Source organism: Halomonas ramblicola, assembly GCF_030409215.1.
Taxonomy (GTDB): domain Bacteria; phylum Pseudomonadota; class Gammaproteobacteria; order Pseudomonadales; family Halomonadaceae; genus Halomonas; species Halomonas ramblicola.
On record NZ_JAUFPL010000025.1, the window covers coordinates 202,320 to 257,460 of the forward strand.

At 69.9% G+C, this 55,141-nt stretch carries 51 protein-coding genes (1 of these 51 running past the window's edge); 11 read left to right on the forward strand and 40 right to left on the reverse strand.

Translation table 11 applies throughout. The features are described from left to right. The 9 genes from QWY80_RS09735 to QWY80_RS09775 form a co-directional block, all read right to left on the reverse strand. A partial coding sequence (locus QWY80_RS09735) for a LacI family DNA-binding transcriptional regulator (RefSeq protein ID WP_290230828.1) occupies window positions 1–1,015 on the reverse strand: 1,015 nt, incomplete at its 3' end. Window positions 1,016–1,114: 99 nt separating this feature from the next. Continuing rightward, a complete protein-coding gene (locus tag QWY80_RS09740; RefSeq protein WP_290230829.1) occupies window positions 1,115–2,716 on the reverse strand; it encodes an alpha-amylase family glycosyl hydrolase in 1,602 nt (533 codons plus the stop codon). Between the two features lie 70 nt (window positions 2,717–2,786). Continuing rightward, window positions 2,787–4,073 carry an ABC transporter substrate-binding protein gene (locus tag QWY80_RS09745; RefSeq protein ID WP_290230831.1) on the reverse strand — a complete coding sequence of 429 codons (1,287 nt, stop codon included), beginning with the start codon at window positions 4,071–4,073 and terminating at the stop codon, window positions 2,787–2,789. A 41-nt stretch (window positions 4,074–4,114) separates the two neighbouring features. Then, on the reverse strand, window positions 4,115–5,773 hold the full coding sequence (locus QWY80_RS09750) for an alpha-amylase family glycosyl hydrolase (protein ID WP_290230833.1): 1,659 nt from the start codon (window positions 5,771–5,773) through the stop codon (window positions 4,115–4,117). 33 nt (window positions 5,774–5,806) lie between these two features. Continuing rightward, window positions 5,807–6,913, reverse strand: coding sequence for an ABC transporter ATP-binding protein (locus QWY80_RS09755; protein ID WP_290230836.1), 1,107 nt, complete (start codon window positions 6,911–6,913; stop codon window positions 5,807–5,809). Window positions 6,914–7,001: 88 nt separating this feature from the next. Continuing rightward, window positions 7,002–8,624, reverse strand: coding sequence for an alpha-glucosidase family protein (locus tag QWY80_RS09760; protein ID WP_290231011.1), 1,623 nt, complete (start codon window positions 8,622–8,624; stop codon window positions 7,002–7,004). 29 nt (window positions 8,625–8,653) lie between these two features. Then, window positions 8,654–9,496, reverse strand: a complete 843-nt coding sequence (locus QWY80_RS09765; protein ID WP_290230838.1) for a carbohydrate ABC transporter permease — start codon at window positions 9,494–9,496, stop codon at window positions 8,654–8,656. A 1-nt stretch (window position 9,497) separates the two neighbouring features. Next, on the reverse strand, window positions 9,498–10,466 hold the full coding sequence (locus QWY80_RS09770) for a carbohydrate ABC transporter permease (protein WP_290230841.1): 969 nt from the start codon (window positions 10,464–10,466) through the stop codon (window positions 9,498–9,500). A 14-nt stretch (window positions 10,467–10,480) separates the two neighbouring features. Further along, complete coding sequence (locus QWY80_RS09775) at window positions 10,481–11,752, reverse strand: ABC transporter substrate-binding protein (RefSeq protein WP_290230844.1); 1,272 nt, start codon at window positions 11,750–11,752, stop codon at window positions 10,481–10,483. 323 nt (window positions 11,753–12,075) lie between these two features. Here QWY80_RS09775 and QWY80_RS09780 point away from each other — a divergent pair, with 323 nt between their 5' ends. From QWY80_RS09780 to ugpC, 4 genes are all read left to right on the forward strand, one after another. Continuing rightward, window positions 12,076–13,566: a carbohydrate porin gene (locus QWY80_RS09780; protein ID WP_290230846.1), complete on the forward strand. Its 1,491-nt coding sequence runs from the start codon at window positions 12,076–12,078 to the stop codon at window positions 13,564–13,566. 150 nt (window positions 13,567–13,716) lie between these two features. Continuing rightward, window positions 13,717–16,416 (forward strand): HTH-type transcriptional regulator MalT, encoded by a 2,700-nt coding sequence (gene malT / locus QWY80_RS09785; RefSeq protein WP_290230849.1) that lies wholly within the window; start codon window positions 13,717–13,719, stop codon window positions 16,414–16,416. Window positions 16,417–16,567: 151 nt separating this feature from the next. Further along, a complete protein-coding gene (locus tag QWY80_RS09790; protein WP_290230851.1) occupies window positions 16,568–18,226 on the forward strand; it encodes an alpha-amylase family glycosyl hydrolase in 1,659 nt (552 codons plus the stop codon). Beyond that, window positions 18,214–19,329 (forward strand): sn-glycerol-3-phosphate ABC transporter ATP-binding protein UgpC, encoded by a 1,116-nt coding sequence (gene ugpC / locus QWY80_RS09795; protein ID WP_290230853.1) that lies wholly within the window; start codon window positions 18,214–18,216, stop codon window positions 19,327–19,329. The genes QWY80_RS09790 and ugpC overlap by 13 nt, the downstream gene beginning before the upstream one ends. Window positions 19,330–19,366: 37 nt before the next feature. On the opposite strand, the gene QWY80_RS09800 is transcribed toward ugpC, so the two are convergent. Beyond that, window positions 19,367–20,557: an MFS transporter gene (locus tag QWY80_RS09800; protein ID WP_290230855.1), complete on the reverse strand. Its 1,191-nt coding sequence runs from the start codon at window positions 20,555–20,557 to the stop codon at window positions 19,367–19,369. 118 nt (window positions 20,558–20,675) lie between these two features. Here QWY80_RS09800 and QWY80_RS09805 point away from each other — a divergent pair, with 118 nt between their 5' ends. Continuing rightward, a complete protein-coding gene (locus tag QWY80_RS09805) occupies window positions 20,676–21,017 on the forward strand; it encodes a TraR/DksA family transcriptional regulator (protein WP_290230857.1) in 342 nt (113 codons plus the stop codon). 77 nt (window positions 21,018–21,094) lie between these two features. Continuing rightward, entirely contained in the window at window positions 21,095–21,466 is a 372-nt protein-coding gene (locus tag QWY80_RS09810; protein ID WP_290230859.1) for a RidA family protein, read from the forward strand. 170 nt (window positions 21,467–21,636) lie between these two features. Here the strand turns inward: QWY80_RS09810 and QWY80_RS09815 are convergent, their stop codons facing one another. The 20 genes from QWY80_RS09815 to QWY80_RS09910 form a co-directional block, all read right to left on the reverse strand. Further along, window positions 21,637–22,260 carry a 4'-phosphopantetheinyl transferase family protein gene (locus QWY80_RS09815; protein ID WP_290230861.1) on the reverse strand — a complete coding sequence of 208 codons (624 nt, stop codon included), beginning with the start codon at window positions 22,258–22,260 and terminating at the stop codon, window positions 21,637–21,639. Next, a complete protein-coding gene (locus QWY80_RS09820) occupies window positions 22,241–22,684 on the reverse strand; it encodes an excinuclease ATPase subunit (RefSeq protein WP_290230864.1) in 444 nt (147 codons plus the stop codon). Before QWY80_RS09820 ends, QWY80_RS09815 begins: the two co-directional genes overlap by 20 nt. A gap of 71 nt (window positions 22,685–22,755) precedes the next feature. Beyond that, window positions 22,756–24,015: a beta-ketoacyl-ACP synthase gene (locus QWY80_RS09825; RefSeq protein WP_353960447.1), complete on the reverse strand. Its 1,260-nt coding sequence runs from the start codon at window positions 24,013–24,015 to the stop codon at window positions 22,756–22,758. Further along, window positions 24,015–24,740: a 3-oxoacyl-ACP reductase FabG gene (gene fabG, locus QWY80_RS09830; protein ID WP_290230866.1), complete on the reverse strand. Its 726-nt coding sequence runs from the start codon at window positions 24,738–24,740 to the stop codon at window positions 24,015–24,017. The genes QWY80_RS09825 and fabG overlap by 1 nt, the downstream gene beginning before the upstream one ends. Then, the gene (locus QWY80_RS09835) at window positions 24,737–25,195 is read right to left on the reverse strand and encodes a hotdog family protein (RefSeq protein WP_290230868.1); all 459 of its coding nucleotides are present in this window, start codon (window positions 25,193–25,195) and stop codon (window positions 24,737–24,739) included. The genes fabG and QWY80_RS09835 overlap by 4 nt, the downstream gene beginning before the upstream one ends. Continuing rightward, window positions 25,192–26,376 carry a beta-ketoacyl-ACP synthase gene (locus tag QWY80_RS09840; RefSeq protein ID WP_290230871.1) on the reverse strand — a complete coding sequence of 395 codons (1,185 nt, stop codon included), beginning with the start codon at window positions 26,374–26,376 and terminating at the stop codon, window positions 25,192–25,194. The genes QWY80_RS09835 and QWY80_RS09840 overlap by 4 nt, the downstream gene beginning before the upstream one ends. Then, window positions 26,361–26,954 carry a DUF3261 domain-containing protein gene (locus QWY80_RS09845; RefSeq protein WP_290230873.1) on the reverse strand — a complete coding sequence of 198 codons (594 nt, stop codon included), beginning with the start codon at window positions 26,952–26,954 and terminating at the stop codon, window positions 26,361–26,363. Before QWY80_RS09845 ends, QWY80_RS09840 begins: the two co-directional genes overlap by 16 nt. Next, window positions 26,951–28,204, reverse strand: a complete 1,254-nt coding sequence (locus tag QWY80_RS09850) for an NAD(P)/FAD-dependent oxidoreductase (RefSeq protein ID WP_290230875.1) — start codon at window positions 28,202–28,204, stop codon at window positions 26,951–26,953. Before QWY80_RS09850 ends, QWY80_RS09845 begins: the two co-directional genes overlap by 4 nt. Next, window positions 28,191–30,482: an MMPL family transporter gene (locus QWY80_RS09855; protein WP_290230877.1), complete on the reverse strand. Its 2,292-nt coding sequence runs from the start codon at window positions 30,480–30,482 to the stop codon at window positions 28,191–28,193. The genes QWY80_RS09850 and QWY80_RS09855 overlap by 14 nt, the downstream gene beginning before the upstream one ends. Next, the gene (locus QWY80_RS09860) at window positions 30,479–31,033 is read right to left on the reverse strand and encodes a LolA-related protein (RefSeq protein ID WP_290230878.1); all 555 of its coding nucleotides are present in this window, start codon (window positions 31,031–31,033) and stop codon (window positions 30,479–30,481) included. The genes QWY80_RS09855 and QWY80_RS09860 overlap by 4 nt, the downstream gene beginning before the upstream one ends. Continuing rightward, complete coding sequence (locus QWY80_RS09865; protein ID WP_290230880.1) at window positions 31,030–31,470, reverse strand: acyl-CoA thioesterase; 441 nt, start codon at window positions 31,468–31,470, stop codon at window positions 31,030–31,032. Before QWY80_RS09865 ends, QWY80_RS09860 begins: the two co-directional genes overlap by 4 nt. Further along, complete coding sequence (locus tag QWY80_RS09870; RefSeq protein ID WP_290230883.1) at window positions 31,457–33,013, reverse strand: HAL/PAL/TAL family ammonia-lyase; 1,557 nt, start codon at window positions 33,011–33,013, stop codon at window positions 31,457–31,459. Before QWY80_RS09870 ends, QWY80_RS09865 begins: the two co-directional genes overlap by 14 nt. After that, on the reverse strand, window positions 32,997–33,941 hold the full coding sequence (locus QWY80_RS09875) for a lysophospholipid acyltransferase family protein (protein ID WP_290230885.1): 945 nt from the start codon (window positions 33,939–33,941) through the stop codon (window positions 32,997–32,999). The genes QWY80_RS09870 and QWY80_RS09875 overlap by 17 nt, the downstream gene beginning before the upstream one ends. Beyond that, window positions 33,938–34,678 carry a glycosyltransferase family 2 protein gene (locus QWY80_RS09880; protein ID WP_290230888.1) on the reverse strand — a complete coding sequence of 247 codons (741 nt, stop codon included), beginning with the start codon at window positions 34,676–34,678 and terminating at the stop codon, window positions 33,938–33,940. The genes QWY80_RS09875 and QWY80_RS09880 overlap by 4 nt, the downstream gene beginning before the upstream one ends. Continuing rightward, window positions 34,671–36,341 carry an ApeI family dehydratase gene (locus QWY80_RS09885; protein ID WP_290230891.1) on the reverse strand — a complete coding sequence of 557 codons (1,671 nt, stop codon included), beginning with the start codon at window positions 36,339–36,341 and terminating at the stop codon, window positions 34,671–34,673. The genes QWY80_RS09880 and QWY80_RS09885 overlap by 8 nt, the downstream gene beginning before the upstream one ends. After that, window positions 36,326–36,871, reverse strand: coding sequence for a COG4648 family protein (locus QWY80_RS09890; RefSeq protein ID WP_290230895.1), 546 nt, complete (start codon window positions 36,869–36,871; stop codon window positions 36,326–36,328). Before QWY80_RS09890 ends, QWY80_RS09885 begins: the two co-directional genes overlap by 16 nt. A gap of 8 nt (window positions 36,872–36,879) precedes the next feature. Beyond that, a complete protein-coding gene (locus QWY80_RS09895) occupies window positions 36,880–37,149 on the reverse strand; it encodes an acyl carrier protein (RefSeq protein WP_435389334.1) in 270 nt (89 codons plus the stop codon). Continuing rightward, a complete protein-coding gene (locus QWY80_RS09900; RefSeq protein WP_290230898.1) occupies window positions 37,139–37,408 on the reverse strand; it encodes a phosphopantetheine-binding protein in 270 nt (89 codons plus the stop codon). Before QWY80_RS09900 ends, QWY80_RS09895 begins: the two co-directional genes overlap by 11 nt. Further along, a complete protein-coding gene (locus QWY80_RS09905; RefSeq protein WP_290230901.1) occupies window positions 37,380–38,168 on the reverse strand; it encodes a lysophospholipid acyltransferase family protein in 789 nt (262 codons plus the stop codon). Before QWY80_RS09905 ends, QWY80_RS09900 begins: the two co-directional genes overlap by 29 nt. Continuing rightward, window positions 38,165–38,824, reverse strand: coding sequence for a beta-ketoacyl synthase chain length factor (locus QWY80_RS09910; RefSeq protein ID WP_290230904.1), 660 nt, complete (start codon window positions 38,822–38,824; stop codon window positions 38,165–38,167). Before QWY80_RS09910 ends, QWY80_RS09905 begins: the two co-directional genes overlap by 4 nt. A 469-nt stretch (window positions 38,825–39,293) precedes the next feature. On the opposite strand from QWY80_RS09910, the gene QWY80_RS09915 reads away from it, so the two are divergent. Next, on the forward strand, window positions 39,294–40,889 hold the full coding sequence (locus QWY80_RS09915) for a solute:sodium symporter family transporter (protein ID WP_290230906.1): 1,596 nt from the start codon (window positions 39,294–39,296) through the stop codon (window positions 40,887–40,889). An 80-nt stretch (window positions 40,890–40,969) separates the two neighbouring features. Here the strand turns inward: QWY80_RS09915 and QWY80_RS09920 are convergent, their stop codons facing one another. Continuing rightward, a complete protein-coding gene (locus QWY80_RS09920) occupies window positions 40,970–41,830 on the reverse strand; it encodes a MurR/RpiR family transcriptional regulator (protein ID WP_290230910.1) in 861 nt (286 codons plus the stop codon). A gap of 230 nt (window positions 41,831–42,060) precedes the next feature. Here QWY80_RS09920 and zwf point away from each other — a divergent pair, with 230 nt between their 5' ends. The 3 genes from zwf to QWY80_RS09935 are packed head-to-tail and all read left to right on the forward strand — an operon-like array spanning window position 42,061 to window position 44,914. Continuing rightward, window positions 42,061–43,554: a glucose-6-phosphate dehydrogenase gene (zwf, locus tag QWY80_RS09925; RefSeq protein ID WP_290230911.1), complete on the forward strand. Its 1,494-nt coding sequence runs from the start codon at window positions 42,061–42,063 to the stop codon at window positions 43,552–43,554. A gap of 12 nt (window positions 43,555–43,566) precedes the next feature. Further along, entirely contained in the window at window positions 43,567–44,235 is a 669-nt protein-coding gene (pgl, locus tag QWY80_RS09930; RefSeq protein WP_290230913.1) for a 6-phosphogluconolactonase, read from the forward strand. A gap of 16 nt (window positions 44,236–44,251) precedes the next feature. Further along, the gene (locus tag QWY80_RS09935) at window positions 44,252–44,914 is read left to right on the forward strand and encodes a bifunctional 4-hydroxy-2-oxoglutarate aldolase/2-dehydro-3-deoxy-phosphogluconate aldolase (protein ID WP_290230915.1); all 663 of its coding nucleotides are present in this window, start codon (window positions 44,252–44,254) and stop codon (window positions 44,912–44,914) included. A gap of 81 nt (window positions 44,915–44,995) precedes the next feature. Here QWY80_RS09935 and QWY80_RS09940 read toward each other — a convergent pair whose 3' ends face one another. Genes QWY80_RS09940 through QWY80_RS09965 form a run of 6 tightly spaced genes read right to left on the reverse strand, consistent with a single transcriptional unit; the run spans window position 44,996 to window position 50,221 of the window. Beyond that, window positions 44,996–45,880, reverse strand: a complete 885-nt coding sequence (locus QWY80_RS09940; RefSeq protein ID WP_290230917.1) for an SMP-30/gluconolactonase/LRE family protein — start codon at window positions 45,878–45,880, stop codon at window positions 44,996–44,998. Beyond that, window positions 45,877–46,488, reverse strand: a complete 612-nt coding sequence (locus QWY80_RS09945; protein WP_290230919.1) for a 2-dehydro-3-deoxy-6-phosphogalactonate aldolase — start codon at window positions 46,486–46,488, stop codon at window positions 45,877–45,879. Before QWY80_RS09945 ends, QWY80_RS09940 begins: the two co-directional genes overlap by 4 nt. A gap of 30 nt (window positions 46,489–46,518) precedes the next feature. Continuing rightward, window positions 46,519–47,502, reverse strand: a complete 984-nt coding sequence (locus QWY80_RS09950; RefSeq protein ID WP_290230922.1) for a 2-dehydro-3-deoxygalactonokinase — start codon at window positions 47,500–47,502, stop codon at window positions 46,519–46,521. Then, on the reverse strand, window positions 47,499–48,269 hold the full coding sequence (locus QWY80_RS09955) for an SDR family NAD(P)-dependent oxidoreductase (RefSeq protein ID WP_290230924.1): 771 nt from the start codon (window positions 48,267–48,269) through the stop codon (window positions 47,499–47,501). Before QWY80_RS09955 ends, QWY80_RS09950 begins: the two co-directional genes overlap by 4 nt. 38 nt (window positions 48,270–48,307) lie before the next feature. Beyond that, window positions 48,308–49,456 (reverse strand): galactonate dehydratase, encoded by a 1,149-nt coding sequence (gene dgoD, locus QWY80_RS09960; protein WP_290230926.1) that lies wholly within the window; start codon window positions 49,454–49,456, stop codon window positions 48,308–48,310. A 15-nt stretch (window positions 49,457–49,471) separates the two neighbouring features. Further along, on the reverse strand, window positions 49,472–50,221 hold the full coding sequence (locus QWY80_RS09965; RefSeq protein WP_290230927.1) for a FadR/GntR family transcriptional regulator: 750 nt from the start codon (window positions 50,219–50,221) through the stop codon (window positions 49,472–49,474). Between the two features lie 188 nt (window positions 50,222–50,409). Between QWY80_RS09965 and QWY80_RS09970 the strand changes: the two genes are divergently transcribed. Then, window positions 50,410–51,930, forward strand: a complete 1,521-nt coding sequence (locus tag QWY80_RS09970) for a glycoside hydrolase family 32 protein (RefSeq protein ID WP_290230929.1) — start codon at window positions 50,410–50,412, stop codon at window positions 51,928–51,930. 98 nt (window positions 51,931–52,028) lie between these two features. Here the strand turns inward: QWY80_RS09970 and QWY80_RS09975 are convergent, their stop codons facing one another. The 3 genes in view from QWY80_RS09975 to ptsP are tightly spaced (each overlapping or abutting the next) and all read right to left on the reverse strand, a layout consistent with a single transcriptional unit that may run on beyond the window. Further along, entirely contained in the window at window positions 52,029–53,795 is a 1,767-nt protein-coding gene (locus QWY80_RS09975) for a PTS fructose-like transporter subunit IIB (protein ID WP_290230931.1), read from the reverse strand. Further along, complete coding sequence (gene pfkB, locus QWY80_RS09980; RefSeq protein WP_290230933.1) at window positions 53,792–54,766, reverse strand: 1-phosphofructokinase; 975 nt, start codon at window positions 54,764–54,766, stop codon at window positions 53,792–53,794. Before pfkB ends, QWY80_RS09975 begins: the two co-directional genes overlap by 4 nt. Beyond that, window positions 54,766–55,141, reverse strand: the 3' end of a protein-coding gene (ptsP, locus tag QWY80_RS09985; protein ID WP_290230935.1) for a phosphoenolpyruvate--protein phosphotransferase. The gene runs 2,501 nt beyond the window's last position; the window shows 376 of its 2,877 coding nt (coding positions 2,502–2,877); the start codon falls outside the window, past its right edge — the gene reads right to left on this strand; the stop codon is at window positions 54,766–54,768. The genes pfkB and ptsP overlap by 1 nt, the downstream gene beginning before the upstream one ends.

Consider the following 55,141-nt stretch of genomic DNA (forward strand, 5'->3'; position numbering starts at 1 on the left):
GGCTGTCGCCGGGGGGGCTGAGGCCGAGGATCATGCGGGCGGCGATGCGTCCCTTCTCGGTGCTGTCCTGGCGCACCGTGGTCAGCCTGGGGGCGCGGTACTGCCCCTCGGCGATGCCGTCGAAGCCGGTGATGCGCAGGTCCTCGGGGATGCGCAACCCACGCTCCTCGGCCAGGGTCACGGCGGTCAGGGCGATGCGGTCCGACATGCAGAGCAGCAGGTCGGGCCGCTCGTCCTCGGGCAGGTCGAGGATCTCCTCGATCACCGGGGCGCATACCTCGAAGGTGTTCTCCTCGATGTTCCACATCGGCACCGTGGCCGGGTCGATGCCGCGTTCCTCGAAGGCGCGGTAGAAGCCGGCGAGCCGCGAGCGCGTGATGGTTCGGTCGGCCGGCAGCAATTCCTGGCCCTCGCGGATGCGTGCGTTGCAGGGATGCTTGGTGAGCCGCAGGTTGATCACCGCCGGTCGCCTGGCCGGGGTCTGCAAGGCATGTCGGGCGATGGCGTAGCTGGCCGGTTCGTTATCCACATGCACCGTAGGATGGCCCTCGAGGTCGAAGTCCACTGCGACCAGGGGACGCTGGCCGGGCAATGGCAGGTCATCGAGCAGCATCAGGCTGGGCATCAGGCCATAGACGATGAAGCCGTCGGCGATGCTCGACGAGCCGGGCACCTGGGAGGCGTTCTGGCGTCCCGAGAGCAGCAGCAGGGTATGGCCGTGGGCGTCGAGTACCTCGGCGATGCCCGAGAGCAGCTCGCTGGCCACGGCATCGTTGATGCTGTAGGTCAGGCTCTCGGCAAGTACCACGGCGATGATCCGCGAGCGCCCGGTGCGCAGGCTGCGGGCCTTGGCGTCCGGGCCGCGGTAGCCCAGTCGCCGGGCCTCGCCGAGCACGCGCTCGCGCAGCTTGGGCGAGAGCTGGTCCGGGCGATTGAAGGCGTTGGACACGGTGGCCGTCGAGACGCCGAGTTCGCGGGCCAGGTCCTTCAGGGTGATGCGACGAGAGGGAGGCACGGGGCGACTCCGGTGGACTATAACGATTTAGTTAGCAGCCTAGCATAGCTCACTGGCCTCCCGGGTACCAGACCGCCGACCGGCGTTCCGGTGACCGTTTCAGAAGATGTTCAGCCAGGCCGCCTGGCCGGGCTCCATGAGCAGCTGTCGGCCTTCCAGCAGCGGCGTCGCCATGCCCGGCAGGGGCAGACTGGACCAGCCATCGGCACCGGGTACCAGGGTATCGAGGCCGATCTCCGCCCGTTCACTCGTCGCATGGCCGAGATGCGCCAGGCACAGCAGGCGCTTATCGCCGTCTTGGCGTAGCACGGCGAAGACGTCCTCGGGCAGCGCCTCGGGGGCGATCAGTAGCTGCTCGCCCTGGCGCAGGGTATCGCTGTCGGCGCGCAGCTTGAGCAACTGGCGTACCCGGTTGAGCAGGCTGTCGGGGTCGGTCTCCTGGCTGGCCACGGCCAGGGGACGATGCCGGGAATAAACCGGCAGCCAGGGGGCGACGCCCTCGGGGCAGAAGCCGCCGTTCGGTGCAGTCTCCCAGACCATCGGCGTGCGACAGCCGTCGCGACCCTTGACCTCCGGCCAGAGGTTGATGCCGAAGGGATCCTGGAGGTCCTCGTAGGCGAGCTCGGCCTCGGGCAGGCCCAGCTCCTCGCCCTGGTAGAGGCACAGGCTGCCGCGCAGCGAACAGAGCACGGTCAGCGCCAGCAGGGCGCGTGCCTCGCCCCAGCTGGTGGCGCTGCGCACGACGTCGTGGTTGGACAGCGCCCAACACGGCCAGGTGTCGTCGCCGATGGAGTCCAGCAGGTCGAAGGTGTAGGCCATATGCAGGCGCGACTCGCCGGCAGTATAGGCGGCCATGGTGGGTAGCTGGTCGTTGCCGGCGATCTCGCCCACCGTGGTGGCGCCCGGGTACTCGTCGAGCAGCGCGCGGATGCGCTCGAGGTAGGCGAGGTTCTCGGGCTGCTCGATGTTGTGGCGCTGGAGCTGATAGCTCTGGGGGTTGCCGGGCTGGACCCGCTCGCGGGGCATCGGCGGGTTGTCGGTCAAGGCCGGATCGTGGAAGTAGTAGTTGACCACGTCGAAGCGGAAGCCGTCGACGCCGAGCTCCAGCCAGAAGCGCAGGTTATCGAGCTGGGCCTGCTGCACCTCGGGATTATGGAAGTTGAGGTCCGGCTGGCTGGGCAGGAAGTTGTGCAGGTAGTACTGGCGGCGCCGGGCGTCGAAGGTCCAGGCACGGCCGCTGAAGGCGGCCATCCAGTTGTTGGGGGGCGTGCCGTCGGGTCGGGGATCGGCCCAGACGTACCAGTCGGCCTTCGGGTTGGTGCGGTCCCGTCGGCTCTCCTGGAACCAGGCATGCTGGTCGGAGCTGTGCGACAGCACCTGGTCGATGATCACGCGCAGCCCGAGCTCATGGGCGCGGTCGACCAGCGCGCGGAAGTCGTCGAGGGTGCCGAACATGGGGTCGACGTCGCAGTAGTCCGCCACGTCGTAGCCGAAGTCGTCCATGGGCGAGGTAAAGAAGGGCGACAGCCAGATGGCGTCGACGCCCAGGCTCGCCACATGGTCGAGCCTCTCGGTGATGCCCGCGAGGTCGCCGATGCCGTCGCCATTGGCGTCCATAAAGCTGCGCGGGTAGATCTGGTAGAGGGTGGCGCCGCGCCACCAGTCGTGCCGGTCGTGCGGGCGTTGTTGGGACAGGGTCATGGAAGCCTCGAGGTATCGTGGAGGGCCTGGCGGCCCTCCGTGAGTCAGGGTCTAGCGGAGTGGGGCTGGATCACCAGCGGCGGCTGAGGCGACGCAGCTCGCCCTCGAGCTGCTGCACGGCGGCGGCACCGTCCTGATTGCCGGAGAGCACCTCGTGCACGCGGTTGAAGAAGGCGTTGGTGACCCGCGGGTAGTCGGTCGCGGTGACCGTGGCGGGTCGCGGTACGCCATTGGTCAGGGTCGCGTAGAGATCGCTCATGGAGGGGTTGCTGGCCAGCACCTCCTCGTCCTCGTAGAGCGCCTCGATGGTGGGGTTCATGCCCATCTCGATGGCATGGGCCTTCTGCTGCTCGGGGGCGGTCAGGTAAGCGACCAGGTCCGCGGCGATCTCCGGGTGCTCGGAGTAGCGCGACACGGCCCAGTTCCAGCCGCCCAGGGTGGCCACCGATTCGCCCTCGGGACCGTGGGGCAGCGGGGCCATGCCGACCTTGCCGGCCACGTCGCTGTCCTCGCCGTTGGCCAGCGCCCAGACGTAGGGCCAGTTGCGCAGGAACAGCGCATTGCCGGACTGGAAGATGCCGCGGGTCTCCTCCTCGGTGTGGTTGAGGGTGCCCTCGGGGGAGATGTCGTCGATCCAGGAGGCAGCCAGGTCGAGCGCGGCGGCGGCGCGCGCGTTGTCGATGGTGACGTTGCCTGCGTCGTCGACGATGGTGCCACCGCCGTGGCTGGCCACCCACTCCAGCGCATTGGTGGTCAGCCCCTCGTAGGCGCGGCCCTGGAAGCTGAAGCCCCAGAAGTCGTCGTTGCCGGCCTCGCGCTCGGCGGCCTGGATGTCCGTGGCGATGTCGGTCAACTGCTGCCAGGTCTCGGGGACCTCATGGCCGTATTTTTCCAGCAGGTCCTTGCGGTAGTAGAGCAGACCGGCGTCGGTGAACCAGGGCATGGCCACCAGCTTGCCGTCGACGGTGTTGTTGTCGACCAGTGCCGGGAAGAATCCCTCGGTGGCGTCCTCGGGCAGGTACTCGGAGAGATCCACCAGGTGGTTGGCGAGCAGGCCCGGCCAGACGATGTCGATCATGATCACGTCGACGTCGCTGGACTGGCTGCCCAGCAGCTGCTGGTAGAGCGACAGCTTCTCGGTGGCGTCGTTGGGGGTGGAGACGATATCCACCTCGTGGCCGGTCTCCTCGGCCCAGCGCTCGGCGAGCACCGGGCAGTAGTCGGCCGCATCGCCGGGGCCGCAGGCGATGGTGATCTCCTCCGCCAGGGCATGCTGGGCAGCCAGGGTCGAGCCGCCGAGCAGCAGGCCGCCGAGCAGCAGGCGGCGTGCCGGAGTGATGCGAGAAATGGCAGTCATGGGCAGGGAACCTCGTGTTGTGGTTGTGGGATGGGGCCGGGTCAGGGCGACCAGGGACCGGCGTCGTCGACAAGGCCGGCGATGGCGATGCCGTGGGATGGAAGCGTGAGCCGGCCCGCGGCCCAGCGGCCGTTGACCAGCGCCGGGGCGTCGGGCAGTGCCTCGGCCTCGACAGGCGCCGGGAGTTCGCGAGGCGCATCGGCGAAGTTCAGGGCCACCAGCAGGCGCTGCCCGTGGTGGGTGCGTTCCAGGCAAAGCACCCGGTCGCGCACCGGATGGTAGTGGATCTCGCCCTTGATCAATGCCGGGTGGCGCCGACGGAAGGCCAGGAAGGCGCGATAGGCGTTGAGCAGCGACTCGGGGTCGGCCTCCTGCCGGTCGACGGCGAGGCCCCGATGCTCATCGGGCACCGGCAGCCAGGGCGTGGCGCTGGAGAAGCCGGCGTGCGCCTGGTTGCCGTGCCAGGGCATGGGCGTTCGGCAGCCGTCGCGGCCCTTGTAGCTGGGCCAGAAGGTGATGCCGGCCGGGTCGACCAGTTGCTCGAAGGAAAGCGATGCCTCGGTCAGCCCCAGCTCCTCGCCCTGGTAGAGGCAGACGCTGCCGCGTTGGGTGAGCAGGAAGGCCATATAGAGGCGCAGCTTGGCCATGTCGCCTGCGGCCTTCCAGCGCGTGGCGACACGGGTGATATCGTGATTGCCCACCGCCCAGCAGGGCCAGCCGTCGCCGATGCGCGCCTCCATTTCCGCCAGGGGCGCGAGCAGGTCCTTTGGCGCGGCGCGTTCGGTAAGCAGGTTGAAGGAGTAGCACATGTGCAGGCGCTTGCCGCCCCGGGTGTACGCGGCCATCACGCCCAGCGAGTCGTCGTCGCCCACCTCACCGATGCTGGTGGTGCCCGGGTACTCGTCGAGCAGGGCGCGCAGCCGCTCCAGGAAGGCCAGGTTCTCGGGCTGGGTCTTGTCGTGGATATGCCGTTGGAAGGCATAGGGGTTGTCGGGACGTACCCCGATGAAACCCTCTTGGATGTCTTCTCGCGGCGGATTGTCTTTCAACTCGCCGTGGGTGCAGAAGTTGACCGCATCCAGGCGGAAGCCGTCGACGCCGCGCTCCAGCCAGAAGCGCACCTCGCCGAGGATCGCCTCGACCACCTCGGGATTGCGGAAATTGAGATCCGGCTGGCTGGCCAGGAAGTTGTGCAGGTAGTACTGGCAGCGCCGGGTGTCCCACTGCCAGGCGGAGCCGCCGAAGATCGCCTGCCAGTTGGTGGGCGGCGCGCCGTCGGGTCGGGGGTCGGCCCAGACGTACCAGTCGGCGCGGGCGTTGTCGCGGCTGGCGCGGCTCTCCTGGAACCAGGGGTGCTGGTCCGATGAGTGCGAGAGCACCTGGTCGATGGTGACCCTGAGGCCCCGGGCGTGGGCCGCCTCCACCAGGCGGTCGAAGTCCTCCAGGGTGCCGAAGATCGGGTCGACGCCGCGGTAGTCGCTGACGTCGTAGCCGAAGTCCTTCATCGGTGAGGTGAAGAAGGGCGATAGCCAGATGGCGTCGACGTTCAGCGAGGCGATGTAGTCGAGGCGCTGGATCACGCCCTGGAGGTCGCCGATGCCGTCGCCGCCCGCGTCCTGGAAGCTGCGGGGGTAGATCTGGTAGATCACCGCCCCGCGCCACCAGTCCGGATCGCCATTCGAGAGCTGGGTATTGAGCATGTCGTTCTCCTGCTGGCGGGGCTCGCCACCGTCTCAGGCCACCGAGCGGGCCCGCTTGGCCACCAGGGCGCGGTTCTCGGCGTCGAACAGGTGCACGTGCTCGGGGTCGGGCACCAGGGCGACGCGTTCGCCGGTCTGCCAGCGGCTGGGGGCCTCGCTGCGGTGGATCAGCAGGGTGTCGCCCTCCTTGGGCTCGAGGTAGACGTAGACCTCGTTGCCCAGGTACTCGACGTTGACGATCTCGAAGGCGTTGTCGCCCGAGGCTGGCGCCAGGCCCAGGTGCTCGGGGCGCACGCCCAGGGTCAGGGCATCGCCGGCGTCGTGGCGGCCGGGCTCCTGGGGCAGGGGCAGTTCGCCGACTCCGTTCGCGCGCACCCGGCAGCCCTCGGCGGTGCCGGCCACCAGCTCCGCCGGCAGGAAGTTCATGGTGGGCGAGCCGATGAAGCCGGCGACGAACTTGGTGAGCGGGCGCTGGTAGAGCTCCTGGGGCGTGCCCACCTGCTCGACCCGGCCGGCGTTGAGCACCACGATCTTGTCGGCCAGCGTCATGGCCTCGACCTGGTCGTGGGTGACATAGACCATGGTGGAGCCCAGGCGGTGGTGCAGGCGGGCGATCTCGTTGCGCATCTGCACGCGCAGCGAGGCATCGAGGTTGGAGAGCGGCTCGTCGAACAGCAGGATGCGCGGCTCGCGGGCCATGGCGCGGCCCATGGCCACGCGCTGGCGCTGGCCGCCGGAGAGCGCCTTGGGCTTGCGGTGCAGCAGCTCCTCGAGCTGCAGGATGCGCGCCGTGGCCATCACCCGCTCCTCGATGGTCTCGTTGCTTTCCTTGGCGAGCTTGAGGCCGAAGGCCATGTTCTCGTAGACCGTCATGTGCGGGTAGAGGGCGTAGGACTGGAAGACCATGCCCACGCCGCGCTCGCGGGGCGGCAGCTCGTTGACCACCTGCTCGCCGATGGAGAGCTCGCCGTCGGTGATCGACTCCAGGCCGGCGATCAGCCGCAGCAGGGTCGACTTGCCGCAGCCGGAGGGGCCGACGAAGACCACGAACTCGCCGTTGCCGATGTCCAGGTCCACGTCCTTGATGATGTGGTCGTGGCCGAACACCTTGTTGATCTTGTCGAGGGTTACGCTTGCCATTGTCTTGACTCCTTGCCGGCTCCCGGTGCTGGGTTTCCTCGTCGGGGACCGGCGTGTTGTTGTGCCGTAGGCGAATGTCGGTGAAGTGTCAGCCCAGCCGATAGAAGGCCGCCTGGTAGGCCGGCAGGCGCAGGGTGTCGCCATCGCGCTCGTGGGTGAAGCAGTGACCGTCCAGGGTCCTGTCGACCGTCAGCGGCAGGCGGGTCTCCCGGGCCTCGCCGGTAAGGTTGAAGACGCAGAGGATCCTCTCGTCGGCCGTCTCGCGGACGAAGCCGAGAAGCTCCTCGCCGACGTCGACCAGGGTGAGGTCGCCATCGAACAGCGCCGGGTGGGCGTTGCGGAAGGCCAGCAGGCGGCGGGTGGCGTTGAGCACCGAGTCCGGGTCGTCCTGCTGTCGCGACACGGCCAGCGGTAGCTGGCGTGCCTCCAGCGGTAGCCAGGGCTCGACGTCCTCGGCGTTAAAGCCGCCATTCCCGGTATCCTCCCAGGGCATGGGGGTACGACAGCCGTCGCGGCCCTTGAACTCCGGCCACAGTACCTTGCCGTAGGGGTCCTGGAGGCGCTCGAAGGGTACGTCCGCCTCCGGCAGGCCCAACTCCTCGCCCTGGTAGAGGCAGACGCTGCCGCGCAGCGAGAAGAGCATGGCCAGGGCCACCTTGGGGTAGGCGAGGGGGTCCTCGTCTGCGCCCCAGCGGGTGGCGCTGCGCACCACATCATGGTTGGAGAGCGCCCAGCATGGCCAGGCGTCGCCGGCCAGGCGCTGGAAGCGCTCGATCACCTCGCGAATGTAGGCCGCCGAGTGGGGCGCGTTGAGCAGGTCGAAGGTGTAGGCCATGTGCAGCTTGTCGCCGCCGGCGGTGTACTCGGCCATGCGCTCGAGCGGCTCGTCGTCACCGATCTCGCCCACCGTGGTGGTGCCGGGGAACTCGTCCATCAGCGCGCGCAGGTCCTTGAGGAAGTCGAGGTTCTCCGGGCGGCTGATGTCGTGGACATGGCGCTGCCAGGTGTAGGGGTTGGCATCCGGCGCGCCCAGCGTCTTGGGACTGCCCGCCGGCACCGGCGGGTTGTCGGTGAGCTCGGCGTCGTGGAAGTAGAAGTTGACGGTGTCCAGGCGGAAGCCGTCGACGCCCAGCTCCAGCCAGAAGCGCATATTGTCCAGCTGGGCGGCGCGCACCTCCGGGTTATGGAAGTTGAGATCCGGCTGGCTGGTCAGGAAGTTGTGCAGGTAGTACTGGCGACGCCGCGAGTCGAAGGTCCAGGCCGGCCCGCCGAAGATCGACAGCCAGTTGTTGGGCGGCGTGCCGTCGGGCCTGGGGTCGGCCCAGACATACCAGTCGGCGCGGGCGTTGGTGCGATCGGCGCGGCTCTCCTGGAACCAGGGGTGCCGATCCGAGGAGTGGCTGATCACCTGGTCGATCATCACCTTGAGGCCCAGCGCGTGGGCGCGGGCCAGCAGCGCCTTGAAGTCGTCCAGGGTGCCGAACATCGGGTCGACGTCGCGGTAGTCGCTGACGTCGTAGCCGAAGTCGAGCATCGGCGAGGTGAAGAAGGGCGACAGCCAGATGCCGTCGACGCCCAGGCTCGCCACGTAGTCGAGCTTCTCGGTGATGCCGGCCAGGTCGCCGATCCCGTCGCCGTTGGCGTCCAGGAAGCTGCGCGGGTAGATCTGGTAGATGACGCCGCCGCGCCACCAGGTCAGGGTATCTTGCATCTGGATTTCCACGAATGACATGAGACGACTTATCCTTTCACTGCGCCGGCGGTAAGCCCCGAGACGATGCGCTTCTGGAAGATCATCACCAGCACCACCAGGGGCACGGTGACGGTCACCGAGGCGGCCATGATCGGCCCCCAGGGCAGCTCGTGCTGGCTGCCGCCGGAGATCAGGGCGATGGCCACCGGCACGGTGCGCTGGTCGTCGGAGAGGGTGAAGGTCAGGGCGAACAGGAACTCGTTCCAGGCGGCGATGAAGGCCAAAAGCCCAGTCGTCGCCATGGCCGGCCACATCAGTGGCAGGAACACCTTGGTGATGGTCACCCAGGGGGTGGCGCCGTCCATGATCGCCGCCTCCTCGAGCTCCTGGGGCAGCTGCTTCATGAAGGTGGTCAGCACCCAGACGGTGAAGGGCAGGGTGAAGATGGTGTAGCTGAGGATCAGGCCGGCGGGGTTGTTGTAGAGGCCGAGCCCGCGGATCACCTCGAACAGCCCGGAGAGCACCGCCACCTGAGGGAACATGGAGACGCCGAGGATCACCAGCATCACCGTGGTGCGGCCGCGGAAGCGCACCCGGCCCAGGGCGTAGGAGGCGGTGATGCCCAGCAGCAGGGCGATGGCCACCACGCTGATCGAGACCAGGATGGAGTTGAAGATGGCGCGCACGAAGCTGCCCTGGCTGAAGATCGCCACATAGTTGGAGAAGTCCAGCGAATCCAGCCAGTAGCTCACGCTGAACAGCTCGCTGGAGGGTTTCAGCGAGGTGATCACGGCGTAGTAGAAGGGGAAGATGGCGTAGATCAGCACCACGGCCACCAGGACCCAGAAGCCGATGCGGGTGGCGAGCTTGTTGAGTTGGCGTGAGGTCATGTCAGTCGCCTCCCAGTTGCAGTTGCTTGCGGCCAAGGTAGAGGTAGGCCACCGTGGCCAGCGCGATGATCAGGAACAGCAGGGTCGAGGCGGCGCTGCCGTAGCCCACGTCCTGGAACTCGACGAGCTGCTGGCGGGCGTAGATCGACATGGTCATGGTGCTGGAGGCGTTGGAGGTCAGCACGTAGATGACGTCGAACACCCTGAGGGCATCGAGCAGGCGGAAGATCACCGCCACCATCAGCGCCGGGGTGATCAGCGGCAGGGTCACCTTGAAGAACACCCTGACCGGGTGGATGCCGTCGACCTCGGCGGCCTCGTAGCAGTCCTTGGGCAGCATCTGCAGGGCGGCCAGGGCGAGCAGGGCGACGAAGGGAATGGTCTTCCAGACGTCGACCATGATCACCGCCCACATGGAGTAGGTGGCACTGGCGGTCCAGGCGATGGGCGAGTCGATGATGCCCAGCGTCATCAGCAGGTGGTTGATGATCCCGAACTGGTCGTTGAGCATCCAGGCCCACATCTTGGCCGAGACGATGGTGGGAATGGCCCAGGGGATCAGCACCGCGGCGCGCACCAGCATCCGGCCCCGGAACTCGGCGTTGAGGATCAGCGCGACGATGACGCCGAAGACCACCTCCAGCGACACCGACACCACGGCGAAGAACACCGTGTTCCACACCGAGCGCCACCACAGCGGGTCGGTGAGCAGGCCGTACCAGGCGCCATCGTCATAGACGAGATAGTTCTCCAGGCCGATGAAATTGGCCGCGCCGAGGGCCGATAGGGTGCCGTCGGTGAGGCTGAAGTAGAAGGTGCGCAGCAGCGGCCAGCCGGCCACCAGGGCCAGGGCGACGAGCATGGGGGCGAGGAAGGTCCAGGCGGCGCGCACCCGCTGCCGGCGGACCTTGGTGCCGCGATAGGGGCGCGCCCTCTCGGGCGCGCTGGGGGTCGTGGTGGTGGTGGTCATGTCGGGCTCCGGGGTCATTTCCAGCGACGCTCGAGGCGACGCAGCTGGCCTTCCAGCTGGGCCAGGGCGTCGGCGGCGGGCGTGTCGCCGGACAGCACGCCGTGGGTGGTGTCGAAGAAGGCGTTTGAGACGCGGCCGTAGCTCTCGCCGGTCACCGCCGAGGGACGCGCCACGGCGTTGGCGAAGGTGTCGTAGAGGGTGCCGAAGAAGGGCACAGCGGCGAGTACCTCCTCGTCCTCGTAGAGGCTCTCCAGGGTCGGGTTGTAGGAGCCCTCGATGGCGCGGCGTTTCTGCTCGGCCTCGCCGGTCAGGAAGGCCACCAGGTCGGCGGCCAGCTCGCGATTCTCGCTGTACTTGGAGACCGCCAGGTTCCAGCCGCCCAGGGTGGCCGCGCTCTCCCCATCCGGCCCATGGGGCAGCTTGACCACGCCCACCTGGTCGCGCACCTCGCTCTCCTCGCTCTGGGCCAGTGACCAGGCGTAGGGCCAGTTGCGCATGAACACGGCGTTGCCGCTCTGGAACAGGCCGCGGGCCTCCTCCTCGGTGTAGTTGAGCGCGCCCTCGGGGGTGATGTCGCCGATCCAGGTGGCGGCCAGGTCCAGGGCCGCGGCGGCCTGCTCGTTATTGATGGTGAGGTTGCCTTCGCCATCGACGATGGTGCCGCCGCCGTAGCTGGCCACCCACTCCAGGGCGTTGCAGGTCAGGCCCTCGTAGGCGCGGCCCTGGAACACATAGCCCCACATGCGGTCGTTGCCGGCCTCGCGCTCGGCGGCCTGGATCTCGCGGGCGATCTCGGTGAGCTCCTGCCAGGTCTCCGGCGGTTCATGGCCGTACTCCTCGAGGAGGTCCTTGCGGTAATAGAGCACGCCGGCGTCGGTGAACCAGGGCATGGCGACCAGGCGGCCGTCGACGGTGTTGTTCTCGACGATGGCCGAGAAGTGGCCCTCGGCGGCGTCCTCGCCCAGCGTCTCGTTGAGATCGAGCAGGTGGTTGGCCAGCAGGCCCGGCCACACCACGTCGATCTGCAGCACGTCGATGTCGCTGGAGTTGGCGGAGAGGATCTGCTGGTAGAGCGACAGGCGCTCGGTGGAGGAGTTGGGGGTGGAGACGATATCCACCTCGTGGCCGGTCTGCTCCTCCCACTGGGCGACGCCCTCCTCGCAGAGCGTCAGCTCGGCGCCCACGGCACCGCAGGAGATGGTCAGGTCGGCCGCCTGGGCCTGGCCGGTGCCGGAGAGGGCCGCGGTACCCAGGGCGATGGCGGTGATCAGTGGCTTCTTTGGCATGCTGGAGTTCCTCGTCGGCTTGTTGTTCTTTACAAGACTTAAACGATTAAGATCGTGGCCACAGTTAAGCCCATGGCCCTGGGTGTATCAACCTAGACTTTTGTCGAAGGCATCTGTAACGATTTAGACATTGGTCTAAATCTCCCCGGGGTGCATTGAGCCTCGAGGCTTAAACGATTAAGTTCAAAGCGATCGCCCGGGCCCACCCGGAATCCGTCAGGCAAGGGGCTCAAGCGTTATGGCTTCGACGGCAACCGGCCCGGGCGACCCGCGCCAAGTGAGGACACCACCAAGTGCCACAACAACAAGGGGATGAAAACGCCATGAACCGCGTCACCTTCAAGACACCGCTCGCCGTTGCCGTCGCCGCCGCCGGCCTCGCCTTGGCGGGTACCGCCAACGCCCAGTCCACTGACCTCGAGCAGCGCCTGGCCGAGCTGGAGGCGCGCATCGTCGCCGCCGAGCAGCGCGCCGATGCCGCCGAGCAGCGCGCGGAGCTGGCCGAGGCCCAGGCCGAGGAGCGCCTCTCCAGCGAGGAGGTCGAGGAGCGCCTGGCCAAGGTCGAGCGCCAGGCCAGCGGCGACGAGGGCTTCTCGTTCGGTGCCTATGCCCGCTCCGGCCTGCTGATCGGCGAGGACGGCAAGAGCGCACCCGGTGGGCCGGGCGTGACGCCGGCCGGTCCGCTGGGGGGCAACGTCGGCCGGCTGGGCAACGAGCCGGATACCTATGCCGAGGCCAAGCTCAACTATCGGATGCGCTTCGACAACGGTGCCAAGGCCGACTACCGCATGATGGTCGCGGATGGGGTGACCACCAGCAACGACTGGACCGCCGATGAAACGAACCTCAACGTGCGCAATGTCTACGCCGAGTTCAGCGACCTGCCGAGCTTCACCGGCGCCTTCGAGGACGCCTCGATCTGGGCCGGCAAGCGCTTCGACCGCGACAACTTCGATATCCACTGGATGGATACCGACTTCGTCTTCCTGGCCGGTACCGGCGCCGGTATCTACGATGTCCAACTGGCCGATAACTGGAAGTCCAACTTCTCCCTCTATGGGCGTAGCTACAGCGAGTTCCCCACCGAGGAGTCGGATATCACCGGCGACACCGACAACCTGACGCTGACCGCCAACAACTACTTCGGCAACTGGCAGTGGATGGTCAGCGGGCTCTCCGCCGCCGACAACGAGGAGCGCGACATCGGGGCCGGCCAGGACGCCGCCGACAGCGGCTTCCACACCATGCTGGCCTACCACGGCGACAGCTTCTTCGGCCTGGGCGAGGGCAACTTCAAGGCCGCGGTGATGCATGGCCAGGGCCTGGGGGCCGAGGTGAAGGTGATCGGCGGCAATGGCTCCCTGACCGACGAGGCCACCGCGACCCGGGTCGGCCTCTACGGCACCACCTATCTGGCGCCGAGCTGGCGCGTGGCGCCGGCCATCCTCGCCGAGACCAGCGAGGATCGCCTCGTCGAGGGCGACCGATTCGACTGGGCGACCCTCAATGTGCGCTTGGCCAACGAGCTGACCGAGAACTTCGAGATGCAGTACGAAGGCACCTACCAGTACATGGACCTCGATCAGGGGGCCGGCGGCAACAGCGCCAAGGGCGATTACACCAAGTTCACCATCGCCCCGACCTTCAAGCCCGAGGTGGGCGGTTTCTGGAAGCGCCCGGAGATCCGCCTGTTCGCCTCCTGGAGCGACTGGGACGACGAGCTCAACGACTACAGCGCCGACGACGCCTTCGGCAGCGAAGGCTTCACCGGCAGCCAGTGGACCTTCGGCGTCCAGACCGAAATCTGGTTCTGAGCCACCCGGCGCCGGCCCGGCCGGCGCCACCGTTCCCTGGCTGGCACCTGCTTTTCGATGCTTGCCCGTGGCCCCGCGCTACGGGCTTTTTGCCGATGGTGCCTCGCCCGGGCGTGCGCCATGCTGAACCGACGACGAGGGGAAGCCGAGATGCCATTGATTCCTGCCAAGCTCGCCGGGCCTTGCCTGCCCCTGACGCTGGTGGCCCGTCCGCGCCTGAACGATCGCTTCGCACTGGAGGAGCGGGTGCGCCTGCTGGTCGTCCAGGCACCGCCCGGCTACGGCAAGACCACCCTGGTGGCCGAGCGGCTGCCGGCCCTCGAGCAGCGCGCCGCCTGGCTGCGACTGGATACCCGCGACGACGAACCGCGACGCTTCGCCGCCTATTTCGGTGCCATGCTCGGCGAGCTGTGCGGCCGCGAGCTGCCCGACGCCGGCGACGCGGCCCCGCTGGCCGACCGGATGGAGGCCTGGCTCGCCGCGCTGCCGGCCGAGGCCGAGCCCGCGCGGCTGGTGCTCGACGACTTCGAGCACCTCGCTGACCCCGAGATCCTCGCGGGCCTGATCGCCTGGCTGCGCCACCAGCCGCCCTGGCTGACCCTGACGGTGATCTCGCGGACCCGCCCGGCACTCGGGCTGCCGGCCCTGCGCCTGCGCGGCGAGCTGGAGGAGATCGGTGCCACCGAGCTGGCCTTCGACCTCGAGGAGGCCCAGACCCTGTGCGCCGAGCAGCTCAGCTTCCCGCCGGCGCGGGTCAGCCTGGAGCGCGCCCTGCGGCGCACCGGCGGCTGGGTCATGGCGCTGGACTGGCTGATCGCCCGTACCACCACCCGAGCGGGCTTCGACACCCTGGTGGACCGCCTGCGCGGCGAGCACCCCGACTTCGTGGCCTGGTTCGACGACCTGCTCGCCGCCGGCCTGCCCGTGGAGGAGCGGCGCTGGCTGCTGCAGCTGGGCGTGCTGGAGCGCTTCTCGCCGCCCCTGGTGGCCAGGCTGCTGGACGAGGGCTGGAGCGCCCAACGCCTCGAGGCCCTGGAGTCCGCAGGCCTGTTCGTGGAGCGCCTCGATCCCCACGACCAGTGGTACGGCTTCCATCCGCTGTTCGCCCAGTATCTAGGCTATCGGCGTCGCTCGCTCAGTCCGGCCAGCCAGCGGGGCCTGCACCGCCGGGCCGGCGAGGCCTGGCTGGCGCTGGGCGAGCCGGCCCTGGCCCTGGCCCAGGTGATCGAGGCCGCGGATCACGCGGCCCTGGCCGACCTGCTGGAGGCCCAGGGGCCCCAACTGCTGGCCAATGGCCACTTCGCGTTGCTGGCGCGGGCCCTGGCGGCGCTGGGCGACACGCGGCTGGTGGCCTCGCCGCGGCTGACCCTGCTGCTGGGCTGGGTCTCCCATGCCCAGTACCAATTCACGCGGACCCGCCAGGCCATCGACTGGATCGAGGCCCAGCTCGATGAGCCGGAGTGGCAGGCCCTGGCCGCCGAGTTCGCCACCCTGCGCGCCCAACTGGCCATCAACCAAGGCGATGCCGAGCGCGCCGCGCCCCTGGCCGAGCGGGCCCTGACCCTGCCGGCTCACTACCTGGACGCCACTCCGGTGTCGGCGGCGGCGATACTGGCCGAGTCGCGCTTCGTGCAGGGGCATCTCGACGAGTCCCTGCAGCGCATCGCCGGCGTGGAGCGCGAGGCGCAACGCCTGGGCGACGACCAGTTGATGCTGTGGGCGCTGTGCCACCAGTCGGAGACCCTGGTCGCCCAGGGGCGTCTGCAGGCCGCCTTCGACGTCCAGGAGCGCGCACTCGCCCACGTGGAGCGCAGCGGCCTGGACCGGCTGCCGGTCGCGGAATTCCTCTACCGCATCCGCAGCCAGCTGCTCTGGGAGTGGCAGCGCCTGGACGAGTCCGAGCAGGCGGCCCTGACGGGGATCGCGGTACTCGACAATCAGGGCGAGCGCTGGACCCTGCAGTGCCATATCGGCCTGGCCAAGGTGGCGCTGTCGCGGGGCGACCAGGCCCAGTGCGCCGACCATGTGCGCCGCCTGCGCAAGATACTGGCCGAGGGCGACTACCATATCGACTGGCAGGCCAACGCCCACGCCACCCTGCTGGCCTGGTGGCAGGCCAACGGCGATCTCGATGCCGTGGCGCGCTGGTTCCAGGAGGCGCCGCCCGGTGAGCCGGCGACGGCGACCAACCACTTCGCCCAGTGCAACCTGCGCAACCACGCCCGCGCCCTGACCCTGCTGGGGCGCTTCGACGAGGCCGAGGCGCGGCTCCACGGCCTCGAGGAGCAGACCGCGCGGCTCGGCCTGGTCACCGACGCCAACCGCAACCGGCTGTGCCTGGCCGACCTGGCGTGGCGCCGCGGCGACAGCGAGGCGGCCCTGGCGCATCTCCACGAGGCGCTGCGCCTGGCGACCCGCACCGCCCTGGCTGGCAGCTTCCTGCGCCTGGGTGCGGCGCTTGCCGAGATGCTGCCCCGGCTGCTCGAGCGTGACGACCTCGACGCCCTGTGCCGCCGGCATGCCGAGCGGTTGCTCGACCTGGCCAGGCGCCGACGCGACTTCACCAGTGCGGTGCGTCTGATGCTCGACGACTCGGTGATCGAGGCGATCGTCTCGCGGCCCGACGTCCCCGAGCTGATCCGTGTCTCGCCGCTGACCCGCCGCGAGTGGCAGATCCTCGGGCTGATCCACGCCGGGCTCTCCAACGAGCAGATCGCCGAGCAGCTCGCGGTGGCCCCGACCACCGTCAAGACGCATATCCGCAGCCTCTACCAGAAGCAGGGCATCCGCCGCCGCGAGGAGGCGGTGGCCCTGGCCGCCGACCTGCTCGCCCATATCCAGGGGGAGTAGGGCGCTGGCGGCGTTCTCCTCCCCCCCGCTACGCCGGGTCCTCCGCCCCCGGGAGGATGTCCTCCTCCCCGGCCCTCTGCACCATGAGCCTGACGCCTTTCCGGGGCCGGTCCGCCCGGCCCGTTGATTTCGCACCAAGAGGACAGCAGACATGACACAGATCGTGGGCCGGCAGGGCGCCGACTGGTGGCGCGGCGCGGTGATCTACCAGATCTATCCGCGCAGCTTCCAGGACGCGGGCGGCGACGGCATCGGCGACCTCCAGGGCGTGATCGAGCGCCTCGACTACATCGCCTCGCTGAACGTCGACGCCATCTGGCTATCGCCCTTCTTCACCTCGCCGATGAAGGACTTCGGCTACGACGTCAGCGACTACCGCGGCGTCGACCCGATGTTCGGCACCCTGGAGGACTTCGACCGCCTGGTGGAGGCGGCCCACGCCCGGGGCCTCAGGGTCACCATCGACCAGGTGCTCTCGCACTCATCGGACCAGCACCCCTGGTTCCAGGAGAGCCGCGCCAGCCGCGACAACGCCCGCGCCGACTGGTACGTCTGGGCCGACCCCCGACCCGACGGCGCGCCGCCCACCAACTGGCAGGCGATCTTCGGCGGCTCCGCCTGGCAGTGGGACACCCGGCGCTGCCAGTACTACCTGCACAACTTCCTGGCCAGCCAGCCGGATCTCAATTTCCGCAATCCCGAGGTGGTCGAGGCGATCCTCGGCGAGGTGCGCTTCTGGCTGGAGCGCGGCGTCGACGGCTTCCGCCTCGATGCGGTCAACTTCTGCACCCACGGCGAGCTCAAGGACAACCCGCCCCGGGAGGAAATCGTCGAGGGCTTCATCGGGGTACGTCCCGACAACCCCTATGCCTTCCAACGGCATATCCACGACAAGACCCAGCCCGAGAACCTGGCCTTCCTGGAACGGCTGCGCGCCCTGCTCGACGAGTATCCCGGTACCACCAGCGTCGGCGAGGTGGGCGACGACGACTCGCTGGGCGTGATGGCCGAGTACACCCGGGGCGGCAAGCGCCTGCACATGTGCTACTCCTTCAACCTGCTCACCGAGCAGGCCGATCCGGACTATCTGCACGCCACCCTCACCGAGATGGAGGCGCGCATCGGCGACGGCTGGCCCTGCTGGGCGCTGGGCAACCACGACGTGACCCGCCTGGCGACCCGTTGGGACGCCGAGGGCCACGCCGAGAAGCTGCGCCTCTATATGGCCTTCCTGTTCACCCAGCGCGGCAGCGTCTGCCTCTATCAGGGCGAGGAGTTGGGCCTGACCGAGGCATCGCTTTCCTTCGAGCAACTGGTGGACCCGGCCGGCATCACCTTCTGGCCCAGCTACAAGGGCCGCGACGGCTGCCGCACCCCCCAGCCCTGGGTCGCCGAGGCCCCGCACGGCGGCTTCTCCACGGCAGCGCCCTGGCTGCCGGTGCCCGACGCCCACCGGGGCCTCGCCGTCGACCGGCAGGACGCCGACCCCGAGTCGCTGCTCAACGCCTATCGCGCCTTCCTGGCCTTTCGCCGCGGGCTGCCGGCGCTGGTCAAGGGCGAGATCCACTACCATGCGGTGCGCGACCGGGTGCTCTGCCTGGAGCGCAGCCACGGCGGGCAGCGCCTGCTGGTGGCCCTGAACTTCGCCGATGCGCCTCGCGAACTCCCGGCGCCCGTCGAGGCCGAGGCACTGCCCGACGCCCCGGCGCTGGTCAACGGCCGCTGGGCCGCGGGCCGGCTCGCACTTCCCCCCCACGGCATCGCCATCGCGCGCTGCCCCGCACAGGAGGACCTCTCATGGGACGTCTGACACTGGAAGGAATCGGCAAGGACTACGATGGCGTGGAGATCTCCCGCGACATCGACCTGACCATCGAGGACGGCGAGTTCGTGGTCTTCGTCGGGCCCTCGGGCTGCGGCAAGTCGACCCTGCTGCGGATGGTCGCCGGCCTCGAGGACATCACCCGCGGCGAGATGTGCCTGAACGGCGAGCGGATCAACGAGATCCCTCCCCAGGAGCGCGACATCGGCATGGTCTTCCAGTCCTACGCGCTCTACCCCCACATGACGGTGGCCGAGAACATGGCCTTCGGCCTCAAGCTGGCGCGGGCCGACAAGGACGAGATTCGCCGCCGCGTGGAGCAGGCCGCCGCCATGCTGCACCTCACCGAGCTGCTCGAACGCCGGCCCAAGGACCTCTCCGGCGGCCAGCGCCAGCGGGTGGCCATCGGCCGTACCCTGGTCAAGCAGCCGGCGGTGTTCCTGTTCGACGAGCCGCTCTCCAACCTGGATGCGGCGCTCAGGGTCGATATGCGAGTGCAGATCGCCGAACTGCACAAGCGGCTGCGCGCCACCATGATCTACGTCACCCACGACCAGGTGGAGGCGATGACCCTGGCCGACCGCATCGTGCTGCTCGCGGGCGGTGGCATCGCCCAGGTCGGCGCGCCGCTGTCGCTCTACCACTTCCCCAGGAGCCTGGAGGTGGCCGAATTCATCGGCTCGCCGCGCATCAATACCCTGCCGGTGGAGGTGGTCGACCCCGGCCGCCGCCACACCGCGGTGCGGCTGCCCGGCGGCGAGCTGCTGCGGGTGGCGGTGGACGGCTCGCGGCTGGCCGCCGGCGAGCGCGCCACCCTGGGGGTCCGCGCCGAGGACTTCGTTGCCGCCGACCAGGCCGAGGCGAGCCTGCCGGCGACGCTGATGGTGGCCGAGAAGCTCGGCTACGAGACCCTGGCCCACCTGCAGGTGGCGGGCGTGGAGGCCACCCTCACCCGGCGCCTGGACGGCCTGGTCCACCTGGAGGAGCACCAGGCGATGACCCTGGGGCTGGCCGGGGACCACTGCCACCTGTTCGGCGCCGACGGCCGAGCCTGTGAGCGCCAGGTGGCGATCCCCGGCGTTAGCCATTGAGTCAGACGACGAGATAGCCCCTTGGATGCGGCTCGGCTTAGCGGGCCGCCTTGAGCTCCCTCAGCACCCCCTGGGCCAGACACCAGCCGGCTACCAGGAAGGCCAGCATGCCGGCGAGGATGGCGCCGAAGGGCGCCCCCAAGTCGATGGCAATGCCCAGCACCGCCGGAGCCAGTCCGGTGGAGAAGACCATGCAGGCGCTCAGGGTGGCGCGTACCGTGCCCAGGTGCTCGGCACCCCAACTGCGCACTAGCACGCTGGTGGCGATGGGCTCCTGGGCGCCCATGGCCAGCCCGCCGCCGACCATCAGCGCCCAGACGCCGAGGTCGCCACCCACGGCCATGGCGACCACCAGGGCCAGGGCGAAGGGCAGCAGGTAGAGGCGCGCCAGGCGCACCGGGCCGAGCCTGTCCACCCAGCGGCCGCCGAGCAGGGCGCCGGGCATCTTGGCGAGGCCCATGCCGGTGAGCGCCAGGGCATAGACGCCGAGGCTCGACCCCAGGTCCTCGGTCATCACCGCCTGGTAGATGAACAGCCCGGTCATGGTCACCGGCAGGATCATCAGCAGCGGCAGCAGCTTCCAGAAGCGCGCCTCGCGGAAGGGGCGCGGGCCGTCGCGGCGCTGGCCCCTGGCCGGGCGCTGCCCCGGGGCCCTGGGCCAGGGGGCGCGCAGCAGCAGTGTGCCCCAAGCGAGCCCCAGCACCAGCACGAAGAGCCCCCACAGCTCCCGCCAGCCCAGCCACACCAGTAGTGCCGCCACCAGCGGGGGGAGTGCCGTCTCCCCGACCATCAAACCTATGCCCGTCAATCCCAGGGCCCGGCCGCGGAGGTCGGTGAATTCCCGGCCGGCCAGGGTGTTGCCCAGGTGGGGCATCATGCCCTGGCCGCAGAAGCGTACCAGGCCCAGGCCCAGCAGCCCCAGGCCCCACCAGGGGGACAGGGTTAGCAGCAGCACCCCGCCGAGCAGGCCACTCAGCACCAGCAGGGCGAAGCGCCGTGGCGGGATCCAGTCGATGCTCGGGCCCAGGCGCAGCACGGCGAAGCCGGCGATCAGGGTGACCACGGCATAGGCGGTGCCGAACTGCCCGGCGGAGAGCCCCAGGTGCTCGCTGATCGGCGCCTGGAAGAGGCCGATGAAGAAGCTCTGGCCCAGGCTCGAGGAGAACATCGCCAGGAAGGCGATGCCGATCAGGCCGCGGTGGTCTCTCAACAGGATGCGATAGCTCATGGGCCCTCCCTGGCCGTGACGGGTGATGGGGGGAAGCAAGGGTGGCATCATGCCCAGGAAGCGACATGATACCAGCCCGGGGAGGCGGGCGGCGGCCCGACCCCGAAGAGGAGGCCATATGAACCATCCCGAACTGGACATGGGCGAGGTACGCGAGCGCCTGGCGGCTCTGCGTGCCAGACTCGAGGAGGAGAGCGCCTCCAGCAGCGACGCCCGCGACACCGTGATGCTCGACCAGACATCGGTGGGGCGCCTCTCGCGCATGGACGCCCTGCAGGGCCAGGCCATGGCCAAGGCCGAGGAGCAGCGCCGCCAGCTGGCGCTCAAGCGCATCACCGCTGCCCTGACGCGCATCGAACGCGGCGAGTATGGCGAGTGTATCGAATGCGGGGAATGGATCGGCAGGGCGCGCCTCGAATGGGACCCCCTGGTGTTGAAGTGTATCGACTGCGCCGAGTGATTCGGTGATACTCACTGGCCTTCTGGCAAATAGCCAGTGATTCTTTCCTGGCGATGGTAAACGAGGAGACCGAGCCCATGACCATCATTCGGCATGACACCAAGGCGCGCATGAGCCGCGCCGTGATCCACGACGGCGTGGCCTACCTGTGTGGCCAGGTGGCGGGCCCCGAGGCGCGTCACGGCGATATCGCCGAGCAGACGAAGAGCATGCTGGCGCGCCTCGACGCCCTGCTCACCGAGATCGGCTCGAGCCGCGAGCACCTGCTCACGGCCACCCTCTACCTCAAGGACGGCCATGACTTCGCCGCCATGAACGAGGTGTGGGACGCCTGGGTGCCCACCGGCCACGCCCCGGCGCGCACCTGCGTCTGCGCGCCGATGCCCGCCGACGAACTCAAGGTGGAGATTACCGTCACCGCCGTGGTGATCGGCGAATACAGCTACTAACCGGCTGCCGGGAGTTGCCTTCTCACGGCCGCAGGCGTCGCGAGAGGGCGCCCGCGGCGCTGTTCAGGGCCGCGGTGACCAGCAGCAGGAAGAAGGCCACGTTAAACCTCCTCCTGTGGGAATGGTAAGGGAAGGCATTGTCGTGGCTGACCGGGGCTCCAGCTACGGGGTCAGACGAGGGACGCAGGCGTCAGGGGCGCCGGCATCAGCGCCGGGGGAGCGACGATCCGCAGCTCCGGTGCATAGGCGCAGAGGCTCAGGGTCCAGGCGTTGTCCTGCCAGCGCCAGGCGCGGGGCCCCTTCGCCGCGGTCAGGGTTTCCAGGCGGGTGGCGAACAGCGTTGCCGGCGGACGACCGCTCAGGCTCTCTAGCTTGAACAGCGCCTCGTGGAGGGTCCAGGCCCGGTAGAAGGCTGTCAGGGGCGCCTCGGCCTCGAGGATGCGACGGCGTATCCAGGCCTCGGGCAGGTAATCGACCCGAGCCGCCAGACCCCGCCGATGCCGGGGCCTGGCATGTTCCAGGTCGAGGCCCAACGGGCAGTCGGCCAGGGCCGCGACCACCCGGCCATCACGATGGCTCAGGCTGGCGTGCAGCCCGGGCGGCATGCCCGGATGACGCGGCGGACCGGCGCCTCTGGGGGACCAGCCCGCCACGGGGCAGTTCAGCCCGTGCTCGGCGGCCAGCTCGCTCAGCAGCTCCCGGCCGCGGCGGGACTGGCTGGCGCCGTCGCGGCTTGCCCACCCCTCGCGCAGCGCCAGGCAGGGCGGGGCCTCGTCAGCGCAGGGTGACGACATCGCCGCGCAGCGCGACGCCGGCCATCAGCATGCCGGCATGGCACTCGTACTCGTCGCGGGAAACCATGGGTTCGCGCTTGTAGAAGCTCTCGATATTGATCACCGCGTTGCCGCCCTCGGCCTGGACGCGCTCCTGAAGGCTGAGCAGCGCCGACAGCATGACCCAGCGACAGGCTTCCTCGTCGCTCTTGTTGAAGGCGTTGGTCTTCTTGTTGGTGACGAAGTTGCCGTGACGCTCGGCGACGGTGCCTGGGGGGGTATCGGCGAACACGAAACGGATGTTCGGGTCCAGCTTCTCTCGGGCCTCCGGCGTGTTCATGGCCTCCTCGATGGGCAGCAGATGACGGGTATCGCGGGCCTGGGCCGAGGTCGCCAGGGCCAGGCCGGCCACCAGGGCCGTGATCGAGAGCAGTCCTTTCTTCATGGTGGGTTCCTTCATCGGTTGGGATGAGAGGCCCGGCGGCAGGCGGCCGGGCCGTGGGAGGCCGGATGGCCTCAGGACCAGCGGCGGAAGATCAGCGAGGTGTTGATCCCGCCGAAGGCGAAGTTGTTGCTCATCACGTATTCGCAGTCGAGGCGTCGCCCCTCGCCCATGAGGTAGTCCAGCTCGGCGCAGGCCGGATCGGGACGTTCGAGATTGGCGGTGCCGTGGAACCAGCCCTCGCGCATCATCTCGATGGCCACCCAGGCTTCCAGGGCGCCACAGGCGCCGAGAGTATGCCCGGTGAAGCTCTTGAAGGCGCTGATGGGCTGATGGGAGCCGAACACCGCCCGAGTGGCCTGGCTCTCGGCGATGTCGCCGCGATCCGTTGCGGTGCCATGTGCACTGACGTAGCCGATCTGCTCCGGCGACAGGCCGGCGTCGTCCAGCGCCTGGCGCATCGCCGCTTCCATCATGGTCGCGTCCGGCTGGGTGACGTGCCGGCCGTCGCTGTTGGTGCCGAAGCCGACCAGCTCGGCATGGATGGGGGCGCCGCGCGCCTGGGCATGTTCCAGATCTTCCAGGATCAGGCTGCCCGCGCCTTCCCCGATCACCAGGCCGTCGCGGTCGGCGTCGAAGGGACGCGGCGAGGTCTCCGGGGCCTCGTTGCGGGTGCTGGTGGCGAACAGGGTGTCGAAGACGGCCGCCTCCGAGGCGGAGAGCTCCTCGCAACCGCCGGCGATCATCGCCGTCTGCCGGGCGAAACGGATCGCTTCGAAGGCATAGCCGATGCCCTGGCTGCCGGAGGTGCAGGCACTGGAGGTGGTGTGGATGCGCCCCCGGACACCGAGGAAGACGCCGATGTTGACCGGGGCGGTGTGCGCCATCATGCGGATGTAGGAGTTGGCGTTCAGGCCATCGGTGGACTTGTTGATCAGCATGTTGCCGAAGTCGGCCACTGCATCGGGCTCGCCGGCGGAGGCGCCGTAGGCGATGCCCAGCCGGCCGCTGCCCACCAGCTCATCGCCCAACAGGCCGGCCTCCTCCAGGGCCAGCTCGCTGGCGCGGGTGGCCAGCCGCGCGCCCCGGCCCATGCTGCGCAAGGCCCGGCGGTGGTAGTGCCCAGGCAGCGTGAACTCCTCGACCGGGGCGCCGAGCCGGGTGTTGAGCCCCTCGTACTCGTCCCAGCCGGTGATGTGCCGAATGCCGGTATCCAGCCGACCCAGCCGGTCACGGATGCTCGGCCAATCGTTGCCGATCGGCGAGAAGCCGGCCATGCCAGTGACGACGACGCGGCGGCCCATGCCATCGGTGCGCAGGGCGGATGTCCTCATCAGCACATGCCTCCATTCACGGCCAGTACTTGGCGAGTGATATAGGCCCCGTCCGGCGAGCACAGGAAACTCACCGCCCCGGCCACCTCCTCGCAAGTGCCGGTGCGCTGCATGGGAATCAGCTTCAGGGCCTCCTCCCCGGCCAGGTCCTCGGTCATGTCGGTGTCGATCAGGCCGGGGGCGACGCAGTTGACGGTGATGCGGCGCTTGGCCAGCTCCACCGCCAGGGCCTTGACCGCCCCGATCAGGCCGGCCTTGGCGGCGCTGTAGTTGACCTGGCCGCGGTTGCCCATCAGGCCGGACACCGACGACATGACTACGATGCGGCCCGGGGCACGGCGGCGCACCATCGGCATGGTCAGCGGCTTGACCACGTTGTAGAAGCCGTCGAGGTGGGTATGGATGACACTGTCCCAGTCCTCGTCGGTCAGGGCCGGGAAGGCGCCGTCGGCGGTGATGCCGGCGTTGCAGACCACGCCGTAGTAGGCGCCATGGGCATCGATGTCGTCCTCGAGGGCTTGGCGGGTGGCGTCCCGGTCGGCGATATCGAAGCTCAGGAGGCGGGCCCGGCGGCCGAGGGCCCGAATCTCCTCGGCGACGGCCTCGGCGGCGTCGCGACGCCGGCGGCAGTGCAGCACGATGTCGAAGCCGTCCCGGGCCAGGCGCAGGACGATCGCCCGGCCGATGCCACGGCTGGAGCCGGTGACGAGAATGGTGTCGGTCATGAACGTGAGTCCTCTTGCATGGCGGCCAGGGTCTCCGGGGAATCCGGTTCGAAGGCGTTGAGGGTGGCCTCGGCCAGCGGGGCTCCCTCCTGGCTCCGGAGACAGCCGCGGAAGGCACCGAGGCCGTTGTCGGCGAGATAGTCGAGCGTGATCTCCACGCGGACCGGCCGATCGAAGGCGAAGTGGGCGACTCGGCAGCGATAGCGGCGGCTGCCCAGCAGGAAGCCGATGCGCGGCGTGCCGCCCGCGGCCAGGGCGCGGCGGCCGGACCAGGCGGCGATCGCCTGGGCGAGCCACTCGATGCCCACCCAGGCGGGAATGCCCTCGGCGCTGGCGAAGAGGTCGTCGCGGCGTGGTGTCACCTCGGCGATCAGGTGTTCCTCCCCGGCCTCGACGAGACCGTCGAGCAGACACATGGGACCCCGGTGGGGGACCAGGTCGGCGATAGGGCTCATGGGGTCTTCTCCAGAAGCAGGGCGATGTTGTTGCCGCCGAAGGCGAAGGCGTTGCTGAGCGCGTACCGCAGCGCGGCGTGACCCCCGGCGCTCAGGGGCAGGGGCGGCAGCGCCGGGTCCGGTTCGCCGTCGTTGACCGCCGGTGGCAGGCGGCCGGCGTCCAGGGCCAGCCAGCAGAAGGCCGCCTCCAGGGCGCCGCAGGCGCCGAGGGTGTGGCCGGTCAGGCTCTTGGTCGAACTGCAGGGCGGCGGCGTATCGAAGAGCGCCGAGACGGCCTTCGCCTCCATGAGGTCGTTCTGTGTCGTCGCCGTGCCGTGCAGGTTGAGGTAGTCGACGTCGCCCGGGGTCAGGCCCGCCATCTCCAGGGCCGTCTGCATGGCCGCTCGGGCACCCGCGCCGTCGGGCCGCGGTGCCGAGATGTGGTGGGCGTCGCTGGTCTCCCCGTAGCCGGCCAGCTGGATGCCGCCTTCGTCGGGCGTCATCAGGAAGAGCGCGGCGGCCTCGCCGAGGTTGATGCCGTCCCGGTTGGCCGAGAAGGGCAGGCAAGGCGCCTCGCTGACGGCTTCCAGGGCGCTGAATCCGTTGACCGTGAGCCCGCAGAGGCTATCGGCGCCCCCAGTGATCACGGCGTCGCAGGCGCCTGCCGCCAGCAGCCGGCGGCCGCTGGCCAGCGCCTTGGCGCTGGAGGAGCAGGCGGTGGACAGGGTGTAGGCGGGGCCGGTCAGCCCCAGGTGCTCGGCGACGAACGCCGAGGGCGAGCCGATCTCGTGGCGTTGGTAGTGGAAGTCAGCGGGCCAGTCGCCGAGCCGTCGGCGCTCGGCCAAGGCGGCCTCGGTTTCGCCGATGCCGGAGGTGCTGGTGCCGAGGATCACGCCGATCCGGGCCTCGGGGTGTCGCGCCCGGAAATCCGCCAGGGTCGGGGCGAGGCGTGTCAGGGCCGCGGCCAGCAGGCGATTGTTGCGCGAGCGGTGCGCCACCGGCCAGGCACCGTCATCCGGCAGGGGCGTGGTGACGCGCCCCAGCGGCAGCGGGCGGCCAGGCGTGAAGGCATCGCTGATCGCCAGGCGGCGCTGGCCGCCGAACAGGCGATCGACGATGGTCGCGGCGTCGTCCCCCAGGGGACAGATCACCGCAGGCGGGTGCAGCCGGCAGGCGGGCCGGGGAGTCAGGGTGCGCGGCATGGGTCTCTTGCTTGGTCTTGTGTGTCGAGGGGGACGATGGACAGTCGGTAGCCGCCCTCACGGTCGTGGAGCACCCGGCATTCGGTATCGCCCTCCAGGCGGGCGACACGTCGATCGCCATGATGGATGACGCGGGTCTGGTCACGGGTCTCGAGGCGCCAGTCGCTGCCGGCGAAGGCGGCTCGGAGGCGGTCGGCCGGCCACAGTCCCCAGCTCAGGCGGCTGGCCAGCCAGTCGGCGCTGAAGGGTGGCTCGAAGGCGGCATCGGGCAGGAAGCGGGCGCCGTCGGCATCCTGCACCAGCGTCAGCAGGCGCTGTCCCTGGGGGCTGAGCAGGGCCAGGCGCAGGGCCTGGTGATCATGACGCAGCACGGCGATGAGCTCGCGATGCTGGTCGTCGCGCTCGAAGGTCAGCCGATACGCCTCGGGTGCCGCCGTCGGCAGCGTTGCCACCGGCGGCAGGGGCGGAGACGGCGGGGCGAGGGCGCAGGCTGTCAGCTCGAGCAGGAGCAGGTACGGCAGGAGCCTGGCCCACTGCAGGCGTCTCGAGGGGCGTGATGGCATCGGGTCGCGGGTCATGTCGGTTCGGCCATGGCGTCGTTGGCGCAGGTCTCGGCCAGGCGGTCGAGCCGGCGTCGGCTGGCGACGACGAAGGGGTTGTCGTCGTCCCAGGCATAGCCGGCGAGCACCGAGCTGATCATCCCGCGCAGCCGCGGGTGCTGGCGGTCGTGGAAGATGATGCGCGGCAGCCGGCCATCGTACCAGGCCTCGACGAAATCGCGGAAGGTCGCCACGCCCCGGCGCAGCGGGGTTTCGAAGTCGGCCGCCCAGTCCACCGTCCCGCCCGCGAGCTGGCGCTCGACCAGCGGTGCGGCTCGCACCGCCGAGTCCAGGGCGATGGTCACGCCGGAGGAGAACACCGGGTCCAGGAACTCGCCGGCATTGCCGAGGACCGCGAAGCCGGGGCCGTGGAGACGCTCGATGTCGGCGGCATAGCCCGTCAGGCGGCTCACCTCGCGGGTCGCGGTGGCCCGATCGAGCAGTTCGGCGAAGCGGGGCTCCTCGCCGAGCAGCGTCCAGAAGCGCTCGGCATCGTCGGCGCCGGCGGCCTCGAGGATCGCCGGGTCGGCGACCACGCCCACCGAGGCGCGGCCCCCGCGGAAGGGGATCAGCCAGTACCAGACCTGTGGATGCCGGGGATGCAGCCCGATCAGGATCTTCTCGCGGTCGTGGTCGGGGCAACGGATGCGGTCCTCGACATGCGTGAAGAGCACGCTGCGGTCGGCCAGGGTCGAGGGGCGATCGAGGCCGGTGAGCCGGGCGAGCACGCGCCCGTAGCCGCTGGCATCGAGCACGAAGCGGGCCCGCAGCTCGCGGCGGACGCCCCGTTCGTCGCTCAGGGTCAGCCGGGGATGGAGTACATCGGCGGCAAAGCCGTCCACCTTTACGCCGTACTCGACCCGGGCGCCGGCCTGCCGGGCGCCCTCGATCAGGCGCCAGTCGAAGTCGGCGCGCTCGACCTGCCAGGTGGTGCCAGGGCCGGGGCTGAACTTGTCGCGGAAATCGATGGCGGCTTCGGCACCTTTCCAGCAGAAGGCGGCGCCGTTCTTGGGCTGGAAGTCGCCGGCGCGGGCCGCCTCGAGCAGCCCGCAGGCCGCGAGGTGTTCCATGCACTGCGGCAGCAGGCTCTCGCCGATCGAGAAGCGCGGGAAGTGCTGACGCTCGAGCACCCGCACGTCGTGGCCCTGTCTCGCCAGCCAGGCGGCGGCTGCGGCGCCCGCGGGCCCGGCGCCGATGATCGCGATATCGGTGGTGTCACCTTTCTCCATGTGGGACGTGCTCCATGTGGTGTTGATCGGATCGTCGGCGCGCCCGAGCGAAGGGCACCAGCCCCCAGGTGGCGATCAGGCCGACCAGGCAGGTCAGCCCCAGGTGGTGCAGGGCCGGCGTGGCGCTGAAGCTCAGCAGCCCGAAGGCCAGCAGGCTCGAGGCGCAGGACAGGCTGATCGCCAGCCAGGCCGCGGGATCCCCCGGGTGCTCGGTGCTGAAGATACCGGCATCCAGGCCGATGCCCAGCACCAGCAGCAGGCCCAGCAGATGAAACAGGGTCACGCCCGTCCCCAGGGCGGCGAACAGGCCCAGCGTCAGTACCACGGCGCCCAGCGGCGGCAGCAGGACACGCCAGGCGCGTCGGCGGTAGCGCCAGCCGAAGCCCGCCACCAGACCCAGCACGGCCAGGCCCAGCCACAGGCCGATCTGCTGGCGCAGGTGACCGAGCCGCTCGGAGAGCGTCGCGACCCGGTCGCGATAGTGGAGTCCGGGCGTGTCGTCGGCCAGTGCCTCGAGCGTTCGTGTCGCCCGAGGGGTGACGCCATCGAGCAGCACCAGGGCCGCGGGGCGGCCGTCGGCGGTCTCGAGCCACAGCGCGCGGTCGGCGGCGCCCGCGGGGGTGCTCAGCCAGGCGTTCGGCGTCAGCACGGGCGTCTCGGCTAGCGGGTCGGTCAGGGTGGCTTCCAGGGCGGGAGGCAGGCCGGCCTCTTCCAGCAGGCCGGGGAGTGCCTGGGCATAGCGTTGCCGCACGTCCTGCAGGTTGGCGGCCTGACGCTGCGGCGATGGAACGGCCTGGGCCAGGTGCCGGTAATGACTCAGCTGGCCTTGCGCGACCAGCCGCGACAGCGGCGCCTCCAGCGTCTCGAGGCGTTCCAGCAGCCGAGGCCCGGAGGCGGCGGTGGCGAGCAGGTAGTGTTGGCCGCCGCTGCGCTGGAGGAGTGCCTGGACGCGCTGCTGCTGCTCGATCAGCGTGTCCGGCGAGGGATTGAGGCGCCGCAGGTCATCTCCGGCCCGCAGGCCGACCAGGGCCAGGCCCAGTGCCGCCAGCAGGAGGACGGCTAGGCCGGCCTGCCAGCGGCCGGCCCGAGGGGGTAGTCGGCAGCGATCGAGTCGCGCGGCGATGGTGGCGGTGGCGGGATGGTGAGGCGGCGCCAGTCGGGGCAGCCACAGGCGAACCGTGAGCCAGGCGCCGGTCAGGCCCAGGGCGGCGAAGGTGGCCATCTGGCGCAGTCCCGGCAGGGGCGTGGCCAGCTGCACCAGGTAGGCGGTCAGGCTCGAGGCCAGGCCCAGTGCCAGGGCCGGCCACAACCGCGTCAGCGGGCGGCGAGGGTGGAGGGCCCGGGCGCACTGCAGGTGCAGGGCGTAGTCCACGGCCACCCCGATCAGGCTGGCGCCGAAGGCCAGGGTCAGCAGGTTGAGGGTGCCGAACAACGTCCAGGTCAGCGGCAGGGCGAACAGGATGCCGGCCGCGACCGGAAGCACCAGGCTGGCCAGCACGCCGGGGCGGCGGAAGGTCCAGGCCAGCAGCAGCAGGATGCCGAGCAGCGAACCCAGGCCGATGGTGGTGATCTCGCGCTTGGCCTGGCGAGTGCCGGCCGCGGCGTGGAAGACCAGCCCCGCGCGCAGCACCTCCAGCTCGGGGTGGTCACCCTCGAAGGCGTCGAGGGCTTCGACCACCGGACCCTGCTGGGCGGGGGCATAGGGACTCCCCGCCAGGCTGGCGCTGAGCAGCTGCCAGCGCCGCCCCTCGGCGGTCACCCCGGGCATGCCGTCTCGCCAGGTCACCGGCCCGGCCAGCCGATGGGTCAGCCAGGCGTCGAGCAGGCCGAACGGATCCCGGCGCGGTTCGGCATCCAGGCCGGGGGTGAAGAGCCGAGACAGGGCGCGCTCTTGCCATTCGCTCGCCGAGGCGTCATCCAGCGGGGGAGCGAGCAGGCGATAGCGATAGGGCGAGAGCACGCGATCGGGGCGCGGCGGCGACTCGTCGTCGATGCCTTCGAGGCTCCCCGAGGCTTGCAGGCGTCGCTTCAGGTCGACCATAGCCTCGGCGGCGTCTGGCCCCGAGACCAGCACCAGCAGGCGGGAGGCGAAGGCCTGGTCGAGGTGTGTCTCAGCCTCGGCGAAGCGCGTAGTCTCGGCCGTGTCGGGGAGCAGGGCGGTGATGCGACTCTCCACCGGCGCCCCGCGCCACAGCTGATCGATGAGCAGCAGCGCGCAGGCGGCCAGGACCAGCCCCCAGACGAGGGCGACGCGGCGCTCCCGGTCGCGCCCTCTCATGACTCCGGCTCTTTCGTGTCCAGGGCATCACAGCCGGCGGGTTCGAGCTTCAAGGTCAGACGATCGCCGTCGGTGAAGCGCAGCAACACCCGCTCGACCCGGTCGCCACCCTTGACCTGCAGCGACTCGAGTCGCTCGGCCACGGCCGGGTCCCGCGGGGCGAGCCGGGCGCGCCAGGCAGCGATCTCGCCCTCGAGTCGCACCTCGAAGTGTTGCTCCAAGGTGGGCCAATCACCCGCCAGCAGGCCGGTGAGCACCGGCAGCATGGCCTTCAGCCCCAACGGGAGGTCCGGGTTGTCAGGCGCGAGACGCACCCGGTCGGCCACCGGGGTGAGGGTCTGCCAGATCAGGGCCTCGCCCTGGCGGCGGAAATGGCCGGCGCTGTCGAGCCCGGTGTCGAGATCGGCCATCCAGCGGCGCTGCGTGAAGCGCCCACAGGTCGGCGCGTGCTCGCGCAGTTGCTGGGCGAGTCGCCCGGCATCGGGCGCCGCCTCGACGGCGCCCGCCAGGGTCAGCATCAGCAGTGACAGGGCGAGGGCAGTACGGCTCATGCGTGACGCTCCTGCCAGGCCAGCAGGCGGTCGACCAACACCGGCGGCGAGGCCAGTCGCATCTCCCGGTCGTCCAGCCCCACGGCGACCTGCACGGTCCAGCCCCGGGTCAGCCGCTGACGAGACTCGGCGTCACGGATCGTGTAGTCGACCTTGAGGCGATGCTCCCATTCGCTGAGCCGGGCCTCGATGGCGATGCGCTGGGCGAAGGTCGCCGGCGCCGCATAGCGCAGCCGCAGGTCGATAACCGGCCAGGCGAAACCGGAGTCGCGCATCTGCGGATAGTTGTAGTCGAGGGCGTCGAGCAACCGGCAGCGGGCGATCTCCAGGTAGCGCACATAGTGGCCGTGCCAGGCGACCTCCATCATGTCCACGTCATGGAAGGGAATCTCGAATTCGACCTCGGCCTGGGGCAGGCGGCGATCATCCGGCGTCATACAGGCTCCAGTGGCGGTGGCGAATGCGCGCGCAGAGCCGGTTCAGCTCCGCGTCCAGGGCGCGATCCTCGCCGAGCGGCGGGATGTCCCGGCGGCACGCGTCGAGGAAGGCGGCCAGGCGTTCTGGCAGCGGGTTGGCGCCGGGCTCGCGGCAGCGCATTTCGGCCCCCTGACAGGCGGCATGCAGGGTGGCGGCCGCGACCTGCTCCACCAGGGTCAGCACGCGCAGGGCGTCGCGGGCGGCGATGGTGCCCATGCTGACCTTGTCCTGGTTATGGCACTCGGTGGAGCGCGAGAAGACGCTGGCCGGCATGGTCAGCTTGAGGGCCTCGGCGGTCCAGGCCGAGGCGCCGATCTGCACCGCCTTGTAGCCATGGTTGAGCGGCAGGCGCTCGGGGGACGCGCCGCTCAGGTTGCTGGGCAGGCCGTGGTTGTAGCGGGTATCCACCAGCAGTGCCAGCTGGCGGTCGAGCAGGTCGGCGAGGTTGGCCGCGGCCTGCTTGAGGCTGTCCATGATGAAGGCCACGTGACCGCCGTAGAAGTGGCCGCCGTGCATGACCTTGCCATTTTCGGCATCGATCAGGGGGTTATCGTTGGCGCTGTTGAGCTCGTTCTCGAGGAACTGGCGCCACCAGGGCAGGGCGTCCTCGACCACGCCGATCACATGGGGTGCGCAGCGGGTGGAGTAGCGATCCTGGAGCCGCGGCGAGTTGCGTGGCGTCGAGGGCGTGTGCAGATCCTCGCGCAGCCGAGCGGCGACCCGCCCTTGGCCGGGGTGCGGCTTGGCGGCGAACAGGTCGGCGTCGAAGTGGTAGGGGTTGCCGGCCAGGGCATGCACTGACAGCGCCGTGATTCGGGTGGCCAGGCTAGCCAGATAGGTGCAACGCGTATAGGCGAAGCACCCCAGGGCGGTCATCACGGCGGTGCCGTTCATCAGCGCCAGACCTTCCTTGGGCTTGAGGCGATAGGGTGTCAGGCCGCGCTCGGCCAGCGCCTCGGCGGCGGGGCGGCGCCGGCCGTTGTCGAGGACCTCGCGCTCGCCGCACAGCACCGCGGCGAGGTAGGAGAGCGGCGTCAGGTCGCCGCTGGCGCCGACCGAGCCTTCCTCGGGGATGACCGGCAGCACGTCGTGCTCGAGCAGCCAGGCCAGGCGCTCGAGCAACTCCAGGCTGACGCCGGAGACCCCGCGGCACAGCGAGACCAGTCGTACCAGCACCACGGCGCGGGCGGCCTCGACCGAGAGGGTCTCGCCGAGGCCGCAGCCGTGGAAGGTGTAGAGGCGGTGGGGCAGCTGCGCCACGTCCTCGGTCGGCACGGCCCGGGTGCAGGCATCGCCGTAACCGGTGGTCACGCCGTAGACCACGCCGTCCTCCTCGAGCAGTGTCTCCAGGAAGGCGCTGCCCCGGGCGATGCGTTCGCGGAACTCGGTGGCCTTGGAGAGGCGCACGCGGCGGCGTCCCTCGGCGACCTCCAGGATCGCCTCCAGGCTGACGGGGGCGCCGTCGAGGCACAGCGGCGGTCGGGATTCAGGGGGTGTGATCATGGTGGGGTTCCGTGTCGTCGGGCCAGAACGGATAGAAGTTGAACCATTGCAGCGGGTGGCGGCGTACCCGCTCGGCCAACTGGTCGGCATGGCGCCGCATGGCGTCGTCCAGCCAGGCCTCTCGCTGGCGACGGGGCAATTCCCGGGTGTCGTCGAAGGAGGTGAAGTCGACGCGGAAGCCGTCGCCCTCGCGTACGCAGGACAGGGTGTAGAGCGGGCAGCGCAGCAGGGTCGCCAGGCGGAAGGGACCCTCGGGGAAATCGGCGGGAGCGCCCAGGAAGTCGAGTCGGCGGTGGCGGCCGGCGCCGATCGGCACCCGGTCGGCGGTGATCACCACGAAACCGCCGCGGCGGATACGCGCGTCGAGGTGCTGGGCGGTGGCCGGGGTGATCTCGGTGACCTCCAGCAGGTCGGGCTGCCGGCGCCCGGTGGCCCGCTCGAGCAAGGCGTGGAACTTGCGGGCATTGCGGGTATGCATCATCACCGTCAGTTCCAGGTCCGGGTGGTGATCGCCCAGGGCGTTGACCACGTCCAGGTTGCCGTGATGGGCGACCAGTACCAGTCCGCCGCGGCCCGAAGCGATCGCCGCCTCGAAGTGTTCGACGCCCCCGCCGTGCAGGCGCGAGGGCGGATACTCGCCGCTCCAGGCGGCGACCTTGTCCATCAGCGCCCGGCCGAAGGCCAGGAAGTGCCGGTAGCTGCACCACAGGCGGGCCAGGGGGCGTCGCGCCAGGGCAGGGTCCAGGCGTGTGAGGTAGTCGCCGGAGGCGCGGCGGGCGAGACCATGGGACAGGAAGTACCAGAGGATGACCGGCCCCAGCGCCACTCGGAAGGGCCAGGCCCCCAGGCGGCGGCGGATCCGCACCATGACGAGCATGCCGGCCAGGCTGCCGCGCTCCCCGATCCGTGCCCAGTGACGCCGCTTCATGGGCGCTGCCCCCTCCGGCCCAGCAGCCGGGGCAGGCGCCTGAGCATGCCGAAGAACAGGCGGGTGTGCATGGCACTGATCTGGAGGTTGTCGCGCCAGGGCGCGAAGTGGCTGATGCCATCGGCGGGGTAGTGGACCCGAACCGGCAGGTTGCGCAGCGCCCCACCGGCCCAGTGCCAGCGCACCAGCACCTCGGTGTCGAAGGTCATGCGATCCCCGCAGGGGTGGCGCTCCAGCAGCCGGTTGAGCGGTGCCACCGGGTAGAGGCGTACGCCGCACATGGTGTCGCGGATCTGGCGCGACAGGGTGTTGATCCAGACCCATACATGAGTCGCGTAGCGGCCGTAGAAGCGTATCCGGGGCACGCTGGCGTCGTAGCGCGGGTAGCCGGCCAGCAGTGCCCGGGGGCTCTCGCGCAGAGCCTCGAGGAAGGCGGGCAGGTCCTCGCCGCGGTGCTGGCCATCGGCATCTACCTGCAGGGCATGGCTGTAGCCCAGGCGCTCGGCCTCGCGCAGGCCCGCCCGGACCGCCACCCCCTTGCCACGATTCTCGGCCAGGCGCACCAGACGGTGCCCCTGGTCGGCCAGGCGGTCGAGCACCCGGCGGCAGGCATCGTCGCTGCCGTCGTCGACCAGCACCACCGGCAGGCCCAGGGCGTCGAGGGTGTAACAGACCTCGGCGATGGTGGCGGGGTGGTTGTAGACCGGCACCAGTGCGCAGGGATGGGCGTCAGCCATCGTCGCCTCCTGTAAGGCTCACCCGGCCACTGGCGTGGCGCCCGTCCCGAGAGTCGAGGGTGAAGGCCAGGCCGGCCGCGCGGCGCGTCAGGCTCAGGGTGAAGCGCGCCCCGGGGCGCAGCACGCGCTGGAACTTGAGGCGCTCCACGCCGCAGAAATCGCCGAGCGGACCGAAGGCCTCGCCGGCCAGCTCGATGGCCCACTGCACCATGACCACGCCCGGTACCAGCGGGAAGTCGTCGAAGTGACCCTCCAGGTAGGCCAGCCGCTCCGGAACTTCCAGGGTCAGCCGGCAGGTGTCCGGCCCCTCCCACTGTTCGCCCAGCCAGCGTGGCCGGCGGGCGTCGTCCAGGTCGGCGAACAGGCGTGCCACCATGGCGCCATCGAGCTTGCCCTGGGCGTTGGTGGGCAGGGTCGAGACGAAGCGCCAGTAGCGTGGAACGGCCACCGCCGCCTGGGTGGTGGTCAAATGCCTACGCAGTCGGCCGATCAGTCGCCGGCGGACCTCGTGGTCATGGGGCAGGGCATCGACGGGCATCGCGACCACCGCGCCCAGGCGCTCGTCGGCGCGCCCCAGGTCGACGCAGCGGGCCTGCCCGACCTCGGGCAGGGCTGCGAGGTCGCGCTCGACGGCGGTCAGCGAGACCCGCTTGCCGGCGAGCTTGATCAGCCGGTCCGCGCGCCCCAGGAGGCGGAAACCATGGGGCGTGGCGGCCACCCGATCCGGCTGATGCCACCAGCGGTCGGGATATTCGAGATAGGGCGAGCGCAGCGCCAGGCCGCCGTCGGCCAGGGCGATCTCGACCCCGGGCAATGGTTGCCAGTCATCGCCCCGCGACTGGCATCGGTGAGCGATGCCGCCGGTCTCCGTGCTGCCGTAGAGCTCGATGACCGGGGCGTCGAGCAGCGTCTCGACCCGGAGGGCATCCGCCGCCGCCAGCGGTGCCCCGGAAGAAAAGACGCGCCGCGGGGAGTCCCAGGTCAGGTGGTTCGGCAGGCGCGACAGCTGGGCGGGGGAGCTCACCAGGGTGGGGCGTCGGCCCGCCCGCCGGGCTTCGTCGAGGCGGGCGGCCATGACCTCGGGATAGCGACAGACGTCGCCGCAGAAGGGCACGCCGTGACACAGCGGGTGCAGCAGTCCGGTCAGCAGGCCGTAGATGTGCTGATGGCTGACCTGGGAGACGACGGCGGCGGCGTCCAGCGGCCAGAGATCGGCATGAGTATCGAGCTCCGCTTCCAACTGGTCGAAGCGCTTGGCCTGCATGACGGGTTCCCCCGTGGAACCGGAGGTGTAGAGCACCAGGGCCTCGCGACTCGCGTCCAGCGTATCGGGAAAGGGAGTGGAGCGAGCGGCGGTGGACGCGGGGGCTTCCACGGGCAGGACGCCGTCGACCCGTTCGGCGAGACGGCGGTGCGTCGCCGGGCGGTCGTCGCCGGGCAGCACGGCGCTGCGCCCGCTCTCCCACAGGGCCAGCAGGGCGGCGCAGAAGCCGGCCGGATCGCTGTCATGGAGCAGCCAGCGTCCCTCGGGGCGCCCGTCCAGCCAGTGCCGCCAGGCATCGATGCGCGCGGCCAGATTTCCCGGCGAGCACCAGCGATCGGCGGGCAGGGCGGCAACGGGGTCGGCATGGCGCCAGGGCAGCCGGGTCAGGGGGAGGTACATGAAGCTGGCTCTCTCCGCAGTCGGCGACGGCACAGCCATTCGCCGCAGAACATCAAGGCGATCAGGGCGTAGCTGATCGCGCCGTTGTACAGCGACCACAGTGCCAGGTCCGCGTACAGGGCCGTCCAGGCGGCGATGGCGCCATTGGCGAGGAAGAAACCACACCAGGCCTGGGTCACGCGCCGGGTGTAGCGCACGCCCGATGGCGGCAGCCGGGGCTCGCGCAGCCGGGCCAGGCGCTCGATGATCGGCCGGCCGCGCCACAGGCTAGTGGCGAAGAGCCCGAGCATCACGGCGTTGATGGCCACCGGGTAGGCGCGCATGCCCAGCTCGGCATCCACCAGCAGCCCGGTCAACAGCAGGACGCCAGCGGCGATCGCCGCCAGCCGGCGAGCGTCGGGCAGCCGCCAGGCCAGCAACAGGACGCCGCCGATCAGCAGCGGCCAGCTGCCGAGCGCGTCGTGCAGCCACCAGGCGAGCAGGGGCCAGGCCATCCCCAGCAGGAGGGGTAGTGGCGTGAGCTTTCCCATGGGCCGGCTCAGTCTTTCAGCAGGCGTTCGACCGCATCGACCACGTCGTCAACGCTGCGCACCGACTTGAAGTCCTCGGGGTTGATGCGTCGCCCGGTGAATTGCTTGAGCTCGACGACCAGGTCGACGGCATCGATGCTGTCGATGTCCAGGTCCTCGTAGAGACGTGCCCCGGGATGGACTTCCGCGGCCTCCAGCTCGAACAGTTCCACCAGAGTCTTCTGGATGTGGGCGAGGATATCCGCCCGGGTCACGGCGGCGGGAGCATCAAGCGACACGGCGGGCCTCCACGAGCGACTGCAGGGCGGCCAGGCTGGCGAAGTGGCGACGGGTTTCCTCGGACTCGGCGTCGAGCTTGATGCCGTAGCGCTTCTGCAGTGCCAGCCCCAGTTCCAGGGCATCGATGGAGTCGAGGCCCAGGCCCTCGCCGAACAGCGGGGCCTGCTCCTCGATGTCCTCGGGGGTGATGTCCTCGAGCTCGAGGGTCTCGATGATCAAGCGCTTGAGGTCAAGCGACAGTTGTTGTGTCTCGTGCATGATGGAATCGCTCCAGTTCCCTATTGAAATGGCCGCTCAGCGCACGGGTCAGGGCGCGGGCCTGCTGACTCGCCGGGCGAGCGGCATCCTGCTCTGGCGGCAGGTCGTCGAGCACGCGAAGGTTGATCCGAACCTTGCGTGATGGAATGTGGTACCAGGGTTCTCCCTTGGTCAGGGTCGTCGGTTCGCAGCGGATCAGCACCGGCGTGATGGGGGTGCCCGTGCGCAGGGCGATGTTGGCGCCACCGCGTCGGAACTTGATCGGCCGGCCCGGCACGCTGCGGGTGCCCTCCGGAAACAGGATCAGCGGATGGCCCTCGGCCAGGCTGGCACGGGCGGCCTCCATGACGGCCTCCGGTTCGCGATTGGTGATGTAGCCCGCGGCACGGATCGGGCCGCGCGTGAAGGGGTTGGTGGCCAGGCGTCCCTTGACGATGCAGTCGGCGTCCGGGACATGAGCCAGCAGGAAGACCACGTCGATCAGCGAGGGGTGATTGGCCAGGATCAGTCGCCCCGGGCGTGTCAGTCGCTCCCCGCCCTCGAGGCGGTAGTCGAGCACGCCCAGGGCGCGCATCAGGCCGATGAAGGCACGGAAGGCTTGCCGGATGACGCGCCTGGCCAGCCGGCGACGGCGGCGCGGCTCGCGCACGGCCAGCTGCAGGACAGGGGCCACCACCAGCCCGATGACCAGGCCGCCGAGGCCGAAGGCAGAGAAGGATAGGGCGGTGCCGAGACCACGGCGCCACTGATCCAGGGTCATACGGCCTCCAGGCGCCAGCGCCGGGCGAGCAAGGGAGTACGACCGGCGAGCCAGTCGATCACGGTCGCCGGGGTCGGGGCGGCGGTCGATTGGGTGGCGTCGAGGCTCAGACGCGTCTCGCCCGACCGGGCCAGGCGCAGGCCCACGGCGCAGGGGTGACCGGGATGCGTCGCATGATCGGCATAGGCTTCGGGCAGGGGGCCCTCCGCGAAGACCACAACCACAGCCGAATGACCCTCGGCCAGATAGCCCGCGGCTTCGGTCATCAGGGCCTCGAACTCCTGGCCGCAGGCCCCCAGGGCCTGCAGGGGGCGATGGTGCTGCCGGGCGATGGAGTGAACGCCGAGCACGGCGTTATGCACCGACATGGAAAAGCGGGTCGGCGAGAGCGGGGCCCCGGCGATCAGCTCCTCGAGCATGGCCAGCGTATGACGGGTATCACCGTGCCGGGAAGCGTGAATCAGGGGATGGCGAGCCTCGGGGTCCAGGGCGGCCAGGAGATCGCATACCGCGCGCCCGGGTTCATCCAGACGGCGGCGCAGCATCGGCGGTAGCGACGTGCCCGGGCGTGCATCGATCTGGCGCTGTCTGGGCACGGTGTGGCCGCGTTCACTGGGGAGCCAGCCTCTCCAGTCCTCGAGATACAGTGGCTGCATGACGTCCGATGTGGGGTGGCGATGCGTCAGGGGAAACAACCATACCGAATTTCGTTGAGCCCCGCCATGCCTGGGCCAGGCGGGCGGTTAGATTCAAAAATGCTCACTTAACTGAAATGCTCGATTAACTGAGAACATGCACGCCAGCCCCTTCCATTGCCGAGTGGCTCATCATGACAGGACACATTTGGCGAGGAAGAGGAACCGGGAATGACGATTCTGCAATGGATCCATCGGCACTCTCTCGCGCTTTGCGTGCTCATGCTGCTGTCGAGCTGTTCCAGCCACTACAAGGAGTAGCTCTGGATCCGGCGTATTCGCTGCCTGGTCGAGGGTGTCGCCTTCTTAGACTAAAGGCGTATAACCTGGATCGTTTCAGATCCCTAGAATGGCCGGCCACTATGTCAGACATAGGTGCCGGGCCACCCGCCGGCGCGCTCCACTCCCCACGACCAGAGGCAAGCCCACCATGCATGCGTTGACCCTGGCGTCCTTCCTGTTCTTCACCGGACTGGTCGCCCTCATCACCTGGCGCATCACGCGCCGCGACGACCACGAGAGCACCAGCGGCTACTTCCTGGCCGGCCGCACCCTGACCTTCCCGCTGATCGCCGGCTCGCTGTTGATGACCAACCTCTCCACCGAGCAGATGGTGGGGCTCAACGGCTCGGCCTTCACCGATGGCCTCTCCGTGATGGCCTGGGAGGTGGTGGCGGTGATCGCCCTGGTGGCGCTGGCGCTGTTCTTCCTGCCGCGCTTCCTGAGAAGCGGCATCGCCACCCTGCCGCAGCTGCTGTCGATCCGCTTCGACCGCGGTACCCAGCTGATCACCAACGTCATCTTCCTGATCGCCTATGCGGTGATCCTGCTGCCGATCATCCTGTATTCCGGCGCCATGGGCCTGCAGGGTATGCTCGACCTGCCGCAGCTGACCGGCATCCAGTCGTCCACCGCGCTGCTGTGGCTGACCGTCTGGGTGGTGGGCCTGATCGGCTCCGTCTACGCGCTGTTCGGCGGCCTGCGCACCGTCGCCGTCTCCGATACCCTCAACGGCGTGGGCCTGCTGATCGGCGGCTTCGTGATCGTCTACTTCGGTCTGCAGGCGGTGAGCGACGGCAGCGGCATCATGGAGGGCTGGAGCATCCTCAAGGAGAGCGATCCCGACAAGCTCAACTCCATCGGCGGGCCCGACCAGCAGGTGCCCTTCTTCACCCTGTTCACCGGGGTCTTCCTGATCAACGTCTTCTACTGGACCACCAACCAGCAGATCATCCAGCGGACCTTCGCCGCCAAGACCCTCGCCGAGGGGCAGAAGGGCGTGCTGCTGACCGGCTTCCTGAAGCTGCTCGGGCCGCTCTACCTGGTGCTGCCGGGGATCATCGCCTACCACCTCTACGCCGACCAGGGCGTGCGTGCCGACGAGGCCTACGGCCACCTGGTGTTCCACGTGTTGCCGCCCTACCTCACCGGCTTCTTCGCCGCGGTGATGGTGGGCGCCATCCTGTCGTCCTTCAACTCGGCGCTCAACAGCACCACCACCATCTTTAGCCTGGGCATCTACAAGGGCGTGCTGAAGAAGGATGCCAGCGAGGAGCAGGTGGTGAAGTCGGGCAAGGTGTTCGGCTGGATCATGGCCGTGGTCACCATGACCATCGCGCCGCTGCTGGCCGGCCAGGAGAGCCTGTTCGGCTACCTGCAGAAGATGAACGCCATCTACTTCATCCCCATCCTGGCGGTGGTGGTGGTCGGCCTGCTGACCAAACGGGTGCCGCCCATGGCGGCCAAGATCGCCCTGGTGGGCGGCTGCCTGCTGATCGCCGCCGGCTACTTCGTGCCGCCGTTCAACAAGCTGCCGGTGATCATGCACGAGTTCCACTTCGTGGGCCTGGTCTTCGTGCTGCTGGTCGCGGTGATGCTGCTCATCGGCAAGCTGCGCCCGCGCGACACCGACTGGGTGCACGAGTATTCGGGCGACGTCGACCTGACGCCCTGGAAGGGCGCCGTGCCGGCCGGCATCGCGCTGGTGGTGCTGGTGATCGCCATCTACGTGGCCTTCGCCGGCTGATTCCGTGCCGCCCCGACACGACGCAGCCCCGCCGGCTTCCGGCGGGGCTGCGTCGTCATGGGGACGAGAGAGGGAAGGTGTCAGTGCTTGCCGCTGGGATAGCGCGTCTCCAGCAGGCTGTCCTTGATCTTCTTGAGGTGGCCGAGGAAGTCCTCGCCGCGGCGCAGGGTCACCCCGGTGGCCAGCACATCGATCAGGGTCAACTGGATCATGCGCGAGGTCATGGGCATGTAGTGGTCGGTGTCCTCCGGGGTGGCGACCTCCAGGGTCTCGGTACACTCCCGGGCCAGCGGCGAGTCCGGGGCGGTGATGCCCAGCACCACGGCGCCACTCTCGCGGGCCACCCGGGCGATGTCCACCAGCTCCCGGGTGCGGCCGGTCCAGGAGATGACCACCACCACGTCGCCGGTGTGGCAGGAGGAGGCCACCATGCGCTGCATCAGCACGTCCACGTAGGAGGTGACCGGCAGGTTGAAGCGGAAGAACTTGTGCTGGGCGTCCTGGGCCACGGCCCCCGAGGCGCCCAGGCCGAAGAAGTGGATCTGCTTGGCCTGGATCAGGTAATCCACCACCCGCTCGATGCGCGAGGCATCGGCCTGGCGGCGGGCCTCGTCCAGGGCGGCGATGGTGGCGCCGAAGATCTTCTGGGTATAGTCGGCGGCGCTGTCCTCGGGCTCCACCGCCTGGCTCACGTAGGGGGTGCCGCCGGCCAGGCTCTGGGCCAGCTTGATCTTGAAGTCCGGGTAGCCCTTGGCGAGGAAGCTGCGGCAGAAGCGATTGACGGTGGGTTCGCTCACCGAGGCGGCCTGGGCCAGGGTGGCGATGCTCATGCCGGTGGCGGCGGCCGGGTCGGCCAGGATGACGTCGGCGACCTTGCGTTCCGAGCGGTTGAGGTCGCCGAGACGCTGACGGATGCGATCGAGCAGGTCGTGACTGGCCATGGGTCGGGGGCATTCTCCATGCTGGGGGCGGCGCGAGGCCGCGGGTGGATGCGTTGACGGGATGATGTGGTGATTTAACTACATTATGCTGACTATCCTAGCCCGAGGCATCGGGGCGAGGCCATAGCGTGGACCGGGCGGTCAACTTTATTTGGTAAGTTTACAATAAATACTTGCTATTCAGCCGCTCTGAGCGTATTTTTTTGCTAAGTTAACGAAAGGGGTCTGAGATGAGCCAAACCAATCGATCCGGCCAGACGGTCAGCACGGAGATCGACCTGGCGCTGTTCGGGGCGCTCGGCGACCTGGCCCAGCGCAAGCTGTTCCCCGCGCTCTTCCACCTGGAGCGCGAGGGGCTGCTGGATCCCGCCACGCGCCTGCTGGGCCTGGCCCGCCAGGACTACGACCTGGATGGCTTCCGCAAGCAGATCGAGAAGGCGCTCAAGACCTACGTCAAGGCCGAGGAGCTCGACCGCGAGTCGCTGGCGCGCTTCCTGGCCCGGCTCGACTTCCTGCAACTCGACTTCACCAAGCCCGAGGGCTATGCCGCCGTCCGAGAGTGGCGCCAGGACGTCGGCCGCCCCATGGTGGTCTACCTCTCGGTGGCGGCGAAGATCTACGGCGACATCTGCCGCCACCTCGAGGCCAGTGGCAGCCTCGACGACCAGAGCCGGGTGGTGGTCGAGAAGCCCATCGGCTACGACCTCGACTCCTCCGCCGAGATCAACGACGCCATCGGCGCCGTCTTCCCCGAGTCGCGTGTCTACCGCATCGACCACTACCTGGGTAAGGAGACGGTACAGAACCTGATCGCCCTGCGCTTCGCCAACCCGCTGTTCGGCACCCAGTGGAACCAGAACCACATCTCGCATGTGGAGATCACCGTGGCCGAGAAGGTGGGCATCGAGGGGCGCTGGGGCTACTTCGACGACGCCGGCCAGCTGCGCGACATGGTGCAGAACCACCTGCTGCAGCTGGTCTGCCTGATCGCCATGGACCCGCCGGCCAACCTCGATGCCGACGCCATCCGCGACGAGAAGGTCAAGGTGCTCAAGGCGCTCAGGCCGTTCACCGACGACATGCTGGGGCGCGACGTGGTGCGCGGCCAGTACACCGCCGGGACCATCGACGGCCAGGCCGTGCCCGGCTACCTCGAGGAGGAGGGCGCCAACACCGAGAGCCACACCGAGTCCTTCGTGGCCATGAAGACCGGCGTGGCCAACTGGCGCTGGGCCGGGGTACCCTTCTACCTGCGCACCGGCAAGCGGATGCCCGAGAAGCTGTCGCAGATCGTCATCCACTTCCGCCAGCAGCCCCACTACATCTTCGATCCCGACCAGCGCGGCCTGGCCGCCAACAAGCTGGTGATCCGCCTGCAGCCGGAGGAGGGCATCGCGCTCGAGGTGCTGACCAAGGACAGCGGCCTGGACAAGGGCATGCGCCTGCGCCGCGGCCCCTTGCACCTGGACTTCAACAGCGCCTTCCCCAAGACGCGGATCCCCGACGCCTACGAGCGCCTGCTGCTCGAGGTGATGAAGGGGCAGCAGTACCTCTTCGTGCGCCGCGACGAGGTGGAGCACGCCTGGCAGTGGTGCGACAGCCTGATCGCCGCCTGGGAAGACCGCGACGAGCCGCCGCGCCGCTATCCCGCCGGCTCCTGGGGCCCGGTGGCCTCCATCGCCATGATCACCCAGGACGGTCGCAGCTGGTACGAGGATTACTGAGGGAGAGCCGAGATGAGCGACGATTCCCGCAAGCGCCTGGCCGTGCAACTGGCCGAGTCGGTGGCCGAGGCCCTGCGCGCCGACCTGGCGAACCACGACTATGCCCTGCTGGTGGTCTCCGGGGGCTCCACCCCGGTACCCTTCTTCGAGGCCCTAGCGGCCTACGAGCTGCCCTGGGAGCGCGTCCAGGTGACGCTCGCCGACGAGCGCTGGGTGGCCGAAAACGCCGACGACAGCAACGCCCGCCTGGTGCGCGAGCACCTGCTGAAGGGCCCGGCGGCGGCGGCCACCTTCGTGCCGCTGACCACCGCCGACCCCACCCCCGAGCAGGGCGCCGCCACGGTGGCCGAGCGGGTCGAAGGCCTGGCCTGGCCGGCCAGCATGGTGATCCTGGGCATGGGCGGCGACGGCCATACCGCCTCGCTGTTTCCCGACAGCCAGGAGCTCGGACTGGCGCTGGCCACCGACGCCGCGGCGGTGGCGGTGCGTACGCCCAGCCAGCCGCAGCCGCGCATCACCCTGAGCGCCGACCGCCTGCACCAGGCGCGGCGCCATGTGCTGCACATCAGCGGCGGCGACAAGCGCGCCGTGCTGGCCCGGGCCCTGGCCGGCGACGACAGCCGCGAGCTGCCGATCCGCGCCTTCCTTTCCTGCCCGCTGGCGACCTACTGGGCCCCCTGAATTCCGGAGTGACATCATGAGCATCGACAAGCAGCTGCCCTCGACCCGCACCACCGAACTGGACAGCATCTGCCTCAAGGCCGAGGTGATCCCGGTCATCGCCATCCAGCGCGTCGAGGACGCCGTGCCCCTGGCCCGTGCCCTCTACGACGGCGGCCTGACCGTGCTGGAGATCACCCTGCGCACCGACTGTGCCCTGGAGGCGATCAAGCGCATCAAGGAGGCGCTGCCCCAGGCCAGCATCGGCGTGGGCACCGTGCTGACCCCGGCCCAGTACCGCCAGGCCGAGGAGGCGGGCGCCGACTTCATCGTCACCCCCGGCACCACCGAGGCGCTCTACCGCTACGGGGTCACCAGCCCGGTGCCGATGCTGCCCGGTGTGGCCACCGTCTCCGAGCTGATGACCGGCTGGCAGTACGGCTACCGGCGCTTCAAGTTCTTCCCCGCCGAGGCCAGCGGCGGCGTCAAGGCGCTCAAGGCCTTCGCCGGCCCGCTGCCCGACGCGCGCTTCTGCCCCACCGGTGGCATCAACCTGGACAACGCCGAGGACTACCTGGCGCTCAAGAGCGTGATGTGCGTGGGCGGCTCCTGGCTGACGCCCAAGTCGCTGGTCGACGCCGGGGACTGGGACGCCATCCGCCAGCTGGCCCGCGAGGTGGCGGAGCGCTACCACCACTGATTTCCCGATTTCCTGTGTGCTCTCTCGACAGCCAGTCGCTGTCGTTTTCCACCCGGCCCCCGTGGCCGGGTTTTTTTTACGTTATTCCAGCCGCAGCGGCGGCTCGGCGAGCCCGCGGACGCCCACCTCGGCGACGAACAGCGAGCCGGCCAGGGGCTGATCCGCCAGCTCGGTGGCGGTGAGGTGCTCCCGGGCGGTGGTGATGTAGAGCCGTTCGAGATCGGCGCCGGCGAAGGCGGGGCAGGAGGGCTGGCCGACCGGCAGGCCGACCTCGGCGACGATGCGGCCGTCGTGGTCCAGGCGCACGACCCGGCCGGCGCCCCACAGGGCGAGCCAGAGGTGGCCCTCGCTATCCACCACGGCGCCGTCGGGGTTGCCGGCGTGGGCCGAGAAGTCCGCCCAGGGGGCGGGCTCGCCCACCGGCCAGCCGTGGCGGTCCAGTGCCCAGCGCATCACCACCCCGGTCGGGGTATCGGTGAACCAGGCGAACTCGCCGCCGGGGGAGAAGCAGATAGCGTTGGGGATGGTCAGGCCCGAGCGCAGCTTGACCAGCTCGCCGCGGTGCTGGCGGTAGAGGCTGCCGGCGCCGGGCTCGGCGGCCTTGCCCATGGTGGAGAGCCACAGGCTGCCGTGACGGTCGACCCGGGCGTCGTTGCTGCGGGTGAGCGGATTGTCGGCCTCGAAGTCACAGAACTTCCTGGCGTGTCCGCTGTGCGGATCGAAGCGACTGAGGCGGTCCTCGCCCACCAGCAGCAAGTCACCGTCCTCGAGCGGGGCGGCCAGCGAGACCATATGGTCGAGCTCGTGGTGCCCGGTGGCGCCGGAGGCCGGCTCCAGCCAGTGCAGCCGCGCCGCGAGGATATCGCACCAGTAGAGGCGGCCCAGGGCGGCGTGCCACTGGGGCCCTTCGCCCAGTTCGCAGCGGCTGTCCACGGCGAGTTCGGTCGGGAAGGTCGTCAGGCTCATGATTCGCCTCCCGCGGCTCGCCAGGCCGCGACTAGGGTGCGGGCCTGCTCGCCCACCTGTTCCGGGGGCTGGCCGGGCTTGTAGAGGGCGCCGCCCAGGCCGGCGCCGTCGACGCCGGCGGCGCGCCAGGCGGCGAAGTTATCCACGCCGATGCCGCCCACCGCATAGAGCAGGGTGCCCGCGGGCAACACGGCACGTACCGCCTGCATGCCCGCGAGCCCCACCTGCACCGCGGGGAACAGCTTGAGGCCGCTGGCGCCGGCGTCCAGGGCGTCGAAGGCCTCGGAGGGGGTGACCACCCCCGGCCAGCTGGCCATTTCCAGGCGCCGGGTCTCCTCGATCACCGCCGGGCGGCAGTTGGGCGAGACCACCAGGCGCCCGCCGGCGGCCTGGACGTCGCGCACCTGGGTCGGGGTGAGCACGGTGCCGGCGCCCACCAGGGCACGGTCACCCAGAGCGTCGGCCAGGCGGCGGATGCTCTCCAGGGGCTCGGGGGAGTTGAGCGGCACCTCCAGGGTGGTGATGCCGGCGGCGAGGACCGCCTCGCCCACCGCCACCGCCTCGGAGGGGGTGACGCCGCGCAGGATACCGATCAGGGGCAGGGTCATGCGGGAATCTCCAGGGTTGGGTGAGTGGGCTCAGCGTCGCGCGGCGAGGCCGTGGTGCGCCAGCCCCAGGCCGGCGAGGACCGCGGCCTCGCCATCCAGGTGCCGGCTCGTGTGGCCCAGGGCCTCCAGCGCCAGGGCGTAGCGTTCGCAGAGCGCCGCGTTGCCGATCAGGGTGACGGGGCCGGCATCGGCCAACTCGTCGCCTAGCTCGTCGCCCATGCCGGCCAACTCGAGGCCGATGGTGAGCCCCGAGAGTCGCGCGGCGAGCCGGGCCCCGCGCGCCTCGCCGGTCGGCAGGCCAGTGTCCAGCAGGTCCTGGGCGCGCAGGCCGAAGAGCCTGGCCGTGTAGGTGGCGGGCGCCGCCTGGATCTCGTGTACCGCGGCGAGGAAGGCCTCGCGACAGCCGGGGTCCATGAGGTCGTCGTCGCCGATGGAGTGCTTCAGCACCGACTGGCGGGCCAGCAGGCGATACAGCTCGCCGGTGAGGCAGGTGGTGAAGCGCGTGACCGCGCCGGCCTCGAGGCGGGCCCACTTGGCGTGGGTGCCGGGCAGGCAGGCCAGGCCGGTGAACCCGGGCTCCCGGGCCACTAGCCCCGCCAGTTGGGTCTCCTCACCGCGCATCACGTCGAAGGCGCCCTCGGCGGTCTGGCAGAGCCCGGGTAGCAAGGCGACCTCCAGGCGCGGGTCGTCGAGCGGCGGCGCCACGGCGCCCCGGGCTAGGTCGTCCAGCCGGGTCGGCACCGGCAGGTAGGCGGCCTCCCGCCAGCCCTGGCGGGCGCCGGCCATGCCGCAGATCCGTACCGGCTTTCGTCCCGTTGCGGGCAGCCAGTCGCCGATCACCCGCAGTAGCTCGGCCTCGTAGGCCTCCGGCGTCAGCGTGAGCATGCCGCGGTCCGAGTCGGTGCGGGCGAGCACCTCGCCCCGCGCGTCCAGGGCCCAGGCGCGCAGGTTGCTGGAGCCCCAGTCCACGGCGACCCAGCTCAGGCGCTCGGCGATCTCGTGGGCCTGGCTCATGCGCGGCCTCCGTCCACCACCATTTCCTGGCCGGTCATCATGCGTGAGGCCTTTGATGCCAAGAACAGGCAGGGGCCGATCATGTCCTCCGCCGGGATCGCCTCCTTGAGGCATTGCTGATCGAGGCATTCCTGGAGGTCGGCATCGTTGACCCACAGCTCCTTCTGGCGCTTGGTCATCACCCAGCCGGGGATCAGGCAATTGACGCGGATGGCGTCGGGGCCCAGCTCCCGGGCCAGCGCTCGGGTCAGCCCCATGATGCCGGCCTTGGCGGTGACATAGGTGGGGTAGCCACCGAGCCCCAGCAGGTAGCTGTTGGACGACAGGTTGATGATGGCGCCGCCACCCAGCTCGCGCATGTCCGGCGCGACCGCCTGGGCGGTGAAGAACTGCGGGCGCAGGTTGGTGGCGATGGAGTCGTCCCACTGCTCGACGCTCCAGTCGTCCAGGCTGTGGCGGGTGTCACGGGCGGCGTTGTTGACCAGCACGCCGATCGGGCCGTGGGCCTCGCGGGCCTGGGCGATGGCTGCCTGGAGTGCCGCCACGTCGCGGATATCACACTCGATGAATAGCGGCCGGTTGGCGTATTTCGCCTCCATGGCATCGCAGAACTCGCTGGCGTCGCTGAGGCCGACGAAGGCCACCCTGGCGCCCTGGGCCAGGAAGCCCTCGGTCAGCGCCGCGCCGATGCCCGAGCCGCCGCCGGTGATGAAGACGCTCTGGCCCTGCAGGTCGCCGAAGGTTACATCGCTGAAATCGAAACTCATGCTGTTCTCCTCACTCTTCACCCCTCTCACCTCACCCTTCACCATTCCGCGATGGAGCCGTCCTCGTGGGTCCACACCGGATTGCGCCAGCGGTGGCCGACCTTGGCGCGCTCCTCGACGAAGGCCTCGTCGATCTCCACGCCCAGCCCCGGGCCCTGGGGGATGGCGCAGAAGCCGTCCTCGATGGCCAGCGCCGACTTGTCGACCAGGTAGTCGAGCACGTCGTTGTCCTGGTTGTAGTGGATGCCCATGCTCTGTTCCTGGATGAAGGCGTTGTGGCAGACCGCATCCACATGCAGCGAGGTGGCCAGGGTCAGCGGGCCGAGCGGGCAGTGGGGGGCCAGCGCCACGTCATGGGCCGAGGCCAGGGCGGCGATCTTCATGCCTTCGCTGATGCCGCCGCAGTGGGAGAGATCGGGCTGGACGATGTCGATCATGCCGTCGGCCAGCAGGTCGCGGAACTCGAAGCGGGTGTGCAGCCGCTCGCCTGTGGCCAGCGGGTAGCCCAGCCCGCCGGCGATCTGCTTGAGGCAGGGCAGGTGCTCGGGGGCCACTGGCTCCTCGACGAACATCGGGTGGAAGGGTTCCAGCTCGCGCAACAGCGCCTTGGCCATGGGGCGGTGCACCCGGCCGTGGAAGTCGATGCCGATGCCCACGTCGGGGCCCACGGCCTGGCGGGCCTCGGCGACGCGCGCCACCGCCTCGTCGACCTTGCGGTGGCTGTCGACGATCTGCATCTCCGGGGTGCCGTTCATCTTGAAGGCGGTGAAGCCCTGGTCGACCAGGGTCCTGGCGCCGGTGCCCACGTCGCTGGGGCGGTCGCCGCCGGTCCAGGCGTACATGCGCATCCGGTCGCGCACCGCGCCGCCCAGCAACTGATACACCGGCACCCCCAGGTCGCGGCCCTTGAGGTCCCACAGCGCCTGGTCGATGCCGGCGATGGCGCTCATCAGGATGGGGCCGCCGCGGTAGAAGCCGGCGCGGTACATGGTGTTCCAGAGGTGCTCGATGCGGTGCGGGTCCTGGCCGACCAGGTAGTCGGCCAGCTCGTGGACGGCGGCCTCCACGGTGGCGGCGCGGCCCTCGATGACCGGCTCGCCCCAGCCGTAGCAACCCGCATCGGTCTCGATCTTGAGGAACAGCCAGCGCGGCGGCACCTGCCAGGTCTTGAGTCGGGTGATCTTCATGGGAATTCCTCGGGGTCAGTGTTGGGGTTCGGCCACGGCTTCCTCGACGATGCCCAGGTCGATGGCGGTGCGCAGCAGCACCTCGCGGGCGGCACGCTCGGCGGCGGCCGGAGCGCGGCGGCGGATCGCCTCCAGCACCCGGCCGTGGCGCGTCAGGCTATCGTCCAGCCCCTCGTGCTCGCGTTGGGCCTGGGAGCTCTGGATCAGGGCGATGATCGAGGGGCGCAGCAGGTGGCCCATCTGGCGCCATACCAGGTTGTGGCTGGCCAGGTAGATGGCGTCGTGGAAGGCCACGTCGTACTCGGCATGCAGGCCGCGCGCCGCGGGATCGGTGGCGGTACGGGTCATGCCCCGGAAGGCGGCCTCCAGCCGCTCGAGGTCCGCCGCCTCGGCGGCCTCGGCGGCGAGCCGCGCCACCACCGGCTCCGCCGAGTAGCGAAAGGCGAAGATCTCGCGCACGAGCTTGGGATCCAGGCTGTCGATGCCGGTCATCCAGTCGCTGATCAAGGGGTCGAGCAGGTGCCAGTCGCTTACCGCCCGCACCACCGTGCCGCGGCCGGCGGTGCGTTCGAGCAGGCCGGTGGCAGTGAGGCTGGCCAACGCATTGCGCACCTGGTTGCGGCTCACCGCGAAGTGGGCGCAGAGGTCCAGTTCGCGCGGGAAGGCGTCGCCGGGCTGCCAGCGGCCGGCGAGCAGCGCCCGGGCCAGCAGCCGGGCCAGCTCCTCGGCGCCGCCGCGGTGCTGGGGCAGGCCATCCAGGGTCATGGGGAAGCGCTCCTGAGCGTGACGATAAGGATAGCCTATTAAATGTCTGACATTTTGGCAAGCCACGCCTCGTCAGGGCTCGCCGCGGAGCGGTCGGTGGATTGGCCGTGAAGTGTCGGAGCGGGACGCGGGACATGCTAGAGTATCTGAAACGATTAAGTTCAGATCGAGGAGGGAACCGAGACACCATGATAGCCCCGTCCCGACGCGCCGATAGGCGACCGACCGTCCCCTGTGCGGCCCCCGAGCGCCCGGCCCTGCACTTCACCCCGCCCCAGGGCTGGATGAACGACCCCAATGGCCTGGTGTACTTCGCGGGGGAGTACCACCTCTTCTACCAGTACCATCCCCATGACCGGGTCTGGGGCCCCATGCACTGGGGCCATGCGGTGAGCCGCGACTTGTGTCGCTGGGAGCACTTGGCCCCGGCAATGGCGCCGGACAAGGCCGGCATGTGCTTCTCGGGCAGCGCCATCGTCGACCGGCACGACACCAGCGGCCTGTTCGACGGCGAGCCGGGGTTGCTGGCCTTCTATACCGTGCATCGGGTCGCGTCCGAGGATCCCGACGACTATGTCCAGGAGCAGTGCCTGGCCTACAGCCGCGACCGCGGGCGCAGCTGGCAGAGGTATGCGGGCAATCCGATCATCGCCGGCCCCGGCTTCAAGGACTTCCGCGACCCCAAGGTGATCTGGCACGCGCCCAGCCGGCGCTGGGTGATGGCCCTGGCCTGCGGCCAGGTCATCCGCTTCTATGTCTCCGCGAACCTGCTCGACTGGCGCCTGGCCAGCGAGTTCGGCGAAGGGCAGGGCACCCATACCGCCCACCCCTGGGAGTGTCCGGAGCTCTTCGAACTGCCGGTCGAGGGCGCCGCCGAGGGCGAGCCCGAAACCCGCTGGGTGCTGGTGGTGGGCATCGGCGCCAGCGACGACAATCCCTTCGGCTCCTTCACCCAGTACTTCGTCGGCCGCTTCGACGGCGCGCGCTTCCACAACGACCATCCGGCCGAGACGGTGTTGCTGATGGACGCGGGACGCGACTTCTACGCCGTGCAGAGCTGGTCGGACCTGCCCGCCGAAGACGGCCGGCGCCTGGCCATCGCCTGGCTGAACAACTGGCTTTATGCCGACCGCATCCCCGAGGCGGGTTGGCGCGGTGCCATGAGCTTCCCGCGGGAGCTCACCCTTGTCGCCACACCCGAGGGCGTTCGGCTGCGCCAGGCCTTCGCCCGGGAGTGGCGAGCGCGGGCCGCCGAAGCGGTGGCCGTCGCCCCACCGGAACGGTCGCTGGCTGCCGGCTGCCATGTGCTGCTCGAGGGCGGGGCCCGGGTTGCCCATGGGCGGATGGTGCTGGAGCTCACCGTCGGGGCGAGCCTGTCGCTGGACCTTCAGCAGGGCGAGCACCAGGCGCTGGAATTGGTCGCCGACGAGGCCGGGGTCGCGGTGCGTCACCGTCGCCGGGGCCAGAACGGGGATGACGCATTCGACACCCATTTCCCCCACGACCAGGCGGTCGGTCGCCTGGACGGCCAGGGCGTCGAACTGGAGTGGCTGGTGGACGACGGCTCGCTGGAGCTGCTGCTCGACGGCGGCCGGCTGGCCATCACCCAACTGAGCTTCGCCGTGCCGGCGGGGCGCCCGCTGGCCCTGGCGGTCACCGCCGGCGAGTGCCGGGTCGAGGCGCTCGATTACCGCGCCTTGACCGGCTGAGGCGGCGCGTTGAAGAGAAAGGGGCAGGCCAACTGGCCTGCCCCCTTGGTTGCGATGATGGTGGTAATAAAAGTGGCGGTGATGCCCCGGTGGGGCGGTCAGGCGCTGGCCTCCACCGCCACCGGCTGGCCGCCGCGCTTGATCGCCGCATAGCCCAGGCCGGTGACCAGCGAGCCGATGACGATGGCCGCCAGGTAGAGCAGCACCGGGGTGATGGCGTTGGGGATCAGCAGCACGAAGATGCCGCCGTGGGGGGCCATCAGCTTGGCGCCCACCAGCATGGAGAGGGCACCGGTGATCGCGCCGCCCACCATGCACACCGGGATCACCCGCAGCGGGTCCTTGGCGGCGAAGGGGATGGCGCCCTCGCTGATGAAACAGAAGCCCAGCACGAAGGAGGCCTTGCCCGCCTCGCGCTCCGGCTCGGAGAACTTGCCTTTCGCCACGAAGCTGGCGATGCCCATGCCGATGGCCGGGACCATGCCGGCGGCCATGATCGCCGCCATGGGGCCGTAGGTCTCGGAGGCCAGCAGGCCGACGCCGAAGGTGTAGGCGGCCTTGTTGACCGGCCCGCCCAGGTCGAAGCACATCATCGAGCCGAGCAGGATGCCCAGCAGCACGGCGTTGGTGGAGCCCATGCCCTCGAGGAAGGCGGTCAGGGCGGAGAGGATGCCGGCTACCGGCTCGCCGACGATGTAGATCATCACCAGGCCGGTCACCAGGCTGGCCACCAGGGGGATGATCAGGATCGGCTTGAGGGACTCGACGCTGGCCGGCAGCTTGACGTGGGTCGCCACCGCCTTGGCCACGTAGCCGGCCAGGAAGCCGGCGAGGATGCCGCCGATGAAGCCGGCGCCGATCTCCGAGGCCAGCATGCCGCCGATCATGCCCGGGGCGATGCCGGGGCGGTCGGCGATGGAGTAGGCGATGTAGCCGGCCAGCACCGGGATCATCAGGGCGAAGGCGGTGCCGCCGCCGATCTGCATCAGCGCCGCGGGCAGGGTGCCCTCCTCCTGGAAGGCCTCGATGCCGAACACGAAGGAGAGCGCGATCAGCAGGCCGCCGGCCACCACCATGGGCAGCATGAAGGAGACGCCGGTGAGCAGGTGCTTGTAGACCCCCTTCTCCTTGAGACTCTTCTGGGCCTCGCCGCGGCCGGAGGAGGCGCCGCCGGTGCTCTCCACCTCGGCGTTCTCCAGGGCCGCCTCGATGGTCGGGCGGGGCTTCTTCAGGGCATTGCCGGTGGAAGTGCGGTAGACGCGCTTGCCGGCGAAGCGGGTGGGGTCCACCTCGATGTCGCAGGCCAGGATCACCAGGTCGGCGGCTTCGATCTCCGCGTCGGTGAGCTGGTCCTGGGCGCCCACCGAGCCCTGGGTCTCCACGCGGATCTCGTGGCCCAGCGATTTTCCCGCCTCGGACAGGGCCTCGGCGGCCATAAAGGTGTGGGCCACGCCGGTGGGACAGGCGGTCACGGCGACAATCTTTCGGGCGCCGTCGCGCTTGCCGCCGGGCGCCGCGGGCGCGGCCTGGGCGGCAGGCGCCTGGTCACCGGGCTCGAACGCCTCCGCCTCGCGCTCGGCGCGGGCCAGGAAGGCGTCGGGATCGGGCAGTGCCTGGTCGATGGCGGCGCGGAACAGCCGCTTGCCGGCGAAGCGCTCGGGGGCCGGCACCCGGTCGGCGGCGACGATGACCAGCTCGGCGCTGGCGATGTCGTCGGCCGAGACGGGCCGGGTGGGTTCGAGCTCGCCGTGCATTTCGACGCTGGGCGTCCAGCCCAGGCGGCGGGCGGCCTGTTCCAGGCGGCGCGCGGCGAGGAAGGTGGTGGCCATGCCGCTGGGGCAGGCGGTGACGATGATGACGTTCATGCGATGGCTCCCCCCGCGTCCACGTCGTTGAGGCGACGCACGCGGGTCTGTTGTTGGAGGTAGGGGAAGTCGGTGGCGCGGGGATCACCCACGCCGACGTGGCGGACGGACTCGGCGGAGAGCGCCGTGGCCAGGCGCAGGGTCTGCTCCGGGGTGTGGCCCTCGACGACGCCGTGGAGCAGGGCGGCGAGCAGGGTGTCGCCGGCGCCCACGGTGCTGGCGACCTCCATGCGCGGTGGCACTGCCTGCCAGGCGCCTCGGCCGCTGACCCACAGCACCCCGTCGGGGCCGGCGGAGATCAGCGCCTCCTCGACGCCGGCGGCATAGAGGCGCAGCGCGGCCTTGACCCGGGCCTCGGGTGACTCCAGGGCCTGGCCGGCCCAGTCTGCCAGCTCGTCCTCGTTGGGCTTGACCGCGGTGGGGCGGGCCGCGATGGCCCGGGCCAGTGCCGCGCCGCTGGTGTCGACCCACACCGGCAGGCCCTCGCCGCGCAGGTGCTCGATCAGTGCGGCGAGGCGTTCCGGGGTGACCCCGGGGGGCAGGCTGCCGGCGATCACCACCGCGGCGGGGCGCCGTTCGGGGTTGGCCAGGCGGGCGTCGAGCCAGTCGAGCAGGCGCTGCCAGGCGTCATCGCCGATGGCGGCGCCGGGGCCGTTGATATCGGTGACCCGGCCGTCGGCCTCGGAGAGCTTGGCGTTGATGCGGGTCTCGCCGGGCACGCGCAGGAAGGCGTCCTCCACGCCCAGCGCCTCGAAGGCGCGCAGGAAGGGGCCGTCGTTGTCGGCGCCGAGGAAGCCCGACACCGTGACCTCGTGGCCCAGGGCGACCAGCACCCGGGCGACGTTGACGCCCTTGCCGGCGGCCTCGAGATGGGTCTCGCGGGTGCGGTTGACCGCCCCGGGCGCGAGCCGCTCGAGGCTCACCGAGAGGTCCAGCGCCGGGTTCAGGGTGAGGGTGAGGATCCGGGCCATCAGCGTACCTCCAGGGCGTCGCGCACCGCCTCGGCGGTGGGCTGGGCCAGGGCCAGCGCGGCCTGGCTGCGGGCCTCGGCGAGGTCGAATTCGCGCAGCCGGGCCTTGACCAGCGGCACCTGGCGGGCGCTCACCGAGAGCTCGTCGACCCCCAGGCCCACCAGCACCGGCACCGCCGTGGCGTCACTGCCCAGCTCGCCACAGACCCCGACCCACTTGCCCTGGGCGTGGGCGGCCTGGACGGTCATCTCGATCAGCTTGAGCACCGCCGGATGCAGGCCGTCGGACTGGGCGGAGAGCTCGGGATGGCCGCGGTCGATGGCCAGGGTGTACTGGGTCAGGTCGTTGGTGCCCACCGAGAAGAAGTCCACCTCG

What these genes read in the sequence shown, in the direction of transcription:
- QWY80_RS09740 (WP_290230829.1), bottom strand. Translation starts at nt 2,716, where the DNA reads ATGACCCTGTCCCAACAACGCCCGCACGACCGGCACGACTGGTGGCGC.
- QWY80_RS09745 (WP_290230831.1), bottom strand. Translation starts at nt 4,073, where the DNA reads ATGACTGCCATTTCTCGCATCACTCCGGCACGCCGCCTGCTGCTCGGC.
- QWY80_RS09750 (WP_290230833.1), bottom strand. Translation starts at nt 5,773, where the DNA reads ATGCTCAATACCCAGCTCTCGAATGGCGATCCGGACTGGTGGCGCGGG.
- QWY80_RS09755 (WP_290230836.1), bottom strand. Translation starts at nt 6,913, where the DNA reads ATGGCAAGCGTAACCCTCGACAAGATCAACAAGGTGTTCGGCCACGAC.
- QWY80_RS09760 (WP_290231011.1), bottom strand. Translation starts at nt 8,624, where the DNA reads ATGCAAGATACCCTGACCTGGTGGCGCGGCGGCGTCATCTACCAGATC.
- QWY80_RS09765 (WP_290230838.1), bottom strand. Translation starts at nt 9,496, where the DNA reads ATGACCTCACGCCAACTCAACAAGCTCGCCACCCGCATCGGCTTCTGG.
- QWY80_RS09770 (WP_290230841.1), bottom strand. Translation starts at nt 10,466, where the DNA reads ATGACCACCACCACCACGACCCCCAGCGCGCCCGAGAGGGCGCGCCCC.
- QWY80_RS09775 (WP_290230844.1), bottom strand. Translation starts at nt 11,752, where the DNA reads ATGCCAAAGAAGCCACTGATCACCGCCATCGCCCTGGGTACCGCGGCC.
- QWY80_RS09780 (WP_290230846.1), top strand. Translation starts at nt 12,076, where the DNA reads ATGAACCGCGTCACCTTCAAGACACCGCTCGCCGTTGCCGTCGCCGCC.
- malT (WP_290230849.1), top strand. Translation starts at nt 13,717, where the DNA reads ATGCCATTGATTCCTGCCAAGCTCGCCGGGCCTTGCCTGCCCCTGACG.
- QWY80_RS09790 (WP_290230851.1), top strand. Translation starts at nt 16,568, where the DNA reads ATGACACAGATCGTGGGCCGGCAGGGCGCCGACTGGTGGCGCGGCGCG.
- ugpC (WP_290230853.1), top strand. Translation starts at nt 18,214, where the DNA reads ATGGGACGTCTGACACTGGAAGGAATCGGCAAGGACTACGATGGCGTG.
- QWY80_RS09800 (WP_290230855.1), bottom strand. Translation starts at nt 20,557, where the DNA reads ATGAGCTATCGCATCCTGTTGAGAGACCACCGCGGCCTGATCGGCATC.
- QWY80_RS09805 (WP_290230857.1), top strand. Translation starts at nt 20,676, where the DNA reads ATGAACCATCCCGAACTGGACATGGGCGAGGTACGCGAGCGCCTGGCG.
- QWY80_RS09810 (WP_290230859.1), top strand. Translation starts at nt 21,095, where the DNA reads ATGACCATCATTCGGCATGACACCAAGGCGCGCATGAGCCGCGCCGTG.
- QWY80_RS09815 (WP_290230861.1), bottom strand. Translation starts at nt 22,260, where the DNA reads ATGTCGTCACCCTGCGCTGACGAGGCCCCGCCCTGCCTGGCGCTGCGC.
- QWY80_RS09820 (WP_290230864.1), bottom strand. Translation starts at nt 22,684, where the DNA reads ATGAAGAAAGGACTGCTCTCGATCACGGCCCTGGTGGCCGGCCTGGCC.
- QWY80_RS09825 (WP_353960447.1), bottom strand. Translation starts at nt 24,015, where the DNA reads ATGAGGACATCCGCCCTGCGCACCGATGGCATGGGCCGCCGCGTCGTC.
- fabG (WP_290230866.1), bottom strand. Translation starts at nt 24,740, where the DNA reads ATGACCGACACCATTCTCGTCACCGGCTCCAGCCGTGGCATCGGCCGG.
- QWY80_RS09835 (WP_290230868.1), bottom strand. Translation starts at nt 25,195, where the DNA reads ATGAGCCCTATCGCCGACCTGGTCCCCCACCGGGGTCCCATGTGTCTG.
- QWY80_RS09840 (WP_290230871.1), bottom strand. Translation starts at nt 26,376, where the DNA reads ATGCCGCGCACCCTGACTCCCCGGCCCGCCTGCCGGCTGCACCCGCCT.
- QWY80_RS09845 (WP_290230873.1), bottom strand. Translation starts at nt 26,954, where the DNA reads ATGACCCGCGACCCGATGCCATCACGCCCCTCGAGACGCCTGCAGTGG.
- QWY80_RS09850 (WP_290230875.1), bottom strand. Translation starts at nt 28,204, where the DNA reads ATGGAGAAAGGTGACACCACCGATATCGCGATCATCGGCGCCGGGCCC.
- QWY80_RS09855 (WP_290230877.1), bottom strand. Translation starts at nt 30,482, where the DNA reads ATGAGAGGGCGCGACCGGGAGCGCCGCGTCGCCCTCGTCTGGGGGCTG.
- QWY80_RS09860 (WP_290230878.1), bottom strand. Translation starts at nt 31,033, where the DNA reads ATGAGCCGTACTGCCCTCGCCCTGTCACTGCTGATGCTGACCCTGGCG.
- QWY80_RS09865 (WP_290230880.1), bottom strand. Translation starts at nt 31,470, where the DNA reads ATGACGCCGGATGATCGCCGCCTGCCCCAGGCCGAGGTCGAATTCGAG.
- QWY80_RS09870 (WP_290230883.1), bottom strand. Translation starts at nt 33,013, where the DNA reads ATGATCACACCCCCTGAATCCCGACCGCCGCTGTGCCTCGACGGCGCC.
- QWY80_RS09875 (WP_290230885.1), bottom strand. Translation starts at nt 33,941, where the DNA reads ATGAAGCGGCGTCACTGGGCACGGATCGGGGAGCGCGGCAGCCTGGCC.
- QWY80_RS09880 (WP_290230888.1), bottom strand. Translation starts at nt 34,678, where the DNA reads ATGGCTGACGCCCATCCCTGCGCACTGGTGCCGGTCTACAACCACCCC.
- QWY80_RS09885 (WP_290230891.1), bottom strand. Translation starts at nt 36,341, where the DNA reads ATGTACCTCCCCCTGACCCGGCTGCCCTGGCGCCATGCCGACCCCGTT.
- QWY80_RS09890 (WP_290230895.1), bottom strand. Translation starts at nt 36,871, where the DNA reads ATGGGAAAGCTCACGCCACTACCCCTCCTGCTGGGGATGGCCTGGCCC.
- QWY80_RS09900 (WP_290230898.1), bottom strand. Translation starts at nt 37,408, where the DNA reads ATGCACGAGACACAACAACTGTCGCTTGACCTCAAGCGCTTGATCATC.
- QWY80_RS09905 (WP_290230901.1), bottom strand. Translation starts at nt 38,168, where the DNA reads ATGACCCTGGATCAGTGGCGCCGTGGTCTCGGCACCGCCCTATCCTTC.
- QWY80_RS09910 (WP_290230904.1), bottom strand. Translation starts at nt 38,824, where the DNA reads ATGCAGCCACTGTATCTCGAGGACTGGAGAGGCTGGCTCCCCAGTGAA.
- QWY80_RS09915 (WP_290230906.1), top strand. Translation starts at nt 39,294, where the DNA reads ATGCATGCGTTGACCCTGGCGTCCTTCCTGTTCTTCACCGGACTGGTC.
- QWY80_RS09920 (WP_290230910.1), bottom strand. Translation starts at nt 41,830, where the DNA reads ATGGCCAGTCACGACCTGCTCGATCGCATCCGTCAGCGTCTCGGCGAC.
- zwf (WP_290230911.1), top strand. Translation starts at nt 42,061, where the DNA reads ATGAGCCAAACCAATCGATCCGGCCAGACGGTCAGCACGGAGATCGAC.
- pgl (WP_290230913.1), top strand. Translation starts at nt 43,567, where the DNA reads ATGAGCGACGATTCCCGCAAGCGCCTGGCCGTGCAACTGGCCGAGTCG.
- QWY80_RS09935 (WP_290230915.1), top strand. Translation starts at nt 44,252, where the DNA reads ATGAGCATCGACAAGCAGCTGCCCTCGACCCGCACCACCGAACTGGAC.
- QWY80_RS09940 (WP_290230917.1), bottom strand. Translation starts at nt 45,880, where the DNA reads ATGAGCCTGACGACCTTCCCGACCGAACTCGCCGTGGACAGCCGCTGC.
- QWY80_RS09945 (WP_290230919.1), bottom strand. Translation starts at nt 46,488, where the DNA reads ATGACCCTGCCCCTGATCGGTATCCTGCGCGGCGTCACCCCCTCCGAG.
- QWY80_RS09950 (WP_290230922.1), bottom strand. Translation starts at nt 47,502, where the DNA reads ATGAGCCAGGCCCACGAGATCGCCGAGCGCCTGAGCTGGGTCGCCGTG.
- QWY80_RS09955 (WP_290230924.1), bottom strand. Translation starts at nt 48,269, where the DNA reads ATGAGTTTCGATTTCAGCGATGTAACCTTCGGCGACCTGCAGGGCCAG.
- dgoD (WP_290230926.1), bottom strand. Translation starts at nt 49,456, where the DNA reads ATGAAGATCACCCGACTCAAGACCTGGCAGGTGCCGCCGCGCTGGCTG.
- QWY80_RS09965 (WP_290230927.1), bottom strand. Translation starts at nt 50,221, where the DNA reads ATGACCCTGGATGGCCTGCCCCAGCACCGCGGCGGCGCCGAGGAGCTG.
- QWY80_RS09970 (WP_290230929.1), top strand. Translation starts at nt 50,410, where the DNA reads ATGATAGCCCCGTCCCGACGCGCCGATAGGCGACCGACCGTCCCCTGT.
- QWY80_RS09975 (WP_290230931.1), bottom strand. Translation starts at nt 53,795, where the DNA reads ATGAACGTCATCATCGTCACCGCCTGCCCCAGCGGCATGGCCACCACC.
- pfkB (WP_290230933.1), bottom strand. Translation starts at nt 54,766, where the DNA reads ATGGCCCGGATCCTCACCCTCACCCTGAACCCGGCGCTGGACCTCTCG.